Raw genomic sequence first — 57,294 nt, 5'->3', positions numbered from 1 at the left:
CATACGTGCTCTCGTTTGAGCAAATCGGAGAGAAAATCGAAGAATTGATCGCTATCGGCGGCACGCAGATTTTATTTCAAGGCGGCGTACATCCGACGTTGAAAATTGAATGGTATGAAGCGTTGGTGGAATGGATAGCCACGCATTATCCGAGCATTACGATCCACGGATTTTCGGCGATAGAGATTGATTATATCGCGCGCATTTCCAAATTGAGTTACAAAGAGGTTTTAACCAGACTTCACGCCAAAGGGCTTTTCAGTATCCCCGGAGCCGGAGCGGAAATTTTAAGCGACCGCGTGCGCGATTTGGTTGCACCGAAAAAACTGAGTGCGCAGCAGTGGCTCGACGTTCACAAAAGCGCGCACGAAATCGGCATGAAAACAACCGCTACGATGATGTTCGGAACGCTGGAGAGCGATGAAGAGATTGTGGAGCATTGGGAGAAAATCAGAGCGTTGCAAGATGAAACGGGTGGTTTTAGAGCGTTCATTATGTGGAGTTTTCAAAGCGATCATACGAAGTTAAAAGCCGAGCATCCCGAAATTCAAAAACAGTCTTCCAATCGTTATTTACGGCTTTTAGCGGTCAGTCGCTTGTATTTGGATAATTTTAAAAATATTCAAAGTTCATGGGTAACGCAAGGCAGTTACATCGGCCAGTTGGCACTTCTGTTCGGAGCAAACGATTTGGGAAGTACCATGATGGAAGAAAACGTCGTTAAAGCCGCAGGTGCGGCTAATCGTATGAATCAAGCCGAGATGATCAAACTCATCAAAGACATCGGCTCCATTCCCGCCAAACGGGATACGGCGTATACGATTTTGGAGAAATTTGCATGAAAAAATTAATAATCGCATTGGTGATTTTGTTACAAGGAGTAGTAGTGGCTCAAGAGATTAGTCATATCAAGGTCGGCGAGGTTGCCGTTCCCGTGGTATTTGAAAAAGATACGACCTTACCGATAGCATCCGTTCAGATCGTGGTTCAAAACGCCGGAAGTATGGAAGATAAAGAGCATGAGGGAATTGCAAAGTTTTTAGCGGCGATGCTCGGCGAGGGAACCAAAGAGATGGGAGCAACCGCGTTTGCCGAAGAGCTTGAGTTTCGCGCGATCTCTTTAGATGCACATGCAGGCGTTGAAACGCTGGTATTTGAAGTTTCATCGCTCAAAGAGCAGTTCCCTTATGCGCTTGAGATGTTGGGGAAATTGGTCAAAAGTCCTAATTTTTCCAAAGAGAGTTTCGAAAAAATCAAACTTTTAACGTTGGGAATGCTCTCCAATAAAGAGAGCGACTTTGATTATATCGCCAATCTCAACCTTCAAAAATTGATTTTTAAAGAGACGCCTTTTGCGCATCCGTATAGCGGAGAAGTGAAAAGCATCAAAGCCTTAAAACTTAAAGACGTTGAGGCGTTCTATAAAGAACGTGTCAGCTTACAAAACTTGATTATCGTTGCGGGCGGCGACATCGAACTTGAGGAGCTTAAAACGATGTTGCTTCCCGTGTTAAACGAATTTAAGCACGGACATATCAAGGCGATGCCGTATTTTGACGCGAATAAAGACGCCAAAGAGCAGATCGTCTACAAAGAGAGCGAGCAGGCTTATATCTATTTCGGGGCGCCTTTTTACATGAAAAGCGGTGATTCGGAAGCGTACAAAGCCAAAGTCGCGAGCTTTATTTTGGGTGAGAGCGGTTTTGGAAGCCGTTTGATGGAAGAGGTACGCGTGAAGCGAGGATTGGCATATTCGAGTTACAGTAGAAGCAGTATCGGCAAATCGCATAGCAGTTTTACCGGTCATCTTCAAACGAAGAACGAAAACCTTGAAGAGGCAAAAAAGATCGTCGCACAAGAGATCAAACGTTTTGTCGAACAAGGAGCGACGCAAGAAGAACTCGACCAAGCCAAACGTTTTTTACTCGGTTCCGAGCCGCTTCGTAACGAAACGCTTTCGCAAAGACTCTCCCGCGCTTTTTTTGAGTATTACAACGGTTACGAGCAAGGACACTCCAAGCAACAGCTCGAAAAAATAGAAAAATTGACGCTTCCCGAGTTAAACGCGTTTATCAAAAAACATGACGAAATTACCGCGTTAAGCTTTTCGGTCGTAACCAAACGTGAAAAACATTGAATGCGATCCTCTCGATAAGGAACGTTTCAAAAAATTAGGAGTAGGAACGCTTTTAGATTTAGCGCTTCTGCTTCCCTCTGCCTATGAAAATACCTATCTTTCTCCTTCGCCTCTGCTGGATCGCGTCAATACCGTCTTCGTAAAAATAACGGCTCTTACGCAAACGCCCAAAGTGCTTCAGATCCGTTTTTTTTGCGAAGCGTGGCAGATGCATTTTGACGGTGTTATTTTTGCGCTCAAGCCTTATCATAAAGCGGTGTTTAAGCGAGGCGGCGAACTTTTTGTCAGCGGCAAGTTGAGTTACAACGGCGGAAGGTGGCAGATGATACAACCGCAAGTCGTTACGCAGGTCAATACGCTGACATGTAAGTATAAAACGCCGCTTCAAAGCAAAACCGTGAGCACATTGATGGCGCGTTACGTCAGTGAAAAAACCTTGCTCGAAGAAGGCTTACATGTCAAAGAGGCGCACACGCTTTTAAGCCTTCATTTTCCTACGCCCCAAGAAGCGGCGGCATTGTCGAACGCCTATACGCACGAGACGATTTCCTGTCTCAAATTCGTCGAAATTTTCAATTATCTTCGAAAGCTTTCCGTTAAAAAAACGACCTTTCCTTCGTGTGCAAAACTGATCGGCGACGAAAAAGCGTTTATCGCAACTTTGCCCTTTCGTTTAACGCACGACCAGCAAAAAGTCATTGCGGAGATTAAGCACGATTTTCAAAGTGAAAATGCCGCCAAACGCGTTATTATGGGCGACGTCGGTTGCGGTAAGACGATGGTCATTTTGGCGTCCGTGATGATGGCATACCCGCAAAAGACCGTTTTAATGGCACCGACAAGCGTCTTGGCGACGCAATTGTTTGAAGAGGCAAAACGTTTTTTACCCTTACATGTTAAGACGCTTTTGGTCACGCAAGAGTCCGATACGAAAGAAGATTTGGCGCAGTTTGACTTTTTAGTCGGTACGCATGCGCTTTTGTATAAAGAATTGCCGAGGTGCGCATTGGTGATGGTCGATGAACAGCACCGTTTCGGTACCAAACAACGAGCCTTGCTTTCGGCTTTAGTCTCTTCCAAAGGAACGTGGTATCCGCATTATTTACAGTTTTCGGCAACGCCGATTCCCCGAACGCTTAGTATGATACAATCATCATTGGTCGATTTTTCGTTTATTAAAACCTTGCCGTTTCCCAAAGACATCACGACGTATGTGATCGCAAAAGCAAATTTTAAAATGCTTTTGGAGCATATTCGTCGTGAAATTGAAGCAAGAAGACAGTGCATTATCGTCTATCCGCTGGTGGAAGAGAGCGAAGCGATCCACTATCAGTCGATCGACGAAGGGCGCGGTTTTTGGGAAAAACACTTTGAGGGCGTTTTTGTCACGCACGGAAAAGACAAACACAAAGAGAGTATTTTAAAAACGTTTAAAGAAGAGGGCAATTTGCTCATCTCGACGACCGTCGTGGAAGTGGGCATTTCGCTTCCGAGGCTTTCGACTATCGTGATCGTCGGTGCCGAGCGTTTAGGGCTGGCAAGTTTGCATCAACTACGAGGTCGCGTGAGTCGTAACGGGCTTAAAGGGTATTGCTTTTTATACACTAATACGCCACAAAACGAACGTTTGGAAAAATTCAGCCGTACGTTGGACGGTTTTGAGATTGCCGAGCTAGACTTAGCGTATCGTCAAGGCGGAGACGTCGTAGAAGGCGTGATTCAAAGCGGTAAGAAGTTGGTGTGGTTTGAGATGGGAAGCGATGAAGCGATCTTGAAAGAGGCGCAAAACCGATTGGCGATGCAACGTTAAAAAAACTCGAAAAAAGATAAAAAAGTCCAAGCCGAGGAAGTCTCGGCTTGGGTCTAGAGGTTAATAAAGACCGAATCGTCCGTCGGTTTTTTTATACATCACGCGGAATTTGTCTTCCATATCGTGGAAAACGAGGAATTGTTTATCGGAAGCTTTAAGCTCGTTCATCGCGTCTTCTACCTCAATCGGTTTGTAGCTGTCTAAACGCATCGGAACGATTTCGTCGTCGCTTCCTTCTTGATTTTCGACGACAAGAGGAGCTTCTTCAACCGCTTTATAGTTGGTAATTTTATCATGGTGGCGACGAAGCACTTTTTTAGCGCGCTCAATCGCAAGATCGACCGCCGCATAAACGTCTTTGTCTTTTTGTTGGATAACGATCGTATTTTTATGTGCCATGTTGATCGCAAATTCAACGTTAAAGCCTTTTTTACCGTTTTTTTCATCGGCTGCGATCACCGTACGCACGGAGATAATATCCAAATTGTATTTGCCAAGAGCATCAACCGCTCCTTCGATATAAGCCTTAATCGGCTCGGTCAAATCAAATTGTTTACCTACGATACTCGTGTTCATCTTGTCTCCTTTTCCTTCCCGCACGGTGCGGGTTTATGAGGTCAGTATAACAAATGCAACCTTAAATGAAAAGGAGTTTTTGAGCTGAAATTACGGCTTTTGGATCGTGCGGCGATGCAAGCGAATCGGCTCGGTGGAGATGTTGTTTCCGGGCGTTGTTTCGACGACGGTATCGATAATGACGGTGACATTGGAGTCGGTGGTTGCTAGGGCATTATCGCCTAAGATATTGCATGCCAAAGGAAGCCCGTTACCGATGTAATAAATCGTAGCATTGATATCAAAAAGAGCATTGACTCCGGCCTGGGGGTATTGTGCATTCACTGTGTTAATGCATCCATTTGTTGCGTTGATTTCATGAGCGCTGATGGCCAAAAGCGCAAATTCGGTTCCGCTTTGAAGTAAAAGTTCGGCTTGTTCTCTAAGATAGAGATCGCTGGTTTGTTTGGTAGAAAACGTTGAAAAAGAGAGGGATAATGCCGCAATAGTAGCAATTAAAACGATAAAGATAATGGCGGTAATCAGTGTAAACCCTCTTTTCATTAGTAAATCACCTTTTCTTTGCATGCGCTAAAGTCAAAATTACTGGCAATACTTTGGTTGGCATCATGAATGCAGAGTTTGATACGAATACTATCGCCGTCTTGTCGAATACGAAACGTACTGACATGCTCGGCAAGTACCGTCGGTGTACCGTTTGGCGTATAGGTTTCGCCTTCCCACGGTTGATAATTGTAATAAAGCGTCAGATTAAAATCATCGGCAGCTCCTACGGGTGCGAGAGCATAAGCACTATGGGCGAGGTAGTATTGTTCAAAGAGATCTCCATTCCCATCACCGTCTAAATCGCCTAATCCATTAGGAGTACTAAACGTTGAGACATTATTACAATTAAATGCTTGACATGTAATTCTATTAGTGAACGTTGGGGTTGGAGGATAGTAATTGGCAAATGTTCCTATTTTTGTTCCTTTAAAAATAATGGCAGGAAATTTCACTGCCGTTCCATCCATCGCAACAGTATTATTTGTTAGTGCTTTGATTGTGTTATTAGCAAAATCGAGTCGGCTTCCAGGCGTTTCAAGTGTTTGTGCTAAAAAGGCGGTTTTTGGATTATCAAGATCGATTAAGCCGCTCCATCCCGGAACGACGGAAGTTCCGTTATGTTCACCCAAAAAACTTTCATTGCTGATCCCGATCCACTCGATTGTGTCGTATCCTGCTATCGCATTTGGTAGTGCTCGCCACGAGGCACCGTTATCGTTGCTTGCTCTTACGCTATCTTTGATGCGATATTGTAGACGCTTGGCAACTTGCTCGAGCGTAATTTCGGTTTGACTCTGTAGGCGATTGATCGCGCGCGTTCGCAAATAATTTTCATACATTTTCGTGATAATCTCGGCTCCGATACTTGCAATAATACCGAAAACCACGATGACCATCACTAACTCTATCAACGTAAAAGCGGAGCGTTTTTTCATTGGTACGGCCTTGATGGAAGAAGCATGGATTCTCCGATGTTACATGTAAAGGCACGTAACGTTATATTTTGGTCGCCGCCCGATACGGTAACGGATATTGTCTTAATATTGGTAACGGTCACATTATTATCGGGATTCAAAGTAAATACAACGGGTGAGACGTTATAGGTAGCACTGTCTGCCGCATAAGTGATGCTTGTGCTAAGGTTTAAATCGAAAATATAATCGAGCGTACCGGCTCCTTCCGCAGAGGCACTAATGTTGATCGCATCTGCGTCAAAATCGTCGATATCGGTAAAATTCCCACCGTCACCCGCATCAGCACCGATAGCACTTGCCGATGCGCCCGTGGCAGAGCATTTACGCCGAGAATCGGCATTGACGTGACCAAGACGGCGAAATGTCGTCCCATTACAATTAAGTTCCGTATCCGGGCTACTGGTAGCAAGGACAAAAGAACGTGACGCTGTTGAATCGTAACTATTGTGATCCCACTCATACGTGAGGATATTGCCTATTTTTGCCTTTGCCGCTAAAATCGCTTCTTGTTGCATTGCAAAAGCATCGTTTCGTTGAACTTGCGTGAGAATAAGAGGCAAACTCATCACGGCAATCCCCATAATGACGATTGTAAAGACAAGCTCAATAAGCGACATAGCAGAACGCATTACCATTCCATCCTGCGGTTGGTACGTGTTGAAGTGTTTAAATCAACGGTTCTTCCCAACTTTCCTTCTCCAGCCCAATTCCCCGAACGTGTAAATTCTACGTTAAAATCGTTAGTGGTTGCTGCTGCATTGAACGGATTATAAAGAAGCCAAGAAGAAGGTGTCATTCGAATACGATCTGTATAGGGAGCGTTGGCATTGGTAAGCGAATGAGCTGTCGTATCAAATCCGTTATTAATGGTGCTTGTTGTTGGATTGGAAATCGCCGTTGCTTTTGTGCCTACCGTAGCGGAATCAAAATCGGTAACGTTACCGTCAGAAGTTACATGTAAAGGATTTTGATACCAATTAAGTGATGTCGGGCTTTGTGCTCCCGTAATATTCAGATCGGTTTTATTACAATCTTTACAATACACTTCATAGCGAATAGTTGTATTGATAGGACTAGGACCGCGATAATCGGTTGAATAAACACGTCCGTAATAAAAAAGAGAACTTTGATTCAAATCTTTAGAACCTTTGGTTAAGTTTTCGTCTGTTACATTAATGTCTCTTAGCGTCAATAAAAAAGGATTTGTCGGTATTGTCATATTACGGTCAAAGTTGATTTTAAAAGAAAGTGTAGCTTTCCCTTTAGTCGTTGTTCCAAAAATAGCATCGGGTATAGGAGTCATAGCAGTACCCAATTGTAACGTAGCATTAATATCTGACAGGCCTGTTGTTGAGGTATTCGTCTCAAAATATCTTATTTTAGTATAGGCATTTGGGGGAGAAAACGTGAGTTTATTATAATTAATAGTATAGTACGTTCCCTCAGCATAGCAACCGCTATTATAATTTTGGGTCGTCACATTGTTTTCTCTTTGTGCTGTTATATTCAAATCTAGAATCAGTGACATATTCGTATCGTTAGATACATAAGTAAAGCCGTTACCGCCATTGGTAATGGTACCGCTTACTCCAAAATGATCCGGTGTGTAAGACCAATTTTGATCATATGGGGTAATGTAACGTTGTGTATCGGAAGTATCGTTGGCATCGACTAGAGCAAATTCTAAGCCGGAATTTTCTTTGACTTTAATATTCAATTTATCAACTTCACTGTAAGACATATACGGAATATTTTTAATACCGTTTACAAACGTCATAGATGAAACGTTCGTGTCAAATTCTCCGATAAGGCAATCGGGAAGCGTATAAAGTTGAGTAGACGTAAATGGTATTGTTTCATTATAATTTTGAGTATCCACGTCAGATGCATCTTTAGCGTGAAATGTTATATTATAAGCTTTTCCCGCTTTGTAAGGTGTCGATTCATTGACATCAACGGTATATTTATCCGGACGTACGGCAAAAATGTCGGACTCGGCAGTTTTACAAAGGCATCCCTGCGCATTAGGAGTACAGCCCGATTTACATGTAGCACTATTCCCACTTTTTGTCCAACAATCGGTCCATTGCAGACGTGTATCATTGCAGTATTTAAACTGAAATAAGACTTTCTTTTTTGCTGAATTAATGACATTCGAGTTACTTGGCCATTTCGAACTATCAAGGTATAAGTAACCGTTTGAAGTATTTAAATCAGGAGAAGTTCCGTTAATTTGACCGAAATAGTGTAAATTGGTGACAATATCCGATGATGAACCTTTCGTAATTTCTGTTAAAAAAAGACCGGCACTGAGATTTTGGTCTCTACTAATCGCAGTTAATGAATTATCCCATAAAATCAGGTCGTAATCGAGAGAATTTTTGACGATTTTTGTTTTGAGCGCTATATCAATTGCATTTTTTGCTTTACCGTTATAGAGTGTTTGTCCATGTTCTATAACGGTAAAAGGACCTTCCGTCGTATCAAAAGGTGTGTAAAAATCATAATTATCTTCACCCATACACATATAATCGTAATACGAATAAGCATTATTTAAATCATCAAGGTGTCTGACTCTTCCAATGCTATCGAAAAGAAAGTTTAACCATGCGCCGGCAGTATAGTTACCGTTAGGTTCATAATAAGGGTAATTACTTGTGCTTGAAAAATTGTCGCCTGCTCCGGTACGAGAAATAAACCATTCGTCAGTTTTATTAAGATCGGCGGAACCTAAAATTGAAACCCATCCTTTTGCCCCCATCGTGTCTGCATAGGTATATTGGTTTGTATTTGTGAGAGTGTCTGTATTACTGTAGTTTCCCCAACTATAATAATCACGCTTTGTGCCGTCATTAAAACGCGAATAATCGTTTGTAATTGATTTTAGGTTATGCATGGGAGAACCGCTCATCCAGCCAGTATTCTTTGTTGACGTTCCTCCCCATGTTTGTGGAGTGTTCCCTGCATTGGGGAAATATACGCCAAAAGAACCGTACGGCCAAATAACACTATCGTATTCCGTATCTAAGTAGTAATTACTCCCGTTATTAAACATGTTAAATTTTTCATTATTGGTACCGGTATAGTTAATCCATTGAGCCTTTTTATCTAACAAAAATGCGCGTACTCTTTCAAAGGTATATTCATTGTTTGGAACGAAAGGGTACAATCCAAATTTAGAGCAGGTATCGTATTTGTTCACCAAATCGCTTTTTTGATTAGTAACTTTACCATCCATAGCCAATGAGAAAGTCCACACCCAACTTGACGTTGTACCGTTAACATTACTTTGATACCAACAGTAAGCGACAATAGGTCGTTGATCCGATGTAATGTCTGTGGAATTATAGCTTCTACTATGAGAAAAAGGGGAAATCCAATAGTGTCCTTTAACGGTGCTAGCGTCTAAAAAGCTGGTTGGAACGGCTTCTGCCATTGTTTTACAACTTTTTTGTAAAATTTCATTATTTTCATAGACAAGATAGCGGTAATCATCCAGTAACTTAAGTTTCATTTTATTGATATTACAAATCGCTTGATTGTCGTAATCAAGACTATTAATTTTAACATCTTGCCCGTAATATGCCGTTCGTAATTTTGATTGTGTACAGTTTGAGATACTTGTATTGTCCCAGTCGATAGCAAAAGGCGTAGCCGTCAAGTTAATATTACTAAATGACGAACCCATGGTTTGAAAGGTTCCCACGGTTTGTGGAGATCTTAGAGACGGGTTTACGATGACATCAAGCGTGTAAGCATTGATTTCAATGGCTTGAAAAGGTACTCCATTATTGGAGGCTTCCGTGTAATAATTCGTACTCCCCAATGTATTACTATTAAAAACAAAATTATTGGAGCTATTTTTATTAGGAAGTGCTATAAAATCGCGATTGTTATAACAAAAAATCTCAATCGATTTATTGATATCGTTAAAAGGATTGACCACATGAAAGCCGTCGGAAAGTGCGTTCGTACCGCAGTATCCCATATCATCGTTAATAATTGTTCCTGTGGCCGTACCTGTGGAAATATAAGCATTGGTTGCATTTGATAAATTGACCGTAAATGTTTCGTTATTTTCTAAGAATGTATCGCCTTTAATAGGTACGGAGATAATTTTTGTTGTATTCCCGTCTGCCGTGAACGTTAATGTTCCACTTGTTGCATTATAGTCACTTCCTACCGTTGCCGTTCCGTCGGATGTCGTATATTGAACGGAAGCATTAGCAGCTTCTGAAATGGTAACTGTAAAATTCATATTGCTATAACTTGAGTTGTTTTCTGTTAAGTTGGCATTGGCAATTGTTAAAGAAGGAGGTGTGAGAAGGTTTGAGGATGGAACAATAGTTCGTTTTTTAATAGATTGATTATTCTTCCAAGCAAAACGGGCATAGGCACCTCCACCATATTCTATAAAACGAATTTCTATAGGATAAGTACCGGCAGCCAAAGTATTGGTAGTAAAGTTTTTATAAGTTGTATCTCCTCCCGTCCAAGTTCCATCACTATAATATTGTGTTCCATTAATAGAAACACTTATAAAATCATCATATGCAACATAAAAAGTATAAGTTGCTGTTTCTGGAATAATGATATAGCCTGTCCATACAACACTAAAATTATCAGAATTTACGGAAGCATTAGGGCTTCCATCCCCCCAGTTAGAATTGATAGTAGAATCTATTTTGGTAAGTACTACAGGTGCTGTATAGGTATTGTTATTATAATATTTTCCTAATAAACCATTTTCTGCATATAACTGAGAAGTCATAAGAAACAGAAAAAAGTAAAGCAAAATATTATTTTTTTTCATACATCACCTCTGACATAATCTTTACATGTAAAAGCCAAAACGCATCAAATGCGTCACGTTCTACTCAGATTTCTCTTTATTCAAATACCGAGCGATTCCTTCCATCAAACCGAATTCCGGATATTTGTTGGCGTCTAAGACCACTTGTGCCATTGCGCCGTTATCGACGTTAAAAACCAACGGGGCTAAAAAGTTTATCGTAGAGGCTTCAATGGGCGTGGCGATAATCATAATATTGAGGATAAGAATGTTTGATTTTTCGTTAATATCGAGGAGTGTTCTAAAATATTCGGGGATTTCAAATTCGTAAGGTCTCAGCATAAAGGGGTTGATAAGCGTGAATGTTGTCGTATCGGACTTTGAAATAAATTTAACGAAGAATTCGTCGATTTTTTCAAGTTCCACTTCTTGAATCGATTCAAACCCTAAAAGAGGCATTTTAAGACTAAAAACCATACAATTCCTTTTGAAAAATAGTTATTTTGATTTATTGTAGCATTTTGTTGGTTAAATGGCTCTCATTTTTGCTGAAAAAAGAAAATTAATCCGTTATATAGTAAGATAACGAAAAAACGGGTACAATAAGATTTTTACTGTAACGAAAAGGATAGAATGAATGAAGATAGCAAATATGCTTGTCGCCGCGTCGTTAGTCGCTTTTATCAGCGGATGTGCTTCCAAGGATAAGGAAGTTTTTAACATGCCCGCAACGTATTGGTATGAACAGATTGCCAAAGAGATCAAAGCGCAAGATCTCGAAAAAGCTGACGGATTTTATACGTCGCTCGCGAGTGAACATATCGAATCGCCGCTTTTGCCTGAAGCGATGATGATGCTTGCCAACGCTCACATGCAAGACGAGGAATACGTTTTAGCAAACTTTTATCTTGACGAGTATCTAAAACGTTACGGTAGCCGTGAAAATGCCGATCATGTCCGTTTTATGAAGATTAAAGCCAATTATGAATCGTTCCCCAATCCCAATCGCAATCAGCAACTTTTGATGGATACGATTGCGCAAACCAAAGAGTTCCTTAGTAAATACCCCAACTCTAAATTTCGTCCTTTAGCGGAAACGATTTTAGTGCGTTTGGAATTAGGCGAGTACTTTTTAAACGAAAATATCAAAAACCTTTACACACGTGTCGATAAACCCGAAGCGGCAAAAATCTACGAAGATAAGATCACTAACTCTTCTTTAGGAAAAGCACAAATGATTGAGCCGAATATGCCGTGGTATCGCTCATGGTTTGAAAAATAGACTTTTTATTTACTTCTTTACTCTATAATCTAATAGGCACATAAAAGCTCAACTTTTATGTGCTACTTTGTAAAATACTATAAACGTTACATTAAATTTATACGGAGTGATAAACGATGAAGATCACCGATTATACCGCATTTCCTGCGGATATCCCGATTGTTGTCGAGGATAATTTATTCTTATACCCATTTATGATCTCACCGCTCTTCTTAGCCGATGAAGAGAATATACGAGCCGCTAACGAAGCGTTAGAACACAACTCTTTGGTCATGGTCTGTACGGCCAAAGTCGGAGGGGAACAAGGACGAGATTTTAATGCAATTTATCCTGCGGGCGTGATAGGCTCTATCATGCGCAAAGTCGAATTACCCGACGGTCGCGTCAAAATTTTATTTCAAGGGATGCAAAAAGGCAAAATTTTAAAAGAATTAGGCTCTATGCCGCTTCGCGCGACAATCGATCTGATTCAAACGCACCGATCCGAAGCGATGAAAGTCGAAGCGGCACTATCGGTTTTACGCGAGAAAATTACGCAACTTTCGTCTTTAAGCGGTCAATTTCCTCCGGATTTGCTCAAAACCGTTGAAGAAAACAGTGACGTTAATCGTATTATCGATTTGATCGCAAGTACGATGAAGCTTAAAAAAGAACAAGCCTATAAACTTTTTGTCGAAGCCGACGATGAAGTCAGACTTTTACAAATTATCGATTACGTGATTGAAGAGATCGAGTCGAGTCGTTTGAAAAAAGAGATCAAAACCAAAGTTCATTCGCAAATCGAGAAAGTCAATAAAGAGTATTTTCTCAAAGAACAGCTTAAACAGATCCAAAAAGAGCTAGGTACGGACAATCAGCGCGAAGAAGAGATCGAGGAATACCGTAAAAAACTCGAAGCAAAAAAAGAGTATATGGAAGAAGATGCCTACAAAGAGATCAAAAAGCAGATCGATAAGCTCGCTCGAATGCATCCGGATTCTGCCGATGCAAATTTGATTCAAAGCTATCTTGACTGGGTTATTGAAATTCCTTTTGGCAAAGCGGCTAAGAAAAACCTTGACGTGCTTGAGGTTAAAGCGCAACTGGATAAAGACCATTATTCGCTTGATAAGCCTAAAGAGCGTATCGAAGAGTTTTTTGCCGTACGCGAACTTTTAGCCAAACGCGGTATCGCCGACAAATCGGCAAACGGTGCGATTTTATGTTTTGCAGGCCCTCCGGGCGTGGGTAAAACCTCTTTAGCCAATTCAATAGCAAAAGCACTTAAACGCAAACTTGTTCGTATCGCTTTAGGCGGTTTGGAAGACGTTAACGAACTTCGAGGGCACAGACGTACGTATATCGGAGCAATGCCAGGACGCATCGTTCAAGGCATTATTGAAGCCGAAGAGATGAATCCCGTCGTCGTTTTAGACGAGATCGATAAAGTCGCCCGTAGTTACAGGGGCGATCCGACGGCGGTACTTTTAGAAGTGTTGGATCCCGAACAAAACAATAAATTTAGAGATTACTACCTCAATTTTAATATCGATTTGAGTAAGGTTATTTTTATTGCGACGGCGAATGAAGTGGGCTCTATTCCCGCACCGCTTCGCGATCGTATGGAGTTTATCTTTGTGAATTCTTATACACCGCAAGAAAAATACGAAATCGCTAAAAAATACTTAATTCCTCAGGAATTGAAAAAACACGGACTTAAAAATAACGAAGTGGCGATTTCGAAAGCAACTTTGCAACTGATTATTTCCAATTATACGAGGGAATCGGGAGTACGTAATTTACGTCGCCGTATCGCCGACATTTTGCGTAAAGTTGCCAAACATCTTTTAATGGATCCTAAATTAGAAAAAGTCAGCATTACCAACAGTAACCTCAAAGAGTATCTTCCTAAAACGGTTTTCGAAATCGACGAGGTCGATAAGGAAAATAGCATAGGAATCGTCAACGGACTTGCATGGACGAGTGTCGGAGGCGACGTATTGAAAGTTGAAGCCATTCGCATTCAAGGTAAAGGCGGCATACAAATTACGGGGTCACTGGGCGATGTGATGAAGGAATCGGCCAAAATTGCGTTGAGCGTCGTCAAAGTTTTGATCGACAACGGCAAAATCAGTGTGCCGCTTTCTATTATTCCGACGACGGGCTTGGACAAAGAAGAAAATGCCAAAACCGTCGAGCCTAGCGACGTATACCGACGTTACGATCTGCATATTCACGTGCCTGAAGGCGCAACGCCCAAAGACGGTCCGAGTGCGGGTATAACGATGGCAACGGCGATTGCGTCCATTCTCTGCGACAAAAAAGTCAAAAGCGACATTGCGATGACGGGCGAGATAACCCTGAGCGGTAAAGTGTTGCCGATCGGCGGGCTTAAAGAAAAATTGATTGCGGCGTATAAAGCAAAAATCAAAACGGCATTGATACCGAAGAAAAATTACGAGAAAGATCTCGAGGAAATTCCGGACGAGGTAAAAGAAAAAATGACGATTATCCCGGTCAGTAAGATCGAAGAAGTGTTGGAGTACGCGCTCGTAAAATAACACAAAACGTAAGGTTTGGAAGCGCGTTCCAAACCTTACATGTAAGCTTTATTGTTGCAATTGCTCAAAAGGCACGGCCACGACTTTTTTCGTGTCGATGATGTATGGGATAACCGCCGTCGCACGAGCGCGTTTGATCGCAAGTTCGACCATCTCTTGGTGACGTTTGCAGTTACCGGTTAAACGGCGAGGCATAATTTTGTATCTCTCGGAAAGTGAGTGTCTCAAAATTTTTGCATCTTTATAGTCAACGTATTCTATTTTTGCTTCACAATATTTGCAGTATTTACGTGCAAATTTTCTTTTCTCTGCCATCTTTTTATCCTTCTTTATTTACTAAAACGGTATTTCGTCATCGTTAATATCGATGCTCGGAATATCATGACCACTCATTTCGGGAGCTGATTGTCTTGGTGCGCCGGTCGGTTTTTGGCTGGGGTTATAACCGACGTTTGGCATAGAACCGCTTGTCGGATCACCGTAACTTCCGCCCATATCGCTTTCGTTTTGTCCGCGAGAATCAATCATCTGAAGTGTTTCGACCGTGATGGAGTGTTTTGAGCGTTTAACGCCTTGTTGATCCGTCCACTGATCGAGTTTCAAACGACCTTCCACCAATACTTTTTTGCCGCGGCTTAGGTATTGATTGGCGATTTCCGCCGTGCGTCCAAAGAAAGTGATATCGATAAAGCAAACCTCTTCACCTTGGCTACCGTCTTGTTTTTTGAAGCGACGGTTAGTCGCAAGTCCCGTTGTGCATACGGCACCTCCGTTTGGCAGGTAGCGAAGTTCGCAATCGCGCGTGAGATTACCAAGCATAATCACTCTATTGAACATCGTGGCTCCTTATTTAAGCTTCAGTCGTAACAGTATCTTCTACAATCTCTTTAGTCTCTACAACAGCGGGCGCATCACTTTTTTTCGTGATTTTTTCCACTTGTTTGTTCCAGAAACGAAGTTCTTTTTGATTTTCAAATTTTACGGTCATAAAGCGGATAAACTCTTCCGTAATACGGATAAGTCTTTCAACTTCTGCAATCGCAGCCGTTGGGGCAGTAAAGTAGAATACAACGTATGTACCGCGCTCAAATTTATCGATTTGATACGCAAGTTTGCGGGTACCCATATCAAGTGTGGCAGCGATAACCGCGCCGTTTTTTTCTAAAATTTCTTTTAGAAAGCCTAGTTTTGCTTGTAGTTCTTCTACGGTTAGCGTAGGTTTAACTACGACAAGCAACTCATAATGTCGCATAATGTCTCCTTATGGATTTCACCCAAATAATATCTATTTGAGTAAGGATTTTTAGAATAGACGCGGATTATACTATAAAAAACTTTGAAATTTTATTAAGGTAGAGAGCAGATAACTGCTTTTTTGAATATTACCGGCTTTTTTGAGTCGGTATTCGGCATCGGTTAAAAGCGTTAAGAGCCGTTGGTAGGTTGCCAAGTCGATTTTAATGGAAAGTTTAGAGCGTTCGGCGGCGAGTTGCGGCGGAAGAGGGTAACCTAAAATCGCTTTGGCGTCAAACGTGCCGTGAAGTTTGATGTAGGCGTGAAATAAAAAGAGTTGCGAAATATGCGTTTGCAGAGCATTGACGATACGAATTTCTTCAATGCCGTCGCCTTCGACAAGACGTAAAAACTCCTCTTTAATATCTTTTTTTTCCAATAACTTACCCATAAAACGGTCCATAGAAACCGCTCCGAGACCGTAAACGTGCGTATGAATATCGGCGGTTTGAATCTCTTTTCCCAGAACAAGCAGTTTTTCGCACTCGTTAACGCACAACGCTAAATCTTCCGCATGCAAAACGTACAATTCTCCCAAAGCGTAACGATCGATCGTGAGCCCGATAGCGTTTGCATGTTGGGCTAGAAGCGATACGGCTTCGTTATAGTCGGCTTTGAAGAGACGAACGAAAAATTTGTCGAAAGCTTTGGTCATCGGCGTTGCTTTTTTATCTTCACCGAAATATTGGTAAATAAAATAGCTAGAATCGTTTTTCGTACACAGCTCGACTAAGGTTGAAAGTTCTTTTGCGGGAAGCGGCTTATCGGTTTTAAGGATTAAAATATTGCGATCACCGAAAAGCGAGGCTTGCGAAAGAAAATTTTTTGCCGAACCGAAATGGTATTCGTCGTAATACATCATGAGTTTTTCTTCGCCGGATGCATTTAAAAGTTCCAACAGAGCACGGGTTAAAAGATTGTTTTGGTAAGCGCATGCGCCGTAAAAAAGCGTTGCTTTGGGAACCTTTTTGGTTTTTAAAAGATTTTCAAACTCTCTTTTATACATCAAAGCTCCTCGTAACGCGTGCATAAATCCTTGCCGTAGCGATGTTGCTCTCGACGATTTTAATCTCAACGCGTTGTAAAAGATGCACGTCATCATCCAACAAAAAGATGCGAGCACCCTTGATCGTATCGTCCAACTTCGCAATCGCGTTTTGCTCGGTTTCAACGACGATCGCTTTAAAATTTTCGCCGACATGTAAGGCCATATAGCGTGCAAATTTACGGTCCATATAATCCCAAGCGACTTTGTCGCTTTCACGCTCGAGAAGGCTAATTTGTTCGCATAAAGGCGCGATGTCTTTGCGCAAAAATGCCAATTTTTTATCGTCGTGTGAGGTTTTGGCTTTCAAAAGGCGGTGCAACGTCAAGTCGCTGTAACGACGAATCGGTGAAGTGAAATGGGTGTACATGTCAAATCCGAGTCCGAAATGCCCTTTGTTTTCCGGTTCGTAAATGGCTTTCTTTTGGCTTTTGATAATGAGTTTATCGACTTCGTCGCGAAGGTTCAGCGTATCGGCTTTTTGTTGAATCTCTCGAATCATTTGCGGCAGGTCCGAGCGGAGCTTCACGTTGATACCGATCAGCGCCAAATCGCTCAAAAGTGCTTCCATGCGTTCATAAGAAGGACTTTCATGCGTTCTAAAAATACCGAATCCCAATTTTTTCGCGGCGGCTTTGTTGGCAAGAAGCATACAATCTTCGATCAGTCCGTGAGAAGGAGTCTCTTCTTCGATGCTCGTCGAAATCAGATTTTGGTTTTCATCGACGCGCATTCGAATTTCCGAAGCACGAAACGAAAAGGATTTTTCCAAGCGTATGGTACGCAATTTTTTCGTCAAAGCGTTCAGTTCAAAAAGGTACGCCAAAATAGGTTGATCCGTTGCGTCGGCATCGCTAAGATCGCCTTTTAAAAACAGATCGATTGTCTCGTACGTATAACGTTTTTGTGAATGAATGACGCTTTCGAATAACGCTTCTTCGATCGGTTCACATGTCAGCGGGTCGAGCGTTATTTTAAACGTATAAGCGAGTCGATCGACGTTTGGTTTGAGCGAACAGATATTTTCGCTTAAAGCGCGCGGTAGCATCGGAATCGCTTTATGCGGAAAATAGATCGAAAAACCGCGAACGAGAGCTTCTTTATCGATATAACCCATAGCATGTACGTATTCGCTTACATCGGCGATAGCAACGTATAAAACGTGGTTTTGCACGTCAAAATAGATAGCGTCGTCAAAATCTTTGGCATCCACGGGATCAATCGTGCAAAAGGGTAGATGCGTTAAATCGACGCGATGTGCATAGTAGCTTTTGTCGACAAAATCGCCGTGGCTTTTGGCTTCGGCTTCGGCTTCCGGGCTGAAAAACTCTTTTTTATCGAAAAGAGCCAATGAAATCTTCTCATCGACGCTTGGATCGTCTAAAACGCCTAGCACTTCTTCGATCGTATTGGACGTATTGTCGATTTTGAGGACGGTTCCAAGCGGTAATTGTTTAAGCGATTTTTGACTGGCGATTATCTCGAAGAGTGCTTCGTTTTTCACGTTGGCACCGACAACTTTGCCTTTGCTCATTTTGGTGTAGACGATGCTTTTGCTAAAGGCGCGTTGCGCGATGTAAACGACCACGGCTTTAGGACGCGAACTTCGTTTATTTGCGACGCGTTTAACGACGACCAGATCGCCTCTCATCGCACCGTGCAAGCTTGAGGATTCAATGAGAATATCTTTGGCACTTGTCGGCTCTAAGGAGCTTAAAAAACCGGTTCCGTTAAATGCAACGTCGAGTTTTCCGACTTTGTAAGAAGATTCTAACATGTAAAGATCGTTTTTTTGAACCAAAGCGCGTAGTTGAAGCAGTGCTTGAAAATGAGGTAAAAAAGCGGAAGGCACATCGTTTCGTGCCACTCCGCGACTCAAACTTAGAAGAAAATCTCTCACTGTATGAATTGCTCGTACGTTTCGAGAAACGGTTCTTTTTGAAGACGGTACTCTTCCAACAGCACCAAAGCATTTTGAATTGATGCATCGCTTAGCTGGGCAAAAATATTAACGGCGGTTTGTACGACATGTAAGGCACGTGCGCACACTTTAATATGTTCGGGAGCTTTTTCGGGCGTACGCGAATATTGAATCGCTTCGACAAGTTCGCTTTCCAAATTCCATTGTTCAAAAATCTTAGCAGTAATCTCTTCGTTGGAAAATCCGACGTACTCTTTTTCCAAAGCATCCAAGGCATCTAAGGTCGTAACGTTTAAAAGTGCTTCTTGAAAAGCCTGTTCTTTGCGACGTTCGATCAATTCATGTGCAATAATAATCTTTCCGACTTCCATCATAAAAGACGCGGGTTGGAGAATGTCGAGTAGGGATTTATCGACTTTAGAGTACCACTTGAACATGAACATACTTTGCAAAGTACTGATATCGAGGAAGATATTGTTATTGATGTTGTAAGGTTCTAAATTAATTTTAATATTTTGTTTGATCGCACTTGAAAGCGCAAAACCCCGAACCGTCGCCATGCCGAACAAAGAGACCGCATGGGCAATGTTCTTAATTTCTCGGCTAAAACCGTACAACGGCGAATTGGATGATTTGAGAATATTGGCGGTTAACATCGGATCGCTCTCGACGACTTGTACCAAATCGGAAAGAGAACTGTTTTTATCAACGCAAATGCGCTGGATTTTCAACACGGTATCGTCAAGCGGCGGTAGAGCCTTGATTTTTTTTAAAATATTTTCGTCCATAACCGATCCTGCATAAAGAATGTTATACGTCACATTCTATCTCGTCTTGCTTTATAGTTTCCTTTTAGATGGTGTTGTAAAGTTTTTAAGTAACACTTCTGTAAAATGCGTGAAATTTATACGACAAGGATCTGTTATGGCAATTACCGTCTATTATGACAAAGATTGTGATTTAAGCATTATTCGCTCAAAAAAAGTAGCGATGATCGGATTTGGCTCTCAAGGACATGCACATGCGGAAAATCTTCGCGACAGCGGCGTAGAAGTCGTCGTCGGTCTTCGCAAAGAAGGCAGTTCATGGGCGAAAGCGGAAGCAAAAGGATTTAACGTGATGAGCGTTGCCGAAGCGACGAAATATGCCGACGTGATTATGATTTTGTTACCGGACGAGATGCAAAGCGACGTTTTTGCTGCGGAAATCAAACCCAACCTAAGTGCCGGTAAAGCGATTGCATTCGGACACGGTTTTAACATCCACTACGGTCAAATTATCACTCCTAAAGGCGTCGATTGCATTATGATCGCTCCTAAAGCACCCGGTCATACGGTTCGAAGCGAGTTTGTAAACGGTGGTGGTATTCCTGATCTTATCGCAGTCGATCAAGATGCAACAGGTTCTGCAAAAGCCCTTGCGCTAAGCTATGCTTCAGCTATCGGCGGCGGTCGTACGGGTATTATTGAGACAACGTTTAAAGACGAAACGGAGACCGATCTTTTCGGTGAGCAAGCGGTTCTTTGTGGTGGTGTGACATCTTTAGTAGAAGCGGGTTTCCAAACGTTGGTTGAAGCAGGTTACGAGCCTGAGATGGCATACTTTGAGTGTTTACACGAACTTAAACTCATCGTAGATTTGATGTACCAAGGCGGTATTGCCGATATGCGTTACTCTATCTCTAACACCGCAGAGTATGGTGATTATGTGAGTGGAAAACGTGTGATCAACGCTGAATCAAAAGCAGCGATGAAAGAGATCTTGGCGGAGATCCAAGACGGTCGTTTTGCCAAAGATTTTATTCTTGAGCGAAAAGCTGGATACACCCGCATGAACGCAGAGCGCGCTAAAACAGAGAGAAGCCTCCTTAACAAAACAGGTGAGAAACTCAGAGCGATGATGCCTTGGATTACTTCTAAAAAAATCATCAACAAAGACAAAAACTAACGTTTCGGTTCTTTCACAATGCGATGGCGAAAGAACCGAAAATAACACGAAAAGTGTGTGGGTTTTCTAGCAAAGAAAACCCGCTTTTTAACGTCATGTCGGGTGTTTTACTCTCAACAACGGCGTAAAGAGTTCGAGGAACTCTATCTTGATTTATTCAAAGAGGTTACATGGGTATAGTTATTACCGTAACGTCGGGTAAAGGCGGGGTCGGCAAATCCACCACTACCGCCAATCTTGCCGTCGGACTTGCAAATTTGGGCAAAAAAGTGGTTGCTATCGACTTTGATATCGGGCTTAGAAATCTTGACATGATTTTGGGGCTTGAAAATCGTATCGTCTATGACGTCGTCGATGTTATGGAAGGGCGATGTAACCTTGCGCAAGCGTTGATCAACGATAAAAAATCGAAAACGCTTTATTTTTTACCCGCAAGCCAAACCAAAGATAAAGATATTTTAAATAAAGATAAAGTCAAAGCGTTGATCGAAAATCTCAAAGAGAGTTTTGATATCGTGATGATCGATTCGCCTGCGGGTATTGAAAGCGGGTTTGAACACTCGATTTTTTTAGCCGACCGTGCATTAATCGTTTCGACGCCCGATGTCAGTTCTGTTCGCGATGCCGATAGGGTTATCGGTATTATCGATGCGAAAAGTGAAAAAGCTACCAATGGACAAGAGGTCGAAAAACACATTATCATCAATCGTATCAAACCTGAAATGGTCGATGCGGGTAATATGCTAAGCGTCGAAGACGTTTTAAGTATTTTAGCGCTCCCGTTGATCGGTATCGTCCCCGACGATGAAGATATTATTACCTCCACCAACACGGGTTCACCTATTGTCAATAAAGACAAATCCCTCTCTGCCGAAGCTTATCGCAATATAGCCCGTCGTATTTTGGGCGAAGATGTGGAATTTTTGGATATTCGTGCAAAGAAAGGAATTCTTGCAACGTTGAAAGGAATCTTTAAATGAGTTTCTTGGATAGTTTTTTCGGTCGTAACAAAAACAGTGCCGATGTCGCCAAAAACCGTTTGAAGATTATGCTTGCCCATGAAAGGGCGAGCTGCAAACTTCCCTATATGGACGACTTGCGCAACGATTTGATTGCGGTTATTCGTAAATATACCAAAGTTGAAGACGTGAAAATTACCTCGCAGACAAATCAAAATCTTGAGTTATTAGAGGTCGAAGTTATTCTTGGAAAGTAGTGTGTAAGCAGTGATGGTAAAGAAAAATAAAGAAAAGAGTTCCAATAACGTTGCCTCTTCGCCTAAAGAAGTTCGTTCGCGTACATTGAAACGATACAGTCTGATAGTAATGTTGATCATGACCGTTATGATCCTCTCCTTCGGAGTTTACGTCTATATGACGACTTCGTATGCGCATTATCAAACGGTGCAAAAGCAAAACAGTGCTTCTAGCGAAGAGTTGATGCGTAAAATGAAACAGATGCTTGACGATGAAAAAACGCGTTTGGCGTCTCTGGCTACGCCTCCTCCTGCTCTTGAAGAAACCAACGTGAGCCGATCCGAAGAACTCCCGATGCCTCCGGAACAGAAACTAGAACAAAATGCTTCCGTAGAGACTCTTGAACACAATGTAACGACACCTTTGCATAAAGAAGAAGAGCCTAAAACGCCGATTCTTTCCGAAGCTCAAGACTACGAGCAAAACGTCAAAGCCGCTAAAACGACGAAACACTCCGAAGTGATGCGAAAAACGTATCCTGCCGGAACGACGCCGCGTTTAGCGATTATTATCGACGACGTATCGTTTCCGTGGCAAACGCGCTTGATTAAAGAAATTCCCTATAAAGTGACGCCTTCTTTCTTCCCTCCGACCAAAGGACATCCCGAAACCGTGCGCCTCTCGTACGAGTTTGAGTTTGCGATGATTCACCTTCCGATGGAGTCGAAAAACTATTCGTCTCCGGAACCGGATACCTTAACGACGCTCGATTCGAGTGATGTAATAGAAAAGCGTATTAGCCGTATTAAAGCATGGTTCCCGCATATCAAATACTACAATAACCATACGGGCGGAACGTATACCGCCGATTACAACGCGATGGATCGTTTGATTAAAGTGATGAAAGCACGCGATTTACTCTTTGTCGATAGCCGAACGATCGGTAATTCGAAAGTCGGTGCGGTATGCAAAAAATACGATATGTTTTGTTACTCCAGAGACGTATTCTTGGATAACAGTTTGGATAAAAGTGCGATTCGAACGCAACTCAAAGAAGCGGTTACGAAAGCAAAGAGAAACGGATACGCTATTGCGATCGGGCATCCGCATAAAAGTACGTTAGAGGTTCTGAAAGATTCGAGTGATCTTTTAGAAGGTTTGGATTTGGTCTATCTCAAAGATTTATGATGATTCAAACGATAGACTTTCATATCACGGAATGCGAAGCGATGAAAGTCTATCCCAAGAGCCTTTTTTACGTCGGCAATACCTCTTTGTTACGTCAACGAAAAATTTCGATCGTCGGTACGAGACACCCGTTCGCCTATACTAAGACGATGACGCATACGCTTGCTTCAAAACTTGCGAACGCGGGTGCGTGCATCGTGAGCGGAGGGGCGCAAGGCGTCGATGCAACCGCACATTGGGGTGCCGGTTTCGATAAAACGATTATGGTTGCCGGAACGGGTTTGGATATTCGCTATCCTTCGATCAATCGTAAAATGATTGAAACGATCGAATCTCAAGGATTGGTTTTGAGCCAATTTGAAGCGGGTGCTCCTTCTTTAAAATGGGCATTCCCCCAACGAAACGAATTGATCGTTGCATTAGGCGAAGCGTTAATCGTAGCACAAGCCGATCGCAAAAGCGGAACGATGCACAGCATTCACTATGCGCTTCAAATGCAAAAGCCCATTTTTGTTTTTCCGCATCGCTTGGGCGAGAGCGAAGCGACGAATGATTTACTACGTCAAGGGCTAGCGACGCCGATTTTAGATATTGATGCTTTTGTCGAAAATTTAGGGTTTACGACGTCTACATGTCAAGACGATTTTTTACGTTATTGCGAAACGCAACCGTTATACCACGAAGCGGTTGAAAAATTTGCCGATCGAATTTTCGAGTATGAATGTTTAGGAAAAATCAAAGTTGAAAACGGACGCATTATTCGCATTTAAAGGATACAACGATGGGATTTGAGTGGATTATCGCTTTTTTGGTTTTAGGTGCCGTTGTCGGCTTTATGGCGGGATTATTGGGCATCGGCGGCGGAGGTATTATGGTTCCGGCACTAACGACAATTTTTCTGGCACAAGGCGTTGCGGTCGAACAAGTCGTCCATATGGCGTTAGGCACGTCAATGGCGTCTATCGTAATGACGTCGTTTGCCAGTATGCGGGCGCACCATAAGCGAGGCGCGGTTCAATGGAGTATCGTTAAAATTATGGCTCCCGGCGTCGTTATCGGTACGTTTGGAGCGACGTTTTTAGCGGCGTCTATGAAATCGGCGCAACTGGCGATCTTTTTTGCGGTTTTTATGGCGTATGTTTCGATTCAAATGGCCGTGGATAAAAAGCCGAAGCCTTCGCAACAAATCGTCGGGAACCAAGGGCTTTTCGGCGGCGGTTTGTTTATCGGTATCGTCTCGGCACTCGTTTCGATCGGCGGCGGTTCGTTAACGGTACCGTTTTTGGTTTGGCAGAACGTCGATCTTAAAAAAGCGATTGCGACTTCGGCGGCGATAGGCTTTCCTCTATCGATTGCAGGTACGATCGGTTACATGTTAAACGGGATTTTGCAAGAAGGCAGTGCCGGTTTGCAATTGGGCTACGTTTACCTTCCTGCCGTCGTTCTCATCTCGCTCGTGAGTTTTTTTACGGCTCCGTGGGGTGCCAAAATGGCGCATAATCTTCCGGTTTCGAAATTGAAAAAGATTTTTGCGCTTTTGTTGATGGCGTTGAGTATCAAAATGTTGAGTTCGGTTTTATAAAGGCAAAACAATGGCGATAGAACAGGTAAGGGCTTATTTTCAAACGTACGGTTTGGAAAAAAAGATTATCGAATTCGACGTTTCGAGCGCAACCGTCGAGCTGGCGGCACGTGCATTGGGTTGTGAGCCTAAACAGATTGCTAAAACGCTTTCGTTTTACGACGAACGAGGCGGTGCGTTGTTGATCGTTGCCGCGGGAGATGCGAAAGTCGACAATCAAAAGTTTAAAGAACGTTTTGCGATCAAAGCGAAAATGCTGAAAGCCCAAGAGGTTGAACCTTTGGTCGGACATGCCATCGGAGGCGTTTGTCCTTTCGGTATTCGCGAAAACGTACGCGTTTTTTTAGATGTGTCTTTGCAACGGTTTGATAGGGTGTATCCCGCTGCCGGAAGTGCCAACAGTGCGATTGCTTTAGATATTCCTTCGTTACAAACGTATGCACGCTCTTGCGGTTGGGTCGACGTCTGTAAAGCATGGCAGGAGTGATGCCTTGATGAAAAAGAAACCGATGAAAGGGATAATGTTAACGCTTTTAATACCTCTAGTGCTTTGGGCTGCAAGCAATCCTTTCGAAGATCAAACGGAGCATGCATCGGAGCCTTGGTCGAACCGATGTTTAGAGCGCGTCGAAATCGTCAATAAACTCTCAGCAGATCTCTTATTTGCCTCAAGTGCGTATTGTATCCAAGAGGAAAAATACGATCAAGCGGCGGATTTGTATTTAACGGCGACGGCGTACGGGTATTTTGATAGTTTACGCGTTGCCGATAAATCGGCACGCGGCGTTTTAGATACCTTGAAAGTAACCTATTTCAGTCCTCTAGATGCCAAAAAACGCGATCGTTTTGCGCAAGTTTTACGTGACAAACTGGATCATTTAGCCTCTACATGTCGCTTTTTAGAATCGCTCGGAAAACCCAATTATATGCCGCGCTATATGATCGAAGCGGCACAAAACCCTTTATCGCAAAAATCGCCTAACGGATTGGTCCCTAACTACAACGCCAAAGCGTTATGGGACGAAACGCGTTTAGAGTATTTGCGTTGCCGATAAGAAGCTCATAATGAAAAAAATAGCGGCGATAGATATCGGTCTAAAGCGCATCGGAGCGGCACTGTGCTTAGGTGAGTCTCTTGTCGTGCCCCAAGAAGCGATTTTACGAAAAAATCGCGATCAAGCCGCACGCGATGTGGATACGTTTTTGACGACGTGGCATATCGACTGTTTGGTCGTAGGCTTGCCCAAAGGCGGCAGTAGCGAAGCGGAGATGAAGCGACGCATCGAGCATTTTGTCGGACTTTTACGTTTTAGCGGCGAAGTGGTTTACCAAGATGAGTACGGTACAAGCTTGGAAGCCAAAGAGATGATGCAAGGCACAATGCGCCAAAAACGCGACGGACGTATTGATTCGATCGCGGCTAAAGTGATTTTAGAACGGTATTTAGAAACCTTAAAGGGATCGCATGGTTGAGTTGGAAGTTGCGGAAATTATCGGGACGATTGCCTTTGCCCTCAGCGGTTTTTACGTAGCCATTAAAGAGCGTTTGGATCTTTTGGGTATTTTTATTGCTTCTTTTTTAACGGCGTTAGGCGGAGGAATCGTACGCGATATGATCGTCCAAAGAGCACCTTCTACGTTTACGCATATGCTTCCCTCGTTGTTGGTTATCGGTGTTATCATTTTGAGCATTGCGCTTAAATTGCATCAAAAAGACGAGATCGAAAAGACGTTTTATTTTATCATCAGCGATACGCTGGGGTTGGTCTCTTTTTCTATCTCCGGTGCGCTTATCGGGTTACAAGCGGAATTTAATTTCTTCGGCGTGGTTTTAATGGCATTAATTACGGCCGTCGGCGGCGGCGTGCTGCGCGATATTTTACTCAATCGCGTACCTTTTTTGTTGACCAGCGAATTTTACGGTACGGTCTCTTTGCTCGTCGGTGCGATTTTGTTTGCGTTTGATGCTTTTGGCATTCAAGGATACGTTGCTTTTATGGTTGTTTTTGCCTTCGGCGTTTCGCTTCGGCTGCTCGCGTATTATAAAAAATGGAACTTGCCTAAAATTGGGTAGGCATTTGCTATAATTGCATTTTTTTTGAGGAGTAGCCAATGGATTTTGAAACCATGGACAAAACGTACGTGTTGCATACTTATGCAAGAAACTATGTCAATTTTAAACACGGCATCAACGCAACGTTGTTTGACGACAAGGGAAGAGATTATATCGACTTTACCAGCGGTATTGGCGTCGTCAGCGTAGGACACGGCAATCAAAGACTTGCCGATGCGATTAGCGATCAAGCACGTCATTTGATTCATACCTCAAACCTCTACATGATAGAACCTCAGGCAAAATTGGCTCAAAAAATTCATGAACTTACCGGATTTGACGTAGCGGTTTTTTTCGGAAACTCGGGTGCGGAAGCGAATGAAGGTGCTATCAAATTAGCCCGTAAGTACGGCGAGAAAAAATTTGCCAATAAACGTTATAAAGTCTTAACTTTAGAACATTCGTTTCACGGTCGTACGATTACGACGGTGAAAGCGACGGGGCAGGAAAGCTTTCATAAAACCGCTTTTGCACCGTATCCTGAAGGTTTTTCCTATACCAAAGCAATTGCGGATCTTTATGGAAGCATTGACGATGAAACCGTTGCGGTTATGTTGGAACTCGTACAAGGCGAAGGCGGCGTCAAAGCTTTCCCCAAAGAAGAGATTCAAGCCCTTGCGGCGTTTTTAAAAACAAAAGAGATATTACTGATTATCGACGAAGTGCAAAGCGGCGTCTTTCGAAGCGGTGAATTTTTGGCGACGACCTTGTACGAGATCGAGCCGGATATTATTACGCTTGCGAAAGGTCTAGCAGGCGGCGTTCCTATCGGTGCAGTGATTACGAAACACAAAGATATTTTTGAAGCGGGCGATCACGGTAGTACGTTTGGAGGAAATTTTCTCTCGACACGTGCAGGTTTGGAAGCTTTAGCGATTTTGGAAGAGTATCAACAAAGCGGTATGCTTGATGAAGCGTTGATCCATTTCGATGCGAAATTAAAAGCGACATGTCAAGCATTTCCGAGCTTATTTGAAAGCGTAGAAGGGCTAGGTCTGATGCGAGGACTTCGATGCAAAAGCGGCGATATTTTAGCGGGCATGATTAAAAAAGCTTTCGAAGAGGGTGTCTTGGTTTTAAAAGCCGGACAAAATACGTTGCGTTTCTTGCCGCCTTTAACCATTTCCAAAGAAGAGATGGACGAGGGCTTTAAACGTTTGGAGCGTGCATGCAAGGCTCTTGGATAAACGTTGAAATTTAGTGCTTACATGTACGAATGGCTCTACGGCAATCGGGGCTATTATACGCAAAAACGCATTATCGGAAAAGAGGGCGATTTTTACACCGCCGTGAGTACGAGTATGTTTTTCGGCGGATCGATTGCCAAGCGTCTGATTTCGACGATTCAAAGCGGCTTTTTAAGCCCGACATGTCATGTCGTTGAAATCGGTGCGCATAAAGGGTATTTGCTTGCCGATATGATTCAGTTTATCTACACGCTGAAACCGGAGTGGCTGAAAACGCTACGCTTTGTCATCGTTGAACCTTTTGTGCAAAACGAGCTCATGCAAAAAGCCTATTTCCAAGAAGCGTTTGGCGATGCCGTTACGCTCAGGCATGTCAAATCCTTGGAAGAAGTCAATGTAGAAGAAGCTTTCTTTGTTGCAAACGAGATTTTCGACGCTTTTGCATGTGAAGTGATTTACGATGACACAATGTTATATATCGAAGAGAATCGAGCGGTGTTTAAACCGATGGACGAACCGACTTCCCTTAAAGCAAAAGAGTACGGCGTTCGTAAAGGCGAATTGTGTTTAGCGTATGAAGCCTTTGCCGCTTCGATGGCTCACAGTGCCGATCGTTTAGAATTTGTCACGTTTGACTACGGGCAAAAAGAGGCTCGCGAAGATTTTTCGCTTCGCGTTTACGCTAAGCATCATGTTTATCCTTTTTTTGCTTTAAGCGATCTTGTCGAAGGTTCGCAGCGTGAAGGGCATACGTTTGATACCTTTTTTGCCGATGCGGATCTTACGTATGACGTCTGCTTTGCCCACGTGTTTCAAGCCTTTGAAAAAAGCGGTCTGTATGTAGAAAAATTTTGTTCTCAAATGAAAGCATTGGTCGATTTCGGCTTGATCGAACTGTTAGATCTTTTTGCCCAAAAAACGACAAAAGAGGCTTACAATCGAGAGAAAAATCGTGTCAAAACGCTCATTGACCCCGCTTTTATGGGTGAACGCTTTAATATGGCGTGTTTTCGAAAAGGAGCATTGAAATGCAGTTAATCATCAACGGAGTTTTGCAAGAAACCAATGCGAGAACGATTCAAGCTTTGATAGCGGATTTGGATATTGAGACGAAAGTGATGGCGGCCGCGGTCAATATGAACGTTATCAAAAAAGAGCAGTGGAGCTCTTTTGAGCTTCACGAAAACGATAAAGTCGAATTTTTACAATTTGTGGGCGGAGGTTAATGCCAGAGTCGACGCTGACGCTTTTTCCCTTCGATCACGGCGACGGCAACGGCAAAACCATTTTCATGCGTAATAGATAAGGAAACATCGCTAATTTCGTACGTTTCAACGAGGTGGCGTGAAAGCGTAAACGAGGGTGCGTTGCGTGCATCTTTAAGAATTTTAATATCCATAAATCCGCATTGTCCGCAAATCCCGATACCTAATGCTTTCGAAATCGCTTCTTTTGCGGCATAAAAACCAGCCGCCGTGACGTCGTTTTGCACCAGTGCGAGTTCTTCTTCGGATAAAAATTTTGCGAACGCTTTATTGCCGAAGCGTTCGCGCATATGCGTTATGCGTGCGATGGATACGAGATCAATCCCGATCATTGAACCACGAAATCGGTAAAATAGATATTTTTCACTTGTCCGTCGGAAAGGTTCTCGTTAATTTTATCCAATACTTCTTCTTTAAGCTTGTCCTTGCCTTTGAGCGTACTGACTTCCTCAAACGTTTTAGACGAGAACGTGCGAATAATAATATCGCGAATGAGAGATTTTTTGTGATCCATTTCAGGTTGCAATTTAGCGTCGCTGAGTTCTAAATCGATGGAGACTTTTAAGAAACGATTGCCGCTTTCGCTGAGTAAGTTGACGACAAAAGGCGTCATCGGATACATCGGTCCTACGGTTAAGTGGTCGGTCGATTTTTTACTGCCGCTTTTTTTAGGTGCCGCTTTGGTTTCTTGCGGTGCCGCCGCATGTCCGGCATCCGCGCTAGCTTCGTCGTGAGAGCCGCTTAAAAGTAAAAATGCCGCCGCTCCGCCGCCGACCAACAAAAGTACCAACAATGCGATAATCACGATAAGAACGGTATTGCCTTTTGCTTTTTTCTCAACGACGGCTTCGCCGTCTTCAGGTTTTTTACCTGCCATTTTCTTCCTTTTTCATCCAAATAAATTTCGTATAAGACATATCGTCTAAACGATAATTTTTTTTACATCCATTCGATTAATTTTGAGACTTCGTCGATAGGATAACACTTAACGCCATCAAGCGGTTCAAGCGGTAGTGAAGGAACGATCGCTTTTTCGAAGTGTTGAGATTTTGCTTCTTTGAGGCGTAAATCGAGGTTAAAAATATCGCGTACGTCCCCGATTAATGAAACTTCTCCGATAAAAACGGTGTCTTTGCTGATCGGTCGGTTGCGATACGAGCTGATAATAGCGGCGATAATCGCCAAATCCGCCGACGTTTCGCTGATTTTAATACCGCCGGCGATGTTGACGAAAACATCGTACTGGTTAAACGGAAGGTCGAGTTTGCGCTCCAAAAGAGCTAAAAGCATCGTGAGGCGATTGATTTCGTATCCCGTGGCACTACGCTTAGGATTGGGATAGCCGCTATCGCTGACTAAAGCTTGGACTTCCAAAACGATCGGGCGCGATCCTTCCATCAAAACGGTAATGGCGGAGCCTGCTTGCGCTTTACCTCGCGTGAAAAATTTTTTCGAGACGTCTTTGGCACTCACGAGTCCCGCTTTCGTCATTTCAAAAATACCCACTTCGCTGGTCGCTCCGAAACGGTTTTTAAAGCCGCGCAAGAGACGGAGTTCTCTGGATGAATCACCCTCGAAATACAAAACGGTATCGACCATATGTTCTAAGACTCTAGGCCCTGCAATCGCACCTTCTTTGGTAATATGCCCGATAATAAAAATCGCGATATTGCGTTCTTTACCAAAACGCATAAGCTCAAATGTAATTTCACGTACTTGCGAAACGCTTCCGGGGGCGGAGGCGATTTTTTCGCTGTAAAGGGTTTGGATCGAGTCGATAATCAAAATTTTATACGGATGCTTTTCGAGCTCCGTAAAAATCGTATCGAGTTTAATTTCCGAAAGCAGATAGAGGGCTTCGTAGTTACTATCGACGCGATTGGCTCGAAGTTTGATTTGGCTTGAGGATTCTTCGCCGCTGACGTAAAGCACTTCTTTGCCTTCGCGCGCCAAGTTTCCCGCAATTTTCAGCAATAAAGTCGATTTTCCGACTCCGGGACTGCCTCCGATCAAGGTGAGACTTCCTTCGACGATACCGCCGCCGAGTACGAGATCGAGCTCTTTGTCTCCTGAACTAAAACGTTCAATTTGCTCGTACGTCACTTCAGTAATAGAAACGGCACGGCTTTGTGCGGAATCGGGTTTTGAGCCGGTCTCTTTTAAAACGTCGATCTGTTTTTGCGAAAGTTCGATAAATTCGTCCCAAGCACCGCAATTAGGACATTTTCCCAACCACTTGGCACTTTGGTGACCGCACGCTTGGCACTCGAAAAGAATTTGTTTTTTAGCCATGGTTGGGCGTAAAAATGGCGTCTAAAATCGTATCGACGTATTCGTCGGAATTGAAAGGAATTAAGTCGTCTTTTCCCTCCCCGACGCCGACGTAGAGAATCGGAAGTTCCAACGCTTTGGCGATGCCGAAAAGCGACCCGCCTTTGGCCGTACCGTCTAGCTTGGTGATAATGATCGCATCGATACCGATCATCTCGTGGAAAGCTTTGGCTTGATTAATCGCCGACGTGCCTTGCGTACCGTCTAAAATCAAAATTTTGCGATGCGGTGCGCCAAGAAGTGCTTTATCGCAAATGCGTACGATTTTTTTAAGCTCATTGGCAAGATTGACCTGATTGTGCAAACGTCCCGCCGTATCGATGATGACGCGGTCGATTTTTTTGGCGATTGCGGAGCTGATCGTATCGTATGCAACGGCTGAGGGATCGTGCCCTTGCGCGGTGTAAACGATACCGACATCCACGCGCTCTGCCCAACTTTTCAATTGTTCGATCGCCGCGGCTCTAAAAGTATCCGCCGCACCCAACAATACGCTTTGAGACGCTTTTTTATAGTTGTGTGCCAGTTTGGCGATCGTTGTCGTCTTTCCCGCTCCGTTGACGCCGATTACCAGCTCCACGAACGGTGTTTGTTCCGATGAAAGCTCGGGCATTTTATAGGTAAAGTAGGCTTTTAAAACGCGTCTCACGTCGGCTCTTGCGACGGAGGAAGAGGGGGGAAGGTAGTAAAGAATCTCTTCGACGAGTTCATAGGGAATATCCGACTCGATGAGAATCTCTTCCAAAAGCGTTTTGTCGATTTTCTCGACGCGTTCGGGCAGAATATCTTTGATTGAACCGAGTGTTTTTTCGAGTCCTTTTTTAATAAAACTAAACATTAAAGCACTTTTTTAATATCGGCTTCGATCATCTCTTCGGGAATAGCACCGACGTAATGCGTGGAGTATTTGCCGTTTTTATCGTAGAGAAACATTAACGGAATATTTTTAACGCCGCCGACGCTTTGCGCAAATTTAAAATTTTCGATACCGTTGACGATAACGTAGTTAATGGCATTGTATTGAATAAAACTGTTGAGTTCTTCTTGCGACTTGTTTTCCTCTAATAGAACGCTTAAAATCACTAAACGGTCTTTGTATTTGTCTTGAAGGTTATTGAGATGGGGAATTTCGGCTTTGCACGGAGGACACCATGTGGCGAAAAAATTCACTAAAACAACTTTGTCTTCGTAGCCCGAAAATCGAAATCCTTTCTCGATCGGCGTTACGACGATTTCTTTTCCGTTGACATCGTGTAGAACGATTTTTTCCGCTTTCGCTTCTTTCACTTCTTCTTGCACTTTAGCGGGTTCGGTTTGGTTATCGGTTTTCTTTTTTTCAGAAGAACACCCTCCTAAGAGTAGAAGCGTCGAGACAAGTAACAAGGTCGCCCAAAGTTTCATTATGGTCCTTTTTTTAGATTATAAAGGATATGATTGTAGTCAAACAAGCCTTAAAGTGACAACAATGGAAAAAATTAAGTTCGAAAGCAAATCCCATTTTCGAGCCTTTGCCAGAGCAAAACTCGAAACTTTAAACGGTTGTTACAGGCGGGATAAATTGCTCCAGCGTCAACTCTCTTCTTTTCTTTTTCATATGCGCGTCCGTTCGATTCTCTTGTACAATCCGCTTGCAATCGAAGCGGATATTCGTAGCGTTATTCATACATGTAGGCGTAGAAAATGCAAGGTATATGTTCCGTTTATGGAAGGTATTAGTTTCAAGATGGTAGAATGGAGATTGCCTTTAGAAAAGAGAGTCTTTAACATCTTAGAGCCCAAAAACTCTTTTAAGTTAAAGCCCAAGATTGATCTTGCCGTGGTGCCCGTCATCGGGGTTGACGGGGCATTCAAAAGAGTGGGTTTCGGGAAGGGAATGTACGATCGTTTCTTTCAAACCCTCGCTAAAAAGCCTCCTATCGTTTTTATTCAAAGGGAGTTGTGTATGACGCAAAGCCGTTTATCCGAAGAACACGATATTGCAGCCGATATTTATTTAACCCCGTATCATACTATCATTAAAAGAGGGGAAAATGGTCCTAGAGTCGTTAGCCGTAGGTGGAGCCGCATTAGTCAGCGGCGTTGCAGGATTTTTCATCGCCAAGAAGATGGAAGCCGCAAATTATGAGATACATGTCGCTCAAGCAAGAGCCAAAGCTAAAGCCATCGAGCATGAAGCGGAACTGATTCTTAGCAATTCGAATTTAAAAGTCAAAGAGGCGGAATTAGAAGCCAAACGTAAGTACGAAGATCGCACGATCGCTCTTAAAAAAGAGCATACCGACAAAATGCTGGAATTAGAGAAAAAAGAGCGTAGTTATAAAGAAGAATTGAAAAAAGTCGGTAAAGAGCGTGAAGAACTTGAACAACTTCACGGAAATGCGACGAGTTTATACGAAGAGGGATTGCAGCTCAAAGAAGAGTACGCCCAAAAAGTCAATGAAGCGTTAATCGTTTTAGAGCGATCCGCGGGCTTGACGCAAAACGAAGCCAAAGAGATCGTTCTTGCCAAAGTCGAAGAGCAATCGCGTGCAGAAATCGCGCATACGACGCGTCGATTGGAAGAGGAAGCCAAACAAGACATCAAACGCCGCGTGAATTATATCTTAGCGCAAGCTACAACGCGTTTTGCGGGCGAATTTGCCGCGGAACGTTTAATCAACGTCGTCAATATTAAAGACGACGAGCTCAAAGGTCGTATTATCGGTAAAGAAGGACGTAATATTAAAACCCTTGAGATGCTTTTAGGGGTCGATATTATCATCGACGATACACCAAACGCGATTATTTTAAGCAGTTTTAACCTTTACAGACGTGCCATTGCAACAAAAGTCATTGAGCTTTTAGTGCAAGACGGTAGAATTCAGCCGGCACGTATTGAAGGTATTTACGAAAAAGTTAAGGACGAATTTGACCAAGGGCTTATGGAAGAGGGCGAAAATATTATCATCGATCTAGGGCTTTCTAAAATGCATCCGGAAATCGTCAAATTGATCGGTCGCCTTAAATTTAGAGCCAGCTACGGTCAAAATGCGCTCGGTCACTCTTTGGAAGTCGCGCATTTAGCCGGCATCATTGCGGCAGAGACCGGCGGTGACGTACTGTTGGCAAGACGCGCCGGTATCTTACACGATATCGGTAAGGCGTTAACGCATGAAACGGCAGGTAGCCACGTCGATTTGGGCGCGGAGATTTGTCGACGCTATAAAGAGCACGATGTCGTTATCAATGCGATTTACGCGCATCACGGTCACGAAGAACCGACTTCCGTCGAATCGGCCGCCGTATGTGCCGCCGATACGCTTTCCGCCGCACGTCCGGGCGCACGACGCGAAGTTTTGGAAAGCTTCTTGAAGCGGGTTCAAGACATTGAAGAGATTGCCAAAAACAAACAAGGCATTAAACAAGTCTATGCCATCAATGCCGGTCGCGAAATTCGCGTGATCGCCAATGCCAAGCTTATTAACGACGACGAAGCGGTTTTATTGGCTAAAGAGATCGCTCAAGAGATCGAAAACAAAGTTCAATATCCCGGCGAAATTAAAGTCAACGTCATTCGCGAATTGCGTGCGGTCGACTTTGCGCGCTAAATTTTAACCTAAAGCAAGAGACACGTTCTCTTGCCTTTATCGGATTTTTATGCCAGTACACTACGACTTTAAAACGCTTTTTCGTTTCATCAAACCCTATAAAAAAGAGCTTATTACCGCTAATATCGTCGCTTTTGTCGCGGCAATCGTTAATACGCCCGTTCCGCTTTTAATGCCGATGCTCGTGGATGAAGTTTTGCTGAAAAAACCGGGATTTTTAACCCGTATGATCGATACTTATTGTACGCATCTTCAAAGTCCCGTTGTTTACATCGGTACCGTTTTAATAAGCGTTATTTTTTTAAGATTTGTTTTTTTCCTTTTGAATTATTGGCAAACCAAATTGTTTACGATCGTTTCTAAAAACGTTGCGTTTCGCGTTAGGGAAGAGGCCTTGCGCCATTTGCAAAATGTGGCGATGAATCAGTTCGAGTCTTTCGGTGCTGGAAAAGCGGCATCGCTGTTGGTCACGGATATTGAGACGATCGATACGTTTTTAGGTGTTTTCGTCAGCCGGTTGATTATCTCTATTTTAATGATTTTAGGCGTGGGATCGGTATTGTTATGGATTCATTGGCAGTTGGCTCTTTTTATTTTGATTTTAAATCCGATCGTGATCGTTTTTACTACGAAATTCGCGAAAAAAGTCGCACAACTGAAAAAAGAGCAAAACAAGGCGTTTGAACTGTTTCAAGACGCATTAAACGAAACTTTGGAGATGTTTGTCCAGATTCGCTCCACCAATAAGGAAAAGCTTTTTTTTGACAAGGTGCATAACCACTCTCGCTCTATTAAAGAGCATTCCATCATCTTTACCTATAAAAGCGACGGAGCCAATCGTTTTTCGTTCTTGATTTTTCTTTCCGGCTTTGAACTTTTTCGCGCCGCAAGTATTTTTGTAGTCGCCTATTCGGATTTGAGTATCGGATTGATGTTAGCGATTTTCGGTTATTTGTGGGTTTTGATGCCTCCGATGCAAGATATATTGAATATTCAGTATGCTTACCACAATGCGCAAAAATCGCTTGATCGCATTAACGAAATTTTTGCTTTATCGCTTGAGAAAAAAGGGCAACACCTGCACAATCCTTTTATCGGTACGCAAACGAATGCGATTGAGGTTAAAGACTTGAGTTTTAGTTATGACGGAGAGAAAAAAATCTTAGAGCATATCGATTTACATATTCCCAAGGGATCGAAAATTGCTATAATAGGCGCGAGCGGAAGCGGGAAAACGACCTTAGCGCATCTTTTGGTCGGACTTTATCCTTTGGATGAGGGGGATATTGCGTTTGACGGTGTTTCGATCCGAACGATCGGTTTAGACGTCGTACGCGATCATCTTTTCTTGGTTTTACAAAATCCGCAACTTTTCAATGCGACGATTGCGCAAAATTTGATGATAGACGCGACATGTGAAGAGATTTTGGTCAAAGATGCATTGCGTATCGCACAGCTTGATACGTTGATCGACGAGTTGCCTGAGGGGCTTGAGACGCAAATCGGTAAACACGGTATTCGGCTTTCCGGCGGTCAAAGACAACGGCTTTCGATTGCGAGAATGGTCTTGCAACGTCCCAATATCGTCGTTTTGGACGAATCGACGTCGGCATTGGACGTGCATACGGAAACGAAGCTTTTTTGTGCGTTGGAGTCGTATTTGGAAGGAAAGACGACGATTATCATCGCGCATCGACTCAGCACCATTAAAAAAGCCGATTATATTTACGTTTTAGACAAAGGTAAAATCGTCGAAGAGGGGACGCATGAGGCACTCATGCAAGCCGAAGGGGCGTTTTTTAATTATGTTACGGAAAATCAAAGGAGTAAAATCTCATGAAAAAAATATGGATATACGTTATGACGGTTTTGAGTTTAAGTTCATTAGCGTATGCATCGGCGGAAGAGAATCTTTTGGATTCGGCCAACGCCATTAAAAATATGATATACGATTCTAAAATTAAGATTCCCGAAAAAGTACGCGATAATGCCCAAGCCATCGCAATTTTCCCCGGTACGATCGAGATCAGTATGTTTCTAGGCGGTAGAACAGGCGAGGGCGTGATGGTCGTACGTAAAGAAAACGGCATGTGGAGCTATCCGTTTTTCGTTAAACTCGGAGGTGCGGGTTTTGGTTTACAGTTGGGTGTCGAGAAAAAAGATATTTTGATGTTCTTTAAAAGCCGCGATATCGTTCAAAAACTTTCGAACAATAAAATGACGTTGGGCGTCGATGCTTCCGTTGCCGCAGGCCCTGCGGGAGAGAGTGCGGGAAGAGGAAGCGAAGTCGATTTTTCTTCGGAAGTGTATACCTATACGAAAACGCAAGGCGTCTTTGCGGGTGTTTCGTTTGACGGTTCGGTCATGAACCACGATTACGATCGAAATATCGAACTCTACGGCAATAGCATCTCTCCAGAGCAAATTATCGAATCGGACGGCTTAACCGCTTCGTATGCGATTGAAGAGTTCTTGAAAAGTATTCAGCGTTTAACGCACTAAGGATTTTTGTGGAAGATATTTTAACCTCCCTCTCAACGTATGGATACCTCTTACTCTTTTTCTACTCTTTCGGCGGCGGGATGGTCGCGATTATTGCGGCGGGCGTCTTAAGCTATGCCGGGCAAATGGATTTAACGCTTTCGATCGTGATCGCCGCAATCGCAAATACGATCGGAAGCGCGTTTTTATTTTCGATGGGACGCTACAATAAAAAAGCGTTATTGCCTTATATCAAAGCGCATCGAAGAAAATTGGCGTTAAGCCATCTTTTGATGAAAAAGTACGGCGACAAAATTATTTTCATTCAAAAGTTTATTTACGGGCTTAAAACGCTTGTACCGATGACGATCGGGATTACTAAATATCCGATCGTCAAGTTTCATCTAATCAACACCGCTGCGGCTATCGTATGGGCTCTTTCGTTAGGAATCGCCAGCTATCAAGCGGGTGAAATGTTGATGCGCATTGCCGCTTATTTTTCGAATAATCCCTATATGGCTCCGGTCATTCTTTTGAGTATCTTGGCACTTATTTGGTTTTATTTCCAAAAAGCTACCGCTAAAAAGGCTTGAGTGACGCTTTTTGCTTCAAACATCCTTGCGGTGTTTGAAGAGACCTTAGAAAATTTTATTGCTTAAAATCAACATCTTCTCTTCGACACGGTTCATAAAGGACGTATAAACATTTTTTGAATGGTTTAGCGTAGACAATAAACTTTTCATAACGACACCTTTGTGATAAAATTTTCATCCATTTTACTAAAATTGAAAAATATGCTACAATTTTATTTCAAAATGAAATATTGGAGGCGAAGATGCCGGATATATTAGCCGTTTTGCAAAAAGTCAAAGACGTTCTTTCTCAAGAAGTCGGAGAGCGGAAGGTTTTCGATAAAGACGTTGCCGAAGCCCTCGGAATCAATCAGCTGACATTGGCGACGATGAAAAATCGCTCCAAAATTCCCTATAAAGAGATTTTAGAGTTTTGCGCCAAGCGAAAAATTTCGATAAATTGGCTTTTATTCGATCAAATCGTCGAAAGTTTACAGGCCGAAACTGATAAGTATGCACGTATTCACTATTTTCGCGATATTTACGCTTCTGCCGGCGGTGGAGCGTTAAACGAAGACGAAAGCAGCGAAATGATGTATCTGGACGAAGAGATCGTTCAGAAGTTAGGCGGTATCGGAATGATTAAGCATATTCAAGCGATCAACGTTTTAGGCGATTCGATGGAACCGACGCTCTTTAGCGGAGACGTTGTTTTTATCAATCAAGAATATACGAATGCAAAAAAAGCGGGCATCTACGTCGTTTCGACGCCGGCGGGTCTTTTTATCAAGCGATTGCAGTTACATGTGAACGGTACGGTTGCATTGGTATCGGATAATGAAGCGTATGCGCCGGAGATTATGGACGCGCAAGAGGTGAACGTTTTAGGCAAAGTCGTCGGCAAACTCTCTTGTAATATTTGAGGGTAAAAGGTTACCCTCACGGCGATGCTTAGCGGTCTTTCTTTGCCCAATATCCCGCCAAGATCGCGCCCGATATATTATGCCAGACGCTAAAAATCGCACCGGGAAGCGCACTTAAAGGCGTAAAGTATTTCATTGCCAATGCAACGGCAAGACCGGAATTTTGCATACCGACTTCAATCGCGACGGTTTTACAAATACGTCGATCGTATCCTAGCCATTTCGTGATCCAATATCCGCCCGCAAGTCCGCAAAGGTTGTGCAACATGATGGCTAAGATCGTCATCATACCGACCGTGGCGATATTTTGTCGATTGAGCGCGACGACGATAGCGATAATACTCACGATGGCTATCATCGAAAACGTCGCCAAGTAGGGTTCAATGCGTGCAATACGGCGAGATAAAAAATAATTAGCGACGACGCCTAAGACGACCGGAACGATCACCATTTCTAAGATACTCATCAGCATACTTTGCGCGGGAACCGGAACTTTTTGCCCGACGTAAAGCAGGGTTAAAAAAGGTGTCGCGACGACGGATAAAAGCGTAGAGGTCGTCGTCATCGTGATGGAAAGAGCAACGTCGCCTTTGGCAAGATAGGTAATGACATTAGACGCCGTACCTCCCGATACGGCACCGACGAGTACCATACCGATTAACAGTTCGGTGGAAAATCCAAACAGCTTTGAGAGGAAAAACGCCGCAAGCGGCATGATGAAAAACTGTAATCCGACGGTAATCGCGATAATTCGAGGCGATTTCAGCACGCGTGCAAAGTCTTCAAGGCGCAAGGTAATGCCCATAAAAAACATCACTGCGATCAGCAGTGTTGAAATATGCATTTTATAGGGTGTAAAATACGCGGGCATTTGATAAGCCAAGAGCGAGAAAAAAAGTGCCCAAAGCGGGAAGAGCGCATTGATACGGTGGATCATCGTAAAACCTTCCTTTATTTTTTAAAGCCATCCCGTCGGATAACGTTCGTTTTGAGTCAAGCGAAACAGCGTGACGATACGAAATACGGGTGATGCGAACGCAACGCCGTTAGAAGATGACATGTAAGCTTTCAAAACTTACATGTCGAAAGAGTTAGAGCTTCTCTTTGATTTCGATTGAGACGATTTTATCGTTTTGTGCGATACTATCGAGCGTTTTAAAACTCTCTTTGTCGTCTTTTTCGATCCCGCCGAAGACCGTGTGCACGCCATCAAGATGTGGGCAGTCGACGAAGCAGATAAAAAACTGACTACCGCCGGTGTTTGGACCTGCATGTGCCATCGAGATGACACCTCGCTTGTGTTTGCTTTTTTGTCCTTTGCACTCGCAGGCAATCGACCAACCAGGACCGCCCGTACCGCGACCGTTAGGGCAACCGCCTTGTGCCATAAAGTTTTTAATGACGCGATGAAACGTAAGTCCGTCGTAAAATTTATCGTTGGCGAGTGTCGCAAAATTGGCGACGGTGTTGGGCGTCTCTTCCGTATTGAGCTTTAAAACGATTTTTCCTTTTTCGGTCGTAATAATCGCGTAAGCAAATGCCGCGCGTTGTTCTTGCGTGTAGTCGTAGGTTTTAAGTCCAGACATAGGTGTCCTTTAGTGAAGTAAGATTATGTAAAGATTTATTATAACAAATTTATGCTCTGATATGCTTATGCGCTACAGACGATCGTCTTGGGATACTGCGGCGATTCTTCGGTTCGCGCAATCGCGGATATGCGTTGTAAAACCTCCATTTTACCGTGACGTTTTGCAAATTCGACCAAAATTTTATCCGTCGGGAAAAAACGACAATACTCCAAAAACGTCTTTTCCCAGTCGATTGAAGAGCTCGTGTTTGCGATCGCGTCTTCGAGTTGCGACATGTAGTATTGACGCATGATATTGGCGACGTTTTGCCGACAGACCGTGAGGCTCATATACGGCAAGATATTGGCATAAACGGCACCGTAGTGTTTGGTACTAAGCAATCGGTTTTGCTCTTCTTGGAAGGCGATTTTGAGTTGCTCCAGTGTAACGATCGGCGCGTAATTGGTCTGTAAACGGTATTGTTCTTGAAACTTAACGGCTTCAAAAAGGCGATGATGTTCAAGGTGGTCTTCGAGAATCATCAATGCTTTTGAAACCTCTTTGAGGCGATTGGCTTGATGGCGATAGGGGCTAAATTGGTGCAAAATATCGGCTAAAGTAAGGGCTTGATCAAAAAAACGGTTTTCCAACGAGACGTTGATTTCGTGTTGCAAGCGTTCGGCGATTTGCAGCACTTTTTGATACAGCGGCGTATACTCTAAAAAGAGATTTTGCGCGACCAGCTTAAAGTAAAAAGCAAAATTTTTCTCTTTGGCGGCATTTTCGGCGAGCGTAAAAATACCGGAACGTTTGAGCATATTTTCGATGATGGATTGCTTCTCTTCGACGTCCTCAAAAAGATGCAACGCCTCTTTGGCACTCTCTTTGTTATGGATAGGCTCTCGTGCCAGTAAAATTTGCGCTTTTTGGAAACTTTTCGTCCATAACGCTTCCATCGTGGTGTATAAAGAACTTTTTTTCAGCGCGGGTTTTAGTTTGACCAACTGATAGGCCAGTGCAAAATGAAAACTGCGGATATAACGGTGTAGGCTCATCAGATCGGGTTGAAGGAGGGAAAGATCGGTAAATTCCAGCTTGCATTTGGGATGGAAAAGGTAAGGTTCGGCTATATTTTGCGCTCCTTCGATTTCGCCGCGCGCCAAAAGCTCCATAATCGTTTTTTTCTCTTCTTCCCAAAACTCGTAGATTTTTTTGGTTTCGCGATGCGTCATCAAAAAGATATTTTTATTGAAAAGCAAGGAAGCTTCTTTGATTTGGCGCAAACGAATGTGGTTGATAAACTCCGTTTCAAATTCGCGGTGGTTGTAAAAAACGACTTCGCCCGTTTTGAAGCCGATGATAAAATACTTTTTACTGCGAGCAAGCGTCGTAATGCCTTGGTAGGGAAGATTGACATGGTATAAAATTTCCAAGGTTTTAACGTGAATCGCAAAAAGAACCGACTCGCGCGTGCCGACGTAGAGAAATTTTTGACTGTGCGAAAGAATGAAGACGCAAGGCCACAAGACCGTATCGAGGAGCACTTCTTTTTCGATTTTTTGTAGGTAAAGGTCAATTTTGAGCAGTTTGGAATTACGGGTAATCGCCAAAAGATAGCGATCGTCTAAAAAAAGCATCATTTCGATGACGGCATCGAGCTTTTGTTCGAAAATGACGCTGCGCGTGTTGAGTTTGTACACGACCAGCTCTTTGGTAAACGAAGCGCGTGCCGCTAGCCGATAGGTTTCGGAAACTTCCACCGCGCTGATGACGTCGCTGCTGATCGGTAAATCGGCCTGTAAACTTCCGTCCAAGGTCGAGACGACGTAAGCGCGTCCGTGTTCGTTACCGGTGATCAGATAGTTGCCGTTTTCGCTAAATGCCGCTTTGCTGATCTGTTCGTTTTTATTGTACGAAAACGTAAAAATCGGCAAAATTTTCGAATCTACCTCGACGAGGTGCTCTACCCCTTTTTGTGAGAAAGAGATGTAGGCTAAGTGTTGCGTAATCGCAAACGGACGACGGTAATAATCGAAAAGATCGTGTTCGTAAAGATGCGATAAGGACGTACTTTTCGTGATTTTAAGCGATTCGAGATCGATTTTGTGTAGACGGCAGTCGTTATCGATGAGTTGAAGCGACATATCGTCTTGCGCCAAGTGCATACGCGAAACGGCGCTGTGTAAAATTATCTCCCTAGAACTTGGCAGCATAGTTCAAAATCCTCTTGGGGAATGACGCTGATAAGATAATGCGTCGCATAAGGCGTAATTTTGACGAGAACTTCTTGCATATGATCGATCGTTTGGATCGTTCCTTTGAACGTGATGTCTCCTTCGTAGGGAAACTTATCGAAGATGTCGGATAGAGTTTGAAAATAGTCCATTTCTTCAAAATAGACGAGTTCTTTGAGGAAAAGATTTTTTTGCGTCAACGTGACGAACGTCTCTTCTTTGACGTGGTTCATCGCCAGTGTTTCAAAAGAGGCGTTGTAACGTTCGCATCGAAATGTTTCGTCTAGCATCGCCGCGGCAAAAGGCAGTTGTTTTAAAAATTCGTCTTCTTTGAGGCTTAAGGCAATATCCAAAGAAGCTTGGTTTTTTGCTTCTTGAATGCGATGCAGTTCGGTCAAATCTTGCACAATCCAGATCAATTCGCTAATGTCGCCTTTGGCATCTAAAATGGGAACGACGGTCGTGTAATGATACAGAGGCGAAAGTGTGCGCGTTTGGTTGATGAGCAGCCCTTGCCACGTTTGTTTGGCTAAGACCGTTTTCCACAAATCGGCATAGGTTTTTTTATCGGTCGAGGGATGGACTATCAGCTGGTGCGTTTTACCGACGATCTCCTCTTCTCCGTAACCCGTAGCTTGGCAAAAATTTTCGTTAACGTCGTTAATAACGCCGAATTTATCGGTTGTTGAGACGATGGTCGCTTTATCGAGGGCTTCTTTGTAGGCTTTTAAAACGGCATTTTTCAAATCCAAAGAGCGCGATTGCATTTGGGTTAGTTTTTCTAACTGGGCGTGAGCTTCGCGTAAATCGTGTTCGATTTTCCGTAACTCCTTTTTGTGGTGTATATGCTCGACGATTTTATGCAAAACTTTGAAAATTTGTTCGCTTTGCAGCGGTTTGGTAATAAAATTATCGACTCCGAGATTGATGAGCTTGACGAGGTAATCGATTTCGTTGTGTGCGGAGGTCACCAAGACGGGTTGTTCAGGATAAAGCTCTTTGATTTTCTCGATCATTTCTATGCCGTCCATTACGGGCATACGAATGTCGGTAATGACTAAATGGTATTGGTTTTTTGCGAGTTTTTGCAATCCCTCTTCGCCGTTACTCGCCAAATCGACTCGGCTGAAGATGTCGCTTAAAAAGAGGCTAACTTCTTCGCGCAAGGCGACGTCGTCTTCGACATACAAAACATTCAGATCCTTGCTCCAAGCAATGAGTTGATCAATCGCATTTTCCATAAAGCTCTCCGCATCGTTTGATGGGACTATTATATAACGTAAGCGTTGTATTTGAGTTGTATTTTTTGCTATACTAACCCAAAATTAGTCCCAAAAATTGCCTAAAGGGAACATCGTGCGTCATTCACTGTCGTTACTCCTCGTTGAAGACGATACTGCGCTTAATGAGGAATTGTGCCTTTTTTTAGGAGATTTCTTCGATACGATCGATGCCTTTGCATCGGCGGAAGACGCTTATGCGCATTACCTAACCCGCACGTACGATTTGGTCATTACCGATATTCAGCTTCCCCAACAAAACGGGCTTCATTTGATTGAAAAGATTAAAAAGAAAAATCCTACGCAAACGGTAATCGTCATTTCGGCGTACAAAGAGACCGATTATTTTCTGAAAAGTATCGATTTGGGGATTTTTAGCTTTTTAACGAAGCCTTTCGATTCGCAACATTTAATCAACACGATGATCAAAGTTACCGCCCATCTTTGCGGGCAAAAACCTCAAAGCGTTCCGACAAGCGATCTTGCCGTGTTACACCCAGGCGTCGTTTTTTCGATGAACGAGCGCACCTTACATGTCAACGATATTTTGGAGACGCTAACCGCGAAAGAAGAGGCGTTGCTTTATATTTTGGTCAAGCATGCCGATGCGTTTGTTCGCAACGAGCAGATCGCCCATGTCGTTTGGCAAAGCGAAGAGGTCAACAGTTCCACGCTTCGCGCTTTGGTCAAGCGTTTACGCGACAAACTCGGGTATGAAAACTCGATCGTCAACTTGAAAAACAGAGGGTACAAACTCAACACGAAGACGGCTTAGGGAAATGTGCCGGTGCTTCGAAAAAGAAACCTTGCGAAAAGTCCACGCCTAAACGCTTAATTGTTTCGTATTCCTCACGTGTCGAGACAAATTCCGCAATCACTTGAACGTTCATTTTATGTGCCATCGCAGTAATCGTTTCGACGATATTTTGATTGCGCAAATTTTGGTCGATGCCTAAAACAAACTGTCCGTCGATTTTGAGAAATTGAACGCCGATATTGTCCAAACGGTTGAGGTTTGAGCGGTCGCTTCCGAAATCGTCTAACGCCAAACGGTATCCCATAGCTTTGAGGACGTGAAGGTTTTTAAGCGGCATTTTATTCAGGTCGCTTAAAATAATGTCTTCCAAAATTTCGAAAATAACGCAATGCGGGTCAATGCGGTATTGGGCTTGCTTGACATGTAAGAAGTCGATGAACGTGTCGTCGAGTAAATCTTCGTTGGTGATGTTCAGCGAAAATTCGATGCTCTGATCTGCGAAACTTTTGAACGATTTGTTAATCATCATACGGGTTAGGTTACTCATCAAACCGCTTCTTCGCGCCGCTTCCAAAAAGTGCGAGGGCGAAATAACTTCACCGTCGTCCTCGATGCGGGCGAGGCATTCGTATTTGGCGATTTTTTCCGTTTGATTGTCGATAATGGGTTGAAAATAGGGAATAACGCGGTCTTCTTCCAAGGCTAAGCGAAACTTTTGAATCCACGTCGTTTCGACTTCGGAGCGTTTTAAGAAAGGATCGCTTGCGTTGTAGACGTTGTACTGGCTCGGAATACCGCGCATCTTAGCTTCACGCAAAGCGATACGCGCGTTGGAGAGCAACAATGCGGGATTTCGAGACGTTGCGATACCGCACGAAAGCGTCACGTAGATCGGGCGATTGTTCATCTCTCCGACGGGTGTTTCTCTAAAAAAAGTTTGAATCTGAATCGCAAAAAGCTCGGGGCTGAGCAGATCTGGGTCGAAGAGAATGACGAATTCGTCGGAATTATAGCGATACAGATGAACGTCTTTTGCGAGGTTATAGCGCAGAAATTCACCGACTTTGTACAAAACTTCGTCCGCAAAATCGACGCCGTAAGTTTGATTGATAAAGCTAAAATCATCGATATTGTAAAGCATAACGGTGAGTGCGTGGTCTTGTAAAAAACGGTCCAAAAACGTGTAGAGCATCGTGGCGTTTTGGAGTTTCGTTACCTTGTCGAGCGTTAAAAACTCATGCACGATTTGATCGTTTTGCTCCAGCTTTTGGTGTTGTTCTTGGAGCAAGGCTTCGAGTTTTTCTTTATTTTGAATGTTCTCTTTGCGCTCTTTGACGAGCAACGAGACTTTGTAAAGCGTTTCTAAAAGCTGTTCAAAATCGATCGGTTTCAGGATATAGCCGTTGACGTTGTTGCGGATACTCTCTAAAAAATATTCGGTTTCGTTGTGTGCCGAGACGACGACGATCAGCTGAAACGGGTTGATCTCTTGAATGCGTTTGATGAGTTCCATGCCGTTCATATGCGGCATATTCAAATCGGTAATTAAAATGTCGTACGCGTCGGGTTGTTCTTGATAGCGCGCGTATGCTTCTTGTCCGTCGCTTGCTTCGTCGATGGAGGCGAACAGATCGCTTAAAAGCGCGACGGTGTTTTCACGTAATATCGCATCGTCTTCGACGTATAAAACGCGTAAATGAGACGTGAGCGTTAAAAGCTCATTGATCGCTACGGACATCGTATTCTCCCCGAATTTTCACGCTGAATTTTGCTCCGCGTTCGGTATTGCAGACGCTTAAAATGCCGTGACAATGCTCTTCGATAATCGTTTTTGACATGTAAAGTCCAAGCCCCGTGCCGTTTTTTTCCGCTTTGGTCGAAAAGTAGGGATCGAACACTTTGGAAATAATCGCCTCGGGGATACCTCCGGCGTTATCTTCGATCTCGATGACAAAAAATTCCTTCTCTTCGTAAGCGTTCAAGCGTATCGTAGCATTTTCTATTTTTTTGTCAAGAAGCACGTCTTGGGCGTTTTTTAAGATATTAATGAGCACTTGCGTTACTTGCGCTTCGTACGTGATAAATTCACGTGTCGAACGGTTGTCGATCTCTACGGCAATTTTGTGAACGTCGAGGCTTTTCCCGATAATGCGAAGCGTTTTTTCGATAATGTGCGCCAAAGAGCTTTTTTCGTGACGTTGGTCGGGTTTGAAAAAGTTACGAAAATCGTCGATCGTATTGGTCAAAAATTGGATGTAATTTTCGATCTTGTCGATGGCCGTCGTTAAAAATTCGTCTTGCGCGACGCGTCCTTCCGAGGTCGTAAGGTCGAATTTTTTGAGGCTTTGCTTGAGTTTGATGCTCGCCGTGACCGTTGAAATCGCGCCCAAAGGTTGTCGCCATTGGTGTGCGATCATACTGATCATTTCGCCCATTTGCGCAAGGCGGGATTGATAGATCATCATCTTTTGGGTTTCCATATTTTCCAAGATGCCCTCTTTGATCTTCTTATCCATCGAATCGTACAAGTTTTGCAGCTCGTGACTCATCGCCGAAAAGTTGTCCAAAAGAGTGTTCAGCTCGATAATGTCCGAATGCGGAAGTTTGGTCGTAACAAGCTTGTCTTTGAGGCTTCGAGTCGCTTGAATGAGTTCGTGAAGCGGGGTTAAGATTTGCGCGGAAAAGCGTTGGGCTCGGCTAATGAGAATAAATAAAAAGACCAAGTAAAATAACGCCATAAAACCAAGTGCGATGTAGCCGATAAAGTCGGTTTTTGCTTTCAGGTCTTTGCCGCTTTTTAACAAAGAGTCTTTATCCAAAAGTAAAATAAGCTTCCATCCTGTTTGTGAAATGGGGTTTTGTGTGATCAAAAAATCGGTGTCGGCATAGCGAAATTCGTCCAGAGAAGTGTTTTCTTTCACCATTTTCGTGAGAAACGAAGCTAGGGTGTTGGCTTTATTGTCGAAAAGGTTAAAATCTTTCGGCTTTGAAATCGTATTTTCTACGGGTGCATCATAGGCGTGGGAAGTCAGCTCGTGAATCCCCAAATAAGACTCCAAAGCTTGGCTCATACCTAACATGTGACCGTGTTCGTCGACTAAAAGGCTCATGGAACGATAGGGAAGGCGAAGGGAGAGAATATTGGAAATCAGCTGATCGATCGTAATGTCGACGCCTACGACGCCTTCTAAAAAGTCGCCTTTGTACACGGGTGCAATCGCGCTAATCATCCAACCAAGACCCGCCGGATCGAGGTAAGCGTCCGTCCAGACGATCTTTTTCTGAGGGTTATGCTTTTCGTCGGCAAGAAAATAAAAATTGTACTTAGGAATATCAATGTCGTGTGCGTACTGATTGAGTGCGTCGGGCATAAAAGGGCAAAGGCGGTTCATCGAATCGTGACTGTTAAAATAGACCTGTGCGATATTCGGATTGCTTTGAAGCATTGTGTTGTAAAAGCCGTCAAGTTCTTCGGTTGCGATTGCTTTTTCAAGACGATACGGCGATGTTTGCTTGACGTTGGAGTAAAAAAGCGTACATGCGTTTGGCGTTTGTTGCGTATTGGTGATGACGCCGTTTTCCAATTGCTGATAATTGTGGCTTTTAATGCCGACATGTTGAGGATCAAATCGGGCAAAAAACGTTTCATGTTCTTGAGCAAAGAGTGCCGTCATATGCGAGACGTCCTTAAACGTAACGTTAACGATTTCGGCGGAACGACTGCTAATCTCTTTGATATGAATCTTCGTCTCTTCGATCAAGGCTTTTTGCGTGCTTTCGCTCACATGTGCATTGCTCCAGAAGTAGGCCCATAGAAGCATTGCTTCGATCAAAAGAAGAGGAAAAATAATGGATTTGAGGTATTCTTTTTGGATGAGTTTCGATAAGCTTTGGCGTAGCATGCATTATTCCTCTTTGAGTTTGATGATAAAACGTGCCCCGATCGGGGTATTTTCGGCATAGATCATACCGCCGCAGTGTTCTTCGATGATGGTTTTTGACATGTAAAGACCCAATCCCGATCCGTTTTTCTCGCTTTTGGTCGAAAAATAGGGTTCAAAAATATACGGGAGAATGTGTGGGGGAATGCCTCCGGCATTGTCTTCGATGCTTAAAACGTGCCACTCTTCTTGCTCTTCGATGTGGATAAAAATATGCGGATATTTGATGTGACGCTCTTTGATGACATCTTCGGCATTTTTCAAAACGTTTAAAATGACTTGCGTCACTTCGCTCGCATACGTCAAAATCTCGTGTGAACTTTGGACGTCGACTTTGATCGCGATGGTGTTGATCTCCAACGCTTTGCCGATGATGTCAAGCGTACGGTTGACGAGTTGGGCGAGGCTTACATGCTCTTTTTGTTTGTCGGGTTTGAAGAAATTGCGGAAATCATCGATCGTGTGAGTCAGAAATTGCACGTACGATTCGATCTTGCCCATCGAATCCAGCAAAAACGCCTTAGACTGCTCTTGGGCTTCTTCACTGCTCGTATCGAGGCGATTGAGTGAAACTTTAAGACGGATCGATGCGGCAACGGCGGAGATAGAGCCTAAAGGCTGACGCCATTGGTGTGCGATCATGCTGATCATTTCGCCCATTTGCGCAAGACGGGATTGTTGCAAGATGTGTTTGTCTTTTTCACGGTTTTTAGCGACTTCTTCTTCGATGCGGCGTTCCAAATTTTGGTTGATTTCTAAAAGGTCGTGGTGATTTTTGCACGCGCGCACGGCATTTTCGAGTTTGGAATGAAACGAAGAGACGATGGAACAGAGCAGTTCAAGGTCTTTTTTATCGGAATAAAAGAGAAAAACCATACTGTCGCTATCGATCGTGACGTATAAAAAAGTGTTTTTTCCTTCGGTTTGGACGCTAATTTGATCGTTTGAGCTCTGCGCGTCGGGTCGTTTAAAAAGCGGTTTTAAAGCCTGTTTGCCTAAAAAGCAGCGTTCGACGTAGCCTTTTTCTTCGGAAACGTACTGCCAATAAAGCGATGCGAGCGCACCGGTTTTGCGCGTAAAAACACGCAAAAAGCGCTCGACCATCGTTTCCAAGTTTAAGGACGTTCCGATGGAACTGACGCATTCGAACGTCAAAAGTAGCTGTTCGTTGAGGTATTGCATCGTTTCTCCTACTTACATGCGCGGTCTAACGTTTGTTGATGAGAATCATACAACACTTAAAGGGTTCCTATGACGCATGTATTGTTGTAAAACTCGATTCCTTCTTGATTGGCGTTGGCAATTTCGCCTAAACTTAAAACGCCCCACAACGGAATCGCGCTATCGTACACGGAAGTAATCGCTTCCAACTCTTCGCCGTAACGCTCTTTAAGAAGTAAATAGCGTGAAATACAGTCGATCAGCAAGGCGTTACTGTGCGCTTGTGTTTTGACATGTAAGGAAGCAACGGCGGCTTCGCGAGCCGCTTCGATAATGGCGTCGGCTTTACCTTCTAAGATGGAAATAACCGAATTTGCGTCGATTTGCGCATTGAGCGTTAAAGACTGACCGTTCGTCGAAAAGGGTTCTCTTATGATAAAGTCTTTGTTATAACGAACGATGCCCAAAGGAAAGCGTTGCGCGATCGTGAAAAAAGGCGTCTGATCGAAAGGAATGTCGCTGATTTTTTCGACGATGGAACGGTACACGCTATAGGCATCTTGAAAGTTGATCTTTTCCAACGTATGCCCCGAACAATGCGTCGCAATAAAAGGACCCATAACGGTCGTCCAACCGTGTTTGATCCCCAGACCGACACTTTGCTTGGAAGCGACGACGATGGCGTAGTTGGTGTAGCGTTGCGTGTTGTCGAAAAGAAGATACGATGCGGGATCGAGCGTCATTTTACCCGCGCCCGCGCCTAGAATGCGTGCTTGTTCGGGTAATTGGGCATAGAGGACTTCTAAAAAGCGATCGGTATGAATCGAATAACCGTCGATAAACGTTAAGACCGCGTTGGTCTCTTCGGGAAGTTTGAGTTGGGTCGTATTGTCCATGGGGACAATGCACGAGAGGGTCGAGTCGGACATTTTCGCGACAATAATTCCCGTATCGTATGTGTGATGTCGGTAAATAACGCGCGGAAAAACGGCACCGACAAAGGCAATATCGTCGGGCAAAGTTGCCAACGGCGCAATGTCGGTTTGATCGGCGACGAGCAGTAAATAGCGACCTTTTGTAAGACTCGTATGCAGTTTTTCCGCACTCTCGAAAAAAGAGATTTGTTCAAACATCATCCTCTCCAAAGTTTTAATGCGGTCATTGTACACCATCTAGCGTGACAAACGCGTTGTATCAATCGGCTCATATCGCTTGCAACGTGTTTGCAACGTTGGCGTGTTATGATGGCGTTAATGTTTTAAAAAAGGTCGAAACCATGAGCGAATATAAACAGTACAACATTCAGATGATCGATTTTATCGGTCACGGAATATGGGATTGGAATATCGCAACCAATGAAATTTTTTTCTCTCCCCAATGGAAAAAAATGCTCGGATACCAGCCCGATGAAATCAACGATACGATAGACGCATGGAGCTCTCGCGTGCATCCGGACGATTTTACGCAATGCCTGAATGAATTGGCGGCATTGTTTAGCGGTAAAGTCGAACATTATCGTTGCGAACATCGCATGCTTTGTAAAGACGGACACTATACCTGGATATTAGCGCAAGGCGGCGTTATCGCACGCAATGAAGAGGGTTCGCCCCTACGCGTCCTCGGTACGCATACCGATATCGACGATCTTAGGCGCGCGTTGGAAGCAAAATCTAAGCTTTAACCAAAGGCTCGCATACGGCTTGGGTCGCTTCAATCAGCACGGACGGGGCAAGATGCAGTTGCACGCCCCGAAGCCCCGCACTGACGTACACTTTTTCATGCCGATAAACGCTCGCATCGATAAACGTCGGGTAGTGCTTTTTCATCGCCAGCGGCGAACAACCACCCCTGATGTAGCCCGTCAGTCCCAAAAGCTCTTTGACTGCCACGAGTTCACACCGCTTAGCGTTTGCAACCTTCGCCAAAGCTTTCAGGTCTATCTCCTCAGCGGCGGGAATGCACGCCACTAAAACACGCTTCGCTTCATCACGCGCTACTAACGTCTTAAAAACACATTCAGGTGCAACACCAAGCGATTGTGCCGCATGCACCGCACTTAAGTCCTCTTCATCCACTTCATACGAACTCATCTCATAAGGCAGTTTCAACGTATCCAAAAACCGCGCCGCATTCGTTTTTTTTAGGCTCATTTTCTGTTCTTTCAAATTTTTTACCAATGGTAGCAAAAAACGTTTCAATTTGAAATATTTTACCTATGAAGTAATAAAATCGTAGTAAGATTATTTAATCTTAAAAATAAGGATGATGGATGAGATATTTTGAACTGAGATGCGTAGCATACCTAAAAAAAGAGATGGCTTTTGAGCGTAGCTTTGAGTTGCTTTCCAAATACATCAGCTTTTGCATGTACCAAGAAGGAGAAGGCGAAGTCCACCAAAAAGAGGGCTTCAAATACTACGTTTTTAGCGGCTTTAAACCCAAAGACGAGGACATTCAAAAGAAAACCTATCGAGGCGGTGAACCGTACCCCTTTACCATTCGCTCCCTCGATGAAACGCTCATCGACACACTTTCAACCACGCTGCGCCAAAACATCAATAATGAAAATCTCCTCGTCGTCGAAGCCCACAAAAAAACCATTTCACAGTTTTTCATCACCGAACTCTACAGCGCCACCCCCGTCATCGTCTCGGTAAGCAACGGCAAATACTGGACCATGAACGAAAGCGGCGACATCGTCCAACTCCAAAAACAACTCCACGAAAACTTAGAGAAAAAATACCAAAGCTTCTTCGGGGAGTCTTTACATGTAAACCAAAATTTCATCCAGCTCATCGAAATCAAAAACAAAGTCCCCCAAAATATCCTCATCACCAAAGAAGGCAAATCCATCCGATTTTTTGGGAATAAATTTAGGATCGTGCCTAATGAAGATGAGGTGAGCCAGAAATTGGCATTTGTTGCGCTGGCGTGTGGGGTTGGGGAGAAGAATAGTTACGGCGGTGGATTTATGCTTGGAAGGGGGATGAGATGATTAATGATGTTTATTTGAGATTTAAAGAATTGTATATCCAAACAGATGGAAAGATTTTATCATCAAAATTTGCATTAGAAAAAGAGCCTGCTATTTGTATCAAAATAGATGAAGATGCCAATATTGTAGAAAAGCTAATTGTTGATAAAAATGTTACAAAAAATGATTTATACGATTGGTTTAGCATCATGAATCTAAAAGCAAAATATTTAGATAGTAACAAAGCTGTTGGAAGTAAAATGATTTTTAGTAACAGTAATTTAGCTTTATTTGGGAGATTCGATACTTTTCCAATGGTATCATTGGAGAGTTTTAAAAAGCTTTTTGATGTTAAGCCTGATCTGACTAATAAAAAAACGACAGCAAAATCACAATTTTATTCCGATTATAAAGATAAAGTTATAGCAATATTTCAGCCATCTGATGCAGTTTATTTCGTAGATGAATTTATTCAAAAATGTGATTTTTTGAATGAATCAGATGTGAAATTACTTTCAGAAGAGTGCTTTATTACTGAAGTAGCACTTTCGGCTTATTTTAAGAAATTGGTTGAAGATTATACTTGTAATGAGGAACAATTTTTTACTAAAGAGAGGCTTTTATATATTCTTTCTCAACTAAAAAATGAATTTAAAGAGTATGCGCATAAACAAATTAAAGTAAAAATATTTAGAAATAAGTCTGTTTCAGAGTATCAAGAAGGCGAAATGAAATATTTATCTAGTAGCCTATTTACGGTCGAAAATGAAAGCAAAAAAATAGGTGACTTAGGATTACCTTTTTTAGATAATACTTTAAATGAAAGTAAGCCTTTTATGCTGCATCTTAATACAAAATATAAAATTTCCTTTCCAAAAAGTAAAGACGAAGCTTTATATATTAAATACTTAGATGATTATCTTTCAATTGATAAAGGAATTTTTTATCTTGAAATTGAAAAATTCACGACACAAGATAAACCTTTTTTAAACGCTAAATTTGGTCAATTTATCATTATGAAAAACATGAAAGAGAAACGTTATGAATTGTTTGAATTTTTACCAAGTTTTTTTAGTGAATTTAAGCAGAAGCCTTTCATTTTGAGAAATCATCTTTTATTATTGAAAGACAAAATTACTGTAGATGACAAGCCTCCATTTTACGAAGAATATTTATTGGAAGATGAGATAAATAGATTATTTTTTAATAAGTTGAAAACAAACTATTTATCTGAAAAAATTAATAAAACAGAGGGGAAACTTGTAAATTTTATTTTTATAGTTAGAGGCATTTGTTTTTCTTATTTTAGAAAAGGACAAATTACAGGAAAAGAATTTTATACAAAAATTGCAAATTTTATAACAGATATGATTTTATATCATTATGAGCATGTTGATGATACAAAAATCAAATTTTCAGTTTCCGAGTTTTTAAATTTAAAAATATCTCTAAATGAATACTACAAAGGGGAAGTTATGGATATTCGATCTAAGTTGCAAACATTAAAAGAAAAAATTAGTGTTAATGATTATGAGAAGTTATCAAAGGAAGATTTTTTATTGCTCTCGGGGCAGATGGCATATTACTTGGTTTCTCAAAGTGAATCAAGTAATAGAACATTTAGGTTGGTGGAACATTATCTAAAAGCAAAAAATATCAAAATGCTTAAAAATCATCTGCGAAATGATTTGGCAAAGTATAGGCACAAGCTCAATTTAGTTTCCAAAACTTCTAAATTTAAAAATGCTTATTCAATGCTCTTGGCATTTGAAGACAACGAAAAAATTAGTCACGATGATATAGACGTGCTTTTAATTGGCTTGATGACAGATAATATATTTTACACAATTAAAGAGGAGAATTAAGATGACAAGAGTTTACGGAGTAATTGGAATTAAAGCAAAAATGGCAAATTGGAATGCGGACTTTACAGGCAGACCAAAAACAACAAGCAATGGCGATATTTTTGGAAGCGATAAGGCACTCAAATATCCTATGAAAAGAATGTGGGAAAATGAGGGAAAAAAAGTATTGTATATTAAAAGGCTAATTGAAAAAGCTGAAAATAAAATGGTTCCAATGACTTTAGCTGAGAGATATACAAATTTAACAAATAAGGAAGCAAAAAACACTAAAACGAGTGAAGCTTTAAAAACCTTATTTAGCTTTATTGATGTAAAAAATTTTGGTGCTACATTTGCAGAAGAGGGGCAAAATATTTCTATTACAGGTGCCGTGCAATTTGGTCAAGGATTTAATAAATTTGATGATACCAATATAGAAGTTCAAGATATTTTATCTCCATTTAGAAATCCTAAAGATAAGACTGGAAAAGAATTTTTAATAGAAGGTGCTGAAGGGAAAGAAAGAAATCAGTCAACTCTTGGTACAAAAATCACCGTCGATGAAGCGCACTATTTTTATGGTTTTAGTATCAACCCCAAAAATTATGATGAATACAAAACCCTTTTAGGATCAGAGTTTCAAGGCTACACCGAAGAAGACTATGCTGAGTTTAAAAAAGTAGCGTTGGTGAGTGCAACGGCTTACAGTACCAACTCAAAATTTGGGTGCGAAAATGAGTTTGCTCTGTTTCTTACATGTAAAGATGAAGAGTGCTATTTGCCAGATTTGAGTGACTATATCACATTTGATAGCCAAAAAAGAGAGATTGATCTTAGTGATCTTGAGAAGTTAATAGAGGGCAAATATGCGAGTGTTGAAGTTTATTTCAATCCATTTAAACTCAGTCTAAAAACATCTTTGAGTCGATTTAACATCTTTACCCAAGAGAAACTATAACCCATGAAAGCGCTTAGGTTTATACTCAGCGGCAAAACAGCATGTTTTAGAAAACCTGATGTGAATGTATTTGCCTATTTTACGTACAACAACATTCATAAGCCTGCACTTTTGGGAATGCTTGGAGCTATCATCGGACTTGGTGGGCATAATCAGTTGTTTGATAAAAAAAAGCGTTTAGAGGTTGAGCTTAAAAACTCAAAAGGTGAAGAGAAAAAAATTGTGGAAAAAAAATTACAAGAAGTAGATAAAGAGCTTCCACAATTTTATCAAGAGCTTCAACATTTTAAAATAGCTATTACACCACTTGCACCTTCTTCTAATGGCTATTTTAATAAAAAAATTCAAACCTTTAATAATTCTGTGGGTTATGCTTCCGATGAAGGAAACTTGATTGTTCGTGAGCAGTGGCTTGAAAATCCTGTGTGGCAGATACTGATACTAGATGATGGAAGTGACGTTTTTCAAAAGATTAGCGAGTATCTTTTGGGAGGTAAGTCGGTTTTTATACCTTATCTTGGTAAAAACGACCATCCTGCAAAGATTGCTGAAGTGAAAATAGTTGAGCTTTTACCGTTTATCAAAGAGCAAAAACTGTTTTCACTCTTTGAAGAAGATAAACTAAAAATTGCCAAATCTCCTTCACGTGGAGAGCCATCGTACTTCTTTAAAGAAGTTTCGCCCATTCGTCTTAATGAACAACATCATTTTTATGAGTATGCAAATCTGGTATTTACAAATCATAAAATTGAAAATGAAAATGTTGAAGATGTTTTCTCATATGAGGGCAATAACTATGCTTTTATCTGATTTTGGCATAGATGAGAGATTTTTTGCACACACAAGAGGAAGCGATAAAGAGACACTATCAGCGCATCTTAGTCTTACATGTAACTATTATCAAAAGATTGTTACATGTAAGAACCTTGCACCATTGATTGATGCCATTATTGAGCAGATTGATAGTAAAAATGCCTTATTAATTAAAGAGATGTTTGAAAATGCGATTTTTTTACATGATTTAGGTAAAAAAAATCCATGCTTTCAGGCAAAAAAGATGTTAAATTCTCTCTTTAAAGAGCATCTAAATTGTGGTGATAGCTCGCATTCTAATAGGGGTACTTTAGAGTATATTCATTATTATTTGCCCGTTATTAATCAAATAAAAGATGACAATACTTTTTTTAGATTGACATATATTCTTTACAATTTTGCCTATCATATTGACAAACATCACGGATATTTGGGTAGTATTGAGACGTATTGTTGTAAAACACAGAAAGAACGAG

Annotated in this window: 57 protein-coding genes (2 of these 57 cut by a window edge); 31 read left to right on the top strand and 26 right to left on the bottom strand. The window is 42.6% G+C overall.

What is annotated here, in order from left to right; all coding sequences use genetic code 11:
• The 3 genes in view from NL930_RS08360 to recG are tightly spaced (at most 44 nt apart) and all read left to right on the top strand, a layout consistent with a single transcriptional unit that may run on beyond the window.
• Positions 1 to 842, top strand: partial view of a dehypoxanthine futalosine cyclase gene (locus tag NL930_RS08360; RefSeq protein WP_254376346.1) — the 3' portion only. It extends 208 nt beyond the left edge of the window; the window shows 842 of its 1,050 coding nt (coding positions 209-1,050); the start codon falls outside the window, past its left edge; its stop codon occupies positions 840 to 842.
• Between the two features lie 44 nt (positions 843 to 886).
• Positions 887 to 2,137 carry a pitrilysin family protein gene (locus NL930_RS08355; RefSeq protein ID WP_353681570.1) on the top strand — a complete coding sequence of 417 codons (1,251 nt, stop codon included), beginning with the start codon at positions 887 to 889 and terminating at the stop codon, positions 2,135 to 2,137.
• The gene (gene recG / locus NL930_RS08350) at positions 2,124 to 3,947 is read left to right on the top strand and encodes an ATP-dependent DNA helicase RecG (protein ID WP_254376344.1); all 1,824 of its coding nucleotides are present in this window, start codon (positions 2,124 to 2,126) and stop codon (positions 3,945 to 3,947) included. The genes NL930_RS08355 and recG overlap by 14 nt, the downstream gene beginning before the upstream one ends.
• A gap of 60 nt (positions 3,948 to 4,007) precedes the next feature.
• Here the strand turns inward: recG and hpf are convergent, their stop codons facing one another.
• The 6 genes from hpf to fliW form a co-directional block, all read right to left on the bottom strand.
• Positions 4,008 to 4,523, bottom strand: coding sequence for a ribosome hibernation-promoting factor, HPF/YfiA family (gene hpf / locus NL930_RS08345; RefSeq protein WP_039675186.1), 516 nt, complete (start codon positions 4,521 to 4,523; stop codon positions 4,008 to 4,010).
• A gap of 90 nt (positions 4,524 to 4,613) precedes the next feature.
• A complete protein-coding gene (locus NL930_RS08340) occupies positions 4,614 to 5,066 on the bottom strand; it encodes a type II secretion system protein (RefSeq protein ID WP_039675184.1) in 453 nt (150 codons plus the stop codon).
• Positions 5,066 to 6,004, bottom strand: coding sequence for a type II secretion system protein (locus NL930_RS08335; protein ID WP_254376343.1), 939 nt, complete (start codon positions 6,002 to 6,004; stop codon positions 5,066 to 5,068). Before NL930_RS08335 ends, NL930_RS08340 begins: the two co-directional genes overlap by 1 nt.
• A complete protein-coding gene (locus NL930_RS08330; protein ID WP_254376342.1) occupies positions 6,001 to 6,672 on the bottom strand; it encodes a type II secretion system protein in 672 nt (223 codons plus the stop codon). The genes NL930_RS08335 and NL930_RS08330 overlap by 4 nt, the downstream gene beginning before the upstream one ends.
• A complete protein-coding gene (locus NL930_RS08325) occupies positions 6,672 to 10,856 on the bottom strand; it encodes a PA14 domain-containing protein (protein ID WP_254376341.1) in 4,185 nt (1,394 codons plus the stop codon). The genes NL930_RS08330 and NL930_RS08325 overlap by 1 nt, the downstream gene beginning before the upstream one ends.
• Before the next feature lie 60 nt (positions 10,857 to 10,916).
• Complete coding sequence (gene fliW, locus NL930_RS08320) at positions 10,917 to 11,312, bottom strand: flagellar assembly protein FliW (RefSeq protein ID WP_041962548.1); 396 nt, start codon at positions 11,310 to 11,312, stop codon at positions 10,917 to 10,919.
• A 160-nt stretch (positions 11,313 to 11,472) separates the two neighbouring features.
• Here fliW and NL930_RS08315 point away from each other — a divergent pair, with 160 nt between their 5' ends.
• Complete coding sequence (locus NL930_RS08315) at positions 11,473 to 12,117, top strand: outer membrane protein assembly factor BamD (RefSeq protein WP_254376340.1); 645 nt, start codon at positions 11,473 to 11,475, stop codon at positions 12,115 to 12,117.
• Positions 12,118 to 12,233: 116 nt separating this feature from the next.
• The gene (gene lon, locus NL930_RS08310; RefSeq protein WP_254376339.1) at positions 12,234 to 14,657 is read left to right on the top strand and encodes an endopeptidase La; all 2,424 of its coding nucleotides are present in this window, start codon (positions 12,234 to 12,236) and stop codon (positions 14,655 to 14,657) included.
• Between the two features lie 48 nt (positions 14,658 to 14,705).
• Here lon and rpsR read toward each other — a convergent pair whose 3' ends face one another.
• From rpsR to NL930_RS08280, 6 genes are all read right to left on the bottom strand, one after another.
• Complete coding sequence (rpsR, locus tag NL930_RS08305) at positions 14,706 to 14,972, bottom strand: 30S ribosomal protein S18 (protein WP_039675171.1); 267 nt, start codon at positions 14,970 to 14,972, stop codon at positions 14,706 to 14,708.
• Between the two features lie 21 nt (positions 14,973 to 14,993).
• A complete protein-coding gene (locus NL930_RS08300) occupies positions 14,994 to 15,494 on the bottom strand; it encodes a single-stranded DNA-binding protein (protein ID WP_041962545.1) in 501 nt (166 codons plus the stop codon).
• 13 nt (positions 15,495 to 15,507) lie between these two features.
• On the bottom strand, positions 15,508 to 15,909 hold the full coding sequence (gene rpsF, locus NL930_RS08295; RefSeq protein WP_039675167.1) for a 30S ribosomal protein S6: 402 nt from the start codon (positions 15,907 to 15,909) through the stop codon (positions 15,508 to 15,510).
• A gap of 72 nt (positions 15,910 to 15,981) precedes the next feature.
• Entirely contained in the window at positions 15,982 to 16,956 is a 975-nt protein-coding gene (holA, locus tag NL930_RS08290) for a DNA polymerase III subunit delta (protein ID WP_254376338.1), read from the bottom strand.
• Positions 16,949 to 18,895 (bottom strand): RNB domain-containing ribonuclease, encoded by a 1,947-nt coding sequence (locus NL930_RS08285; RefSeq protein WP_254376337.1) that lies wholly within the window; start codon positions 18,893 to 18,895, stop codon positions 16,949 to 16,951. Before NL930_RS08285 ends, holA begins: the two co-directional genes overlap by 8 nt.
• The gene (locus NL930_RS08280) at positions 18,892 to 19,704 is read right to left on the bottom strand and encodes an HDOD domain-containing protein (RefSeq protein WP_060826209.1); all 813 of its coding nucleotides are present in this window, start codon (positions 19,702 to 19,704) and stop codon (positions 18,892 to 18,894) included. Before NL930_RS08280 ends, NL930_RS08285 begins: the two co-directional genes overlap by 4 nt.
• 136 nt (positions 19,705 to 19,840) lie before the next feature.
• On the opposite strand from NL930_RS08280, the gene ilvC reads away from it, so the two are divergent.
• From ilvC to thiS, 13 genes are all read left to right on the top strand, one after another.
• The gene (gene ilvC, locus NL930_RS08275; protein WP_254376336.1) at positions 19,841 to 20,863 is read left to right on the top strand and encodes a ketol-acid reductoisomerase; all 1,023 of its coding nucleotides are present in this window, start codon (positions 19,841 to 19,843) and stop codon (positions 20,861 to 20,863) included.
• A 170-nt stretch (positions 20,864 to 21,033) separates the two neighbouring features.
• Positions 21,034 to 21,843, top strand: a complete 810-nt coding sequence (gene minD / locus NL930_RS08270) for a septum site-determining protein MinD (protein ID WP_039675158.1) — start codon at positions 21,034 to 21,036, stop codon at positions 21,841 to 21,843.
• On the top strand, positions 21,840 to 22,079 hold the full coding sequence (minE, locus tag NL930_RS08265) for a cell division topological specificity factor MinE (RefSeq protein ID WP_039675156.1): 240 nt from the start codon (positions 21,840 to 21,842) through the stop codon (positions 22,077 to 22,079). Before minD ends, minE begins: the two co-directional genes overlap by 4 nt.
• Before the next feature lie 13 nt (positions 22,080 to 22,092).
• On the top strand, positions 22,093 to 23,247 hold the full coding sequence (locus NL930_RS08260) for a divergent polysaccharide deacetylase family protein (RefSeq protein WP_039675154.1): 1,155 nt from the start codon (positions 22,093 to 22,095) through the stop codon (positions 23,245 to 23,247).
• Entirely contained in the window at positions 23,247 to 24,017 is a 771-nt protein-coding gene (locus NL930_RS08255; protein ID WP_254376335.1) for a DNA-processing protein DprA, read from the top strand. Before NL930_RS08260 ends, NL930_RS08255 begins: the two co-directional genes overlap by 1 nt.
• A gap of 11 nt (positions 24,018 to 24,028) precedes the next feature.
• The gene (locus NL930_RS08250) at positions 24,029 to 24,829 is read left to right on the top strand and encodes a sulfite exporter TauE/SafE family protein (RefSeq protein ID WP_060826206.1); all 801 of its coding nucleotides are present in this window, start codon (positions 24,029 to 24,031) and stop codon (positions 24,827 to 24,829) included.
• Positions 24,830 to 24,839: 10 nt separating this feature from the next.
• Positions 24,840 to 25,316, top strand: a complete 477-nt coding sequence (locus NL930_RS08245) for a YbaK/EbsC family protein (protein WP_254376334.1) — start codon at positions 24,840 to 24,842, stop codon at positions 25,314 to 25,316.
• A 22-nt stretch (positions 25,317 to 25,338) separates the two neighbouring features.
• Positions 25,339 to 25,884, top strand: coding sequence for a hypothetical protein (locus NL930_RS08240; RefSeq protein ID WP_039675146.1), 546 nt, complete (start codon positions 25,339 to 25,341; stop codon positions 25,882 to 25,884).
• Positions 25,885 to 25,894: 10 nt separating this feature from the next.
• A complete protein-coding gene (gene ruvX, locus NL930_RS08235) occupies positions 25,895 to 26,302 on the top strand; it encodes a Holliday junction resolvase RuvX (protein ID WP_039675144.1) in 408 nt (135 codons plus the stop codon).
• The gene (locus NL930_RS08230; RefSeq protein WP_039675143.1) at positions 26,295 to 26,903 is read left to right on the top strand and encodes a trimeric intracellular cation channel family protein; all 609 of its coding nucleotides are present in this window, start codon (positions 26,295 to 26,297) and stop codon (positions 26,901 to 26,903) included. Before ruvX ends, NL930_RS08230 begins: the two co-directional genes overlap by 8 nt.
• A gap of 38 nt (positions 26,904 to 26,941) precedes the next feature.
• The gene (locus tag NL930_RS08225) at positions 26,942 to 28,129 is read left to right on the top strand and encodes an aspartate aminotransferase family protein (RefSeq protein ID WP_254376333.1); all 1,188 of its coding nucleotides are present in this window, start codon (positions 26,942 to 26,944) and stop codon (positions 28,127 to 28,129) included.
• A 3-nt stretch (positions 28,130 to 28,132) separates the two neighbouring features.
• Entirely contained in the window at positions 28,133 to 29,167 is a 1,035-nt protein-coding gene (locus NL930_RS08220) for an SAM-dependent methyltransferase (RefSeq protein WP_254376332.1), read from the top strand.
• Positions 29,158 to 29,355 carry a sulfur carrier protein ThiS gene (thiS, locus tag NL930_RS08215; RefSeq protein ID WP_254376331.1) on the top strand — a complete coding sequence of 66 codons (198 nt, stop codon included), beginning with the start codon at positions 29,158 to 29,160 and terminating at the stop codon, positions 29,353 to 29,355. The genes NL930_RS08220 and thiS overlap by 10 nt, the downstream gene beginning before the upstream one ends.
• On the opposite strand, the gene acpS is transcribed toward thiS, so the two are convergent.
• From acpS to NL930_RS08190, 5 genes are all read right to left on the bottom strand, one after another.
• Positions 29,352 to 29,726, bottom strand: coding sequence for a holo-ACP synthase (gene acpS / locus NL930_RS08210; RefSeq protein WP_060826199.1), 375 nt, complete (start codon positions 29,724 to 29,726; stop codon positions 29,352 to 29,354). The genes thiS and acpS overlap by 4 nt on opposite strands.
• On the bottom strand, positions 29,723 to 30,271 hold the full coding sequence (fliL, locus tag NL930_RS08205; protein WP_041962531.1) for a flagellar basal body-associated protein FliL: 549 nt from the start codon (positions 30,269 to 30,271) through the stop codon (positions 29,723 to 29,725). The genes acpS and fliL overlap by 4 nt, the downstream gene beginning before the upstream one ends.
• A 62-nt stretch (positions 30,272 to 30,333) precedes the next feature.
• The gene (gene radA, locus NL930_RS08200) at positions 30,334 to 31,686 is read right to left on the bottom strand and encodes a DNA repair protein RadA (RefSeq protein WP_039675131.1); all 1,353 of its coding nucleotides are present in this window, start codon (positions 31,684 to 31,686) and stop codon (positions 30,334 to 30,336) included.
• Entirely contained in the window at positions 31,679 to 32,563 is an 885-nt protein-coding gene (gene ftsY / locus NL930_RS08195; protein ID WP_254376330.1) for a signal recognition particle-docking protein FtsY, read from the bottom strand. Before ftsY ends, radA begins: the two co-directional genes overlap by 8 nt.
• Positions 32,563 to 33,126, bottom strand: a complete 564-nt coding sequence (locus NL930_RS08190; protein ID WP_039675128.1) for a TlpA disulfide reductase family protein — start codon at positions 33,124 to 33,126, stop codon at positions 32,563 to 32,565. The genes ftsY and NL930_RS08190 overlap by 1 nt, the downstream gene beginning before the upstream one ends.
• A gap of 64 nt (positions 33,127 to 33,190) precedes the next feature.
• Between NL930_RS08190 and NL930_RS08185 the strand changes: the two genes are divergently transcribed.
• The 6 genes from NL930_RS08185 to NL930_RS08160 all read left to right on the top strand — a co-directional run bounded on the left by NL930_RS08185 (position 33,191) and on the right by NL930_RS08160 (position 39,288).
• Positions 33,191 to 33,850 (top strand): 5-formyltetrahydrofolate cyclo-ligase, encoded by a 660-nt coding sequence (locus tag NL930_RS08185; protein WP_254376329.1) that lies wholly within the window; start codon positions 33,191 to 33,193, stop codon positions 33,848 to 33,850.
• Positions 33,756 to 35,312, top strand: coding sequence for a ribonuclease Y (rny, locus tag NL930_RS08180; protein WP_039675125.1), 1,557 nt, complete (start codon positions 33,756 to 33,758; stop codon positions 35,310 to 35,312). Before NL930_RS08185 ends, rny begins: the two co-directional genes overlap by 95 nt.
• A gap of 49 nt (positions 35,313 to 35,361) precedes the next feature.
• Positions 35,362 to 37,152, top strand: a complete 1,791-nt coding sequence (locus tag NL930_RS08175) for an ABC transporter ATP-binding protein (protein WP_254376328.1) — start codon at positions 35,362 to 35,364, stop codon at positions 37,150 to 37,152.
• Positions 37,149 to 37,814: a lipid-binding SYLF domain-containing protein gene (locus NL930_RS08170; RefSeq protein ID WP_254376327.1), complete on the top strand. Its 666-nt coding sequence runs from the start codon at positions 37,149 to 37,151 to the stop codon at positions 37,812 to 37,814. The genes NL930_RS08175 and NL930_RS08170 overlap by 4 nt, the downstream gene beginning before the upstream one ends.
• Before the next feature lie 8 nt (positions 37,815 to 37,822).
• Positions 37,823 to 38,386: a DedA family protein gene (locus NL930_RS08165; protein ID WP_254376326.1), complete on the top strand. Its 564-nt coding sequence runs from the start codon at positions 37,823 to 37,825 to the stop codon at positions 38,384 to 38,386.
• 242 nt (positions 38,387 to 38,628) lie between these two features.
• Positions 38,629 to 39,288 (top strand): LexA family transcriptional regulator, encoded by a 660-nt coding sequence (locus NL930_RS08160; RefSeq protein WP_254376325.1) that lies wholly within the window; start codon positions 38,629 to 38,631, stop codon positions 39,286 to 39,288.
• Positions 39,289 to 39,316: 28 nt separating this feature from the next.
• On the opposite strand, the gene NL930_RS08155 is transcribed toward NL930_RS08160, so the two are convergent.
• The 4 genes from NL930_RS08155 to NL930_RS08140 all read right to left on the bottom strand — a co-directional run bounded on the left by NL930_RS08155 (position 39,317) and on the right by NL930_RS08140 (position 44,331).
• Complete coding sequence (locus tag NL930_RS08155) at positions 39,317 to 40,225, bottom strand: bile acid:sodium symporter family protein (protein WP_254376324.1); 909 nt, start codon at positions 40,223 to 40,225, stop codon at positions 39,317 to 39,319.
• Between the two features lie 154 nt (positions 40,226 to 40,379).
• Positions 40,380 to 40,874, bottom strand: a complete 495-nt coding sequence (locus tag NL930_RS08150; RefSeq protein WP_254376323.1) for a peptidylprolyl isomerase — start codon at positions 40,872 to 40,874, stop codon at positions 40,380 to 40,382.
• A gap of 65 nt (positions 40,875 to 40,939) precedes the next feature.
• The gene (locus tag NL930_RS08145) at positions 40,940 to 43,069 is read right to left on the bottom strand and encodes a WD40 repeat domain-containing protein (RefSeq protein WP_254376322.1); all 2,130 of its coding nucleotides are present in this window, start codon (positions 43,067 to 43,069) and stop codon (positions 40,940 to 40,942) included.
• The gene (locus tag NL930_RS08140) at positions 43,045 to 44,331 is read right to left on the bottom strand and encodes a hybrid sensor histidine kinase/response regulator (RefSeq protein ID WP_254376321.1); all 1,287 of its coding nucleotides are present in this window, start codon (positions 44,329 to 44,331) and stop codon (positions 43,045 to 43,047) included. Before NL930_RS08140 ends, NL930_RS08145 begins: the two co-directional genes overlap by 25 nt.
• A 115-nt stretch (positions 44,332 to 44,446) precedes the next feature.
• On the opposite strand from NL930_RS08140, the gene NL930_RS08135 reads away from it, so the two are divergent.
• The gene (locus NL930_RS08135; protein WP_254376320.1) at positions 44,447 to 45,145 is read left to right on the top strand and encodes a response regulator; all 699 of its coding nucleotides are present in this window, start codon (positions 44,447 to 44,449) and stop codon (positions 45,143 to 45,145) included.
• On the opposite strand, the gene NL930_RS08130 is transcribed toward NL930_RS08135, so the two are convergent.
• From NL930_RS08130 to NL930_RS08115, 4 genes are read right to left on the bottom strand one after another with little or no spacing between them, the layout of a single operon-like run.
• Complete coding sequence (locus NL930_RS08130; RefSeq protein WP_254376319.1) at positions 45,126 to 46,865, bottom strand: EAL domain-containing protein; 1,740 nt, start codon at positions 46,863 to 46,865, stop codon at positions 45,126 to 45,128. The genes NL930_RS08135 and NL930_RS08130 overlap by 20 nt on opposite strands.
• Positions 46,846 to 49,029, bottom strand: a complete 2,184-nt coding sequence (locus NL930_RS08125; RefSeq protein WP_254376318.1) for an ATP-binding protein — start codon at positions 49,027 to 49,029, stop codon at positions 46,846 to 46,848. Before NL930_RS08125 ends, NL930_RS08130 begins: the two co-directional genes overlap by 20 nt.
• A gap of 3 nt (positions 49,030 to 49,032) precedes the next feature.
• Positions 49,033 to 50,250, bottom strand: a complete 1,218-nt coding sequence (locus NL930_RS08120) for a sensor histidine kinase (protein ID WP_254376317.1) — start codon at positions 50,248 to 50,250, stop codon at positions 49,033 to 49,035.
• Between the two features lie 56 nt (positions 50,251 to 50,306).
• Complete coding sequence (locus NL930_RS08115; protein WP_254376316.1) at positions 50,307 to 51,362, bottom strand: FIST C-terminal domain-containing protein; 1,056 nt, start codon at positions 51,360 to 51,362, stop codon at positions 50,307 to 50,309.
• Between the two features lie 143 nt (positions 51,363 to 51,505).
• On the opposite strand from NL930_RS08115, the gene NL930_RS08110 reads away from it, so the two are divergent.
• Positions 51,506 to 51,910, top strand: coding sequence for a PAS domain-containing protein (locus tag NL930_RS08110; protein ID WP_254376315.1), 405 nt, complete (start codon positions 51,506 to 51,508; stop codon positions 51,908 to 51,910).
• Here the strand turns inward: NL930_RS08110 and ybaK are convergent.
• A complete protein-coding gene (gene ybaK / locus NL930_RS08105) occupies positions 51,900 to 52,379 on the bottom strand; it encodes a Cys-tRNA(Pro) deacylase (protein WP_254376314.1) in 480 nt (159 codons plus the stop codon). The two genes, NL930_RS08110 and ybaK, sit on opposite strands and share 11 nt — an antisense overlap.
• Positions 52,380 to 52,498: 119 nt before the next feature.
• On the opposite strand from ybaK, the gene cas6 reads away from it, so the two are divergent.
• The 5 genes in view from cas6 to cas3 are tightly spaced (at most 3 nt apart) and all read left to right on the top strand, a layout consistent with a single transcriptional unit that may run on beyond the window.
• Positions 52,499 to 53,224, top strand: a complete 726-nt coding sequence (cas6, locus tag NL930_RS08100) for a CRISPR-associated endoribonuclease Cas6 (RefSeq protein ID WP_254376313.1) — start codon at positions 52,499 to 52,501, stop codon at positions 53,222 to 53,224.
• A complete protein-coding gene (locus NL930_RS08095; protein WP_254376312.1) occupies positions 53,221 to 55,068 on the top strand; it encodes a hypothetical protein in 1,848 nt (615 codons plus the stop codon). Before cas6 ends, NL930_RS08095 begins: the two co-directional genes overlap by 4 nt.
• 1 nt (position 55,069) lies before the next feature.
• Positions 55,070 to 56,005 carry a type I CRISPR-associated protein Cas7 gene (locus NL930_RS08090; protein WP_254376311.1) on the top strand — a complete coding sequence of 312 codons (936 nt, stop codon included), beginning with the start codon at positions 55,070 to 55,072 and terminating at the stop codon, positions 56,003 to 56,005.
• Positions 56,006 to 56,008: 3 nt separating this feature from the next.
• Positions 56,009 to 56,815, top strand: coding sequence for a CRISPR-associated protein Cas5 (cas5, locus tag NL930_RS08085; RefSeq protein WP_254376310.1), 807 nt, complete (start codon positions 56,009 to 56,011; stop codon positions 56,813 to 56,815).
• Positions 56,802 to 57,294 carry the 5' portion of a CRISPR-associated helicase Cas3' gene (gene cas3, locus NL930_RS08080; protein WP_254376308.1) on the top strand. It continues 1,916 nt past the right edge of the window, so 493 of the gene's 2,409 nt are visible here — the first part of the coding sequence; the start codon lies at positions 56,802 to 56,804; its stop codon lies beyond the right edge, outside the window. The genes cas5 and cas3 overlap by 14 nt, the downstream gene beginning before the upstream one ends.

The sequence above is a fragment of the Sulfurospirillum sp. hDNRA2 genome (assembly GCF_024206095.2).
Lineage (GTDB): Bacteria > Campylobacterota > Campylobacteria > Campylobacterales > Sulfurospirillaceae > Sulfurospirillum.
Note: the sequence above shows the minus strand (reverse complement) of the source record. Positions and strands in the feature narration are given on the sequence as shown.

Excerpts from the sequence above, each read along its gene's own strand:
- NL930_RS08245 (WP_254376334.1), top strand. The coding sequence starts at position 24,840 with ATGGCGATAGAACAGGTAAGGGCTTATTTTCAAACGTACGGTTTGGAA.
- NL930_RS08190 (WP_039675128.1), bottom strand. The coding sequence starts at position 33,126 with ATGAAACTTTGGGCGACCTTGTTACTTGTCTCGACGCTTCTACTCTTA.
- NL930_RS08090 (WP_254376311.1), top strand. The coding sequence starts at position 55,070 with ATGACAAGAGTTTACGGAGTAATTGGAATTAAAGCAAAAATGGCAAAT.
- rpsR (WP_039675171.1), bottom strand. The coding sequence starts at position 14,972 with ATGGCAGAGAAAAGAAAATTTGCACGTAAATACTGCAAATATTGTGAA.
- NL930_RS08170 (WP_254376327.1), top strand. The coding sequence starts at position 37,149 with ATGAAAAAAATATGGATATACGTTATGACGGTTTTGAGTTTAAGTTCA.
- NL930_RS08175 (WP_254376328.1), top strand. The coding sequence starts at position 35,362 with ATGCCAGTACACTACGACTTTAAAACGCTTTTTCGTTTCATCAAACCC.
- ybaK (WP_254376314.1), bottom strand. The coding sequence starts at position 52,379 with ATGAGCCTAAAAAAAACGAATGCGGCGCGGTTTTTGGATACGTTGAAA.
- NL930_RS08300 (WP_041962545.1), bottom strand. The coding sequence starts at position 15,494 with ATGTTCAATAGAGTGATTATGCTTGGTAATCTCACGCGCGATTGCGAA.
- NL930_RS08230 (WP_039675143.1), top strand. The coding sequence starts at position 26,295 with ATGGTTGAGTTGGAAGTTGCGGAAATTATCGGGACGATTGCCTTTGCC.
- NL930_RS08325 (WP_254376341.1), bottom strand. The coding sequence starts at position 10,856 with ATGAAAAAAAATAATATTTTGCTTTACTTTTTTCTGTTTCTTATGACT.
- lon (WP_254376339.1), top strand. The coding sequence starts at position 12,234 with ATGAAGATCACCGATTATACCGCATTTCCTGCGGATATCCCGATTGTT.
- NL930_RS08255 (WP_254376335.1), top strand. The coding sequence starts at position 23,247 with ATGATTCAAACGATAGACTTTCATATCACGGAATGCGAAGCGATGAAA.
- NL930_RS08120 (WP_254376317.1), bottom strand. The coding sequence starts at position 50,250 with ATGCAATACCTCAACGAACAGCTACTTTTGACGTTCGAATGCGTCAGT.
- minE (WP_039675156.1), top strand. The coding sequence starts at position 21,840 with ATGAGTTTCTTGGATAGTTTTTTCGGTCGTAACAAAAACAGTGCCGAT.
- NL930_RS08140 (WP_254376321.1), bottom strand. The coding sequence starts at position 44,331 with ATGGAAAATGCGATTGATCAACTCATTGCTTGGAGCAAGGATCTGAAT.
- NL930_RS08240 (WP_039675146.1), top strand. The coding sequence starts at position 25,339 with ATGAAAGGGATAATGTTAACGCTTTTAATACCTCTAGTGCTTTGGGCT.
- NL930_RS08095 (WP_254376312.1), top strand. The coding sequence starts at position 53,221 with ATGATTAATGATGTTTATTTGAGATTTAAAGAATTGTATATCCAAACA.
- rny (WP_039675125.1), top strand. The coding sequence starts at position 33,756 with ATGGTCCTAGAGTCGTTAGCCGTAGGTGGAGCCGCATTAGTCAGCGGC.
- NL930_RS08150 (WP_254376323.1), bottom strand. The coding sequence starts at position 40,874 with ATGTCTGGACTTAAAACCTACGACTACACGCAAGAACAACGCGCGGCA.
- acpS (WP_060826199.1), bottom strand. The coding sequence starts at position 29,726 with ATGATCGGGATTGATCTCGTATCCATCGCACGCATAACGCATATGCGC.
- NL930_RS08340 (WP_039675184.1), bottom strand. The coding sequence starts at position 5,066 with ATGAAAAGAGGGTTTACACTGATTACCGCCATTATCTTTATCGTTTTA.
- radA (WP_039675131.1), bottom strand. The coding sequence starts at position 31,686 with ATGGCTAAAAAACAAATTCTTTTCGAGTGCCAAGCGTGCGGTCACCAA.
- NL930_RS08145 (WP_254376322.1), bottom strand. The coding sequence starts at position 43,069 with ATGCTGCCAAGTTCTAGGGAGATAATTTTACACAGCGCCGTTTCGCGT.
- NL930_RS08250 (WP_060826206.1), top strand. The coding sequence starts at position 24,029 with ATGGGATTTGAGTGGATTATCGCTTTTTTGGTTTTAGGTGCCGTTGTC.
- NL930_RS08260 (WP_039675154.1), top strand. The coding sequence starts at position 22,093 with ATGGTAAAGAAAAATAAAGAAAAGAGTTCCAATAACGTTGCCTCTTCG.
- NL930_RS08160 (WP_254376325.1), top strand. The coding sequence starts at position 38,629 with ATGCCGGATATATTAGCCGTTTTGCAAAAAGTCAAAGACGTTCTTTCT.
- holA (WP_254376338.1), bottom strand. The coding sequence starts at position 16,956 with ATGTATAAAAGAGAGTTTGAAAATCTTTTAAAAACCAAAAAGGTTCCC.
- NL930_RS08115 (WP_254376316.1), bottom strand. The coding sequence starts at position 51,362 with ATGTTTGAACAAATCTCTTTTTTCGAGAGTGCGGAAAAACTGCATACG.
- NL930_RS08110 (WP_254376315.1), top strand. The coding sequence starts at position 51,506 with ATGAGCGAATATAAACAGTACAACATTCAGATGATCGATTTTATCGGT.
- NL930_RS08125 (WP_254376318.1), bottom strand. The coding sequence starts at position 49,029 with ATGCTACGCCAAAGCTTATCGAAACTCATCCAAAAAGAATACCTCAAA.
- hpf (WP_039675186.1), bottom strand. The coding sequence starts at position 4,523 with ATGAACACGAGTATCGTAGGTAAACAATTTGATTTGACCGAGCCGATT.
- minD (WP_039675158.1), top strand. The coding sequence starts at position 21,034 with ATGGGTATAGTTATTACCGTAACGTCGGGTAAAGGCGGGGTCGGCAAA.
- ilvC (WP_254376336.1), top strand. The coding sequence starts at position 19,841 with ATGGCAATTACCGTCTATTATGACAAAGATTGTGATTTAAGCATTATT.
- NL930_RS08335 (WP_254376343.1), bottom strand. The coding sequence starts at position 6,004 with ATGAAAAAACGCTCCGCTTTTACGTTGATAGAGTTAGTGATGGTCATC.
- cas5 (WP_254376310.1), top strand. The coding sequence starts at position 56,009 with ATGAAAGCGCTTAGGTTTATACTCAGCGGCAAAACAGCATGTTTTAGA.
- NL930_RS08315 (WP_254376340.1), top strand. The coding sequence starts at position 11,473 with ATGAAGATAGCAAATATGCTTGTCGCCGCGTCGTTAGTCGCTTTTATC.
- cas6 (WP_254376313.1), top strand. The coding sequence starts at position 52,499 with ATGAGATATTTTGAACTGAGATGCGTAGCATACCTAAAAAAAGAGATG.
- thiS (WP_254376331.1), top strand. The coding sequence starts at position 29,158 with ATGCAGTTAATCATCAACGGAGTTTTGCAAGAAACCAATGCGAGAACG.
- rpsF (WP_039675167.1), bottom strand. The coding sequence starts at position 15,909 with ATGCGACATTATGAGTTGCTTGTCGTAGTTAAACCTACGCTAACCGTA.
- ruvX (WP_039675144.1), top strand. The coding sequence starts at position 25,895 with ATGAAAAAAATAGCGGCGATAGATATCGGTCTAAAGCGCATCGGAGCG.
- NL930_RS08225 (WP_254376333.1), top strand. The coding sequence starts at position 26,942 with ATGGATTTTGAAACCATGGACAAAACGTACGTGTTGCATACTTATGCA.
- ftsY (WP_254376330.1), bottom strand. The coding sequence starts at position 32,563 with ATGTTTAGTTTTATTAAAAAAGGACTCGAAAAAACACTCGGTTCAATC.
- fliL (WP_041962531.1), bottom strand. The coding sequence starts at position 30,271 with ATGGCAGGTAAAAAACCTGAAGACGGCGAAGCCGTCGTTGAGAAAAAA.
- NL930_RS08330 (WP_254376342.1), bottom strand. The coding sequence starts at position 6,672 with ATGCGTTCTGCTATGTCGCTTATTGAGCTTGTCTTTACAATCGTCATT.
- NL930_RS08185 (WP_254376329.1), top strand. The coding sequence starts at position 33,191 with ATGGAAAAAATTAAGTTCGAAAGCAAATCCCATTTTCGAGCCTTTGCC.
- NL930_RS08280 (WP_060826209.1), bottom strand. The coding sequence starts at position 19,704 with ATGGACGAAAATATTTTAAAAAAAATCAAGGCTCTACCGCCGCTTGAC.
- NL930_RS08155 (WP_254376324.1), bottom strand. The coding sequence starts at position 40,225 with ATGATCCACCGTATCAATGCGCTCTTCCCGCTTTGGGCACTTTTTTTC.
- fliW (WP_041962548.1), bottom strand. The coding sequence starts at position 11,312 with ATGGTTTTTAGTCTTAAAATGCCTCTTTTAGGGTTTGAATCGATTCAA.
- NL930_RS08130 (WP_254376319.1), bottom strand. The coding sequence starts at position 46,865 with ATGTCCGTAGCGATCAATGAGCTTTTAACGCTCACGTCTCATTTACGC.